We start from the raw sequence: 55,177 nt of genomic DNA on the forward strand, positions 1-55,177 counted from the left end.
CGCCACCTTGACGATACGCCAGTTGCGCAGGATGAACTCGTGAATCTCGGCCTTGATCCAGTGCACGGCGAACGACACCAGGCGCACGCCCATTTCAGGGTTGAAGCGCTTGACGGCCTTCATCAGGCCAACGTTGCCTTCCTGGATCAGGTCGGCCTGGGCCAGCCCATAACCGGCATAGCTACGGGCGATATGCACGACGAACCGCAGGTGGGCCATTACCATCTGCCGAGCAGCTTCGAGGTCCTGCTCGTAATAGAGACGCTCAGCCAGATCACGCTCCTGCTCGACAGTCAGCAGCGGGATGCTGTTGACCGTATGCACGTAGGACTCCAGGTTTGCACCGGGGACCAGGGCATACGCAGGTTGCAACGATGTGGTCATTCAAGAACCTCCGACTTACTGAACTCGCGCTTTTCAGGCGCTGCCTACATAGACCTGGGGCCCAGGTACAAGTTCCAACGGGCACGCCCAGGCCAATGCTGGCCAATAAAAACTATCGCGGCGCCAGCTCGTTCAAGTGGCGGGCGACTGCAATCCATGCACCGATATACCCCAACAGCACCGCTCCGATCAAGAGCGACAGACCATCGGAGGCAGGTACGCCACCCAAGGCGAAATCGCTGCCATACAGACCGGACAGGCTCACCACGGCCTCGTTCAGCCACCCTAGGCCAAACGCCAGGATGGCCCAGGCCAACAGGCCCGCGCCCAGGCCGTACAAGGCCCCCATGTACAGGAAAGGCCGGCGTACGTACGCATCGGTGCCCCCCACCAGCTTGATCACTTCGATCTCGACACGGCGGTTCTCGATATGTAGACGAATTGTGTTGCCAATTACTAAAAGCAGCGCAGAAATGAGCATGACGGCCAGCCCGAAAACGAACCGGTCCCCAAGCTTGAGGATGGCCGCCAGCCGCTCGACCCACACCAGGTCCAGCTGCGCTACATCGACGCGCGGCAACTCCGACAGGCGCTGACGCAACGCTTCCAAGGCCGGCTTGTCGACTTCGGTCGGGGTCACCACGACCACGCCGGGCAGTGGGTTGTCGGGCAACTCACGCAGCGCCTCGCCCAGGCCCGATTGCTGCTGGAACTCCTGCAGCGCCTGCTCGCGACTGACATACTGCGCCTCTGCTACGCCAGGCATGCCCTTGATTTCATCGCGCAACGCCTCGCCGTCACGGCTGCTGGCATCGAGCTTGAGGTACAGGGATATCTGCGCGGCGCGCTGCCAGGACCCGCCCAACTGCTCGATGTTCTTGAGCAACAACGACAGCCCCATGGGCATGCTCAGCGCCACGGCCATCACCATGCACGTGAAGAAGCTGCCAATGGGCTGCTTGCCCAGTCGCCGTAAGCTATCCGCCAGGCTGGCGCGATGGCTCTCGAGCCAGGCATGCATGAGCGATCGCAGGTCCGGACCGTCATCGTCGGAGCCTGCGCCACGTTTCTTCGCAGGCTGTGGGTCGGCAGGTTTAGGCGCGACGCGCTCGGAGACCTTCGGTGATCGTGTCGTACTCATTGTCCGGCCTCCCCGTCGCCGATCAGACGCCCGCGCTGCAAGGTGAGCATGCGGTGACGCATGCGCGCGATCAGGGCCAGGTCGTGGCTGGCGATCAAGACCGTTGTGCCCAATCGGTTGATGTCCTCGAACACCCCCATGATTTCCGCAGCCAGGCGCGGGTCCAGGTTACCCGTTGGCTCGTCGGCCAGCAGCAGGGCTGGCTGGTGCACGATGGCGCGGGCGATACCCACGCGCTGCTGCTGGCCGGTCGACAGGTCGGCAGGGTACAGCTCGCCTTTGTCGACCAGAGACACCCGCTCCAGCGCCGAGTCCACGCGCTTGGCGATCTCGGCCTTGGACAAGCCCAGTATCTGCAGGGGCAAGGCAATGTTGTTGAAGACCGTGCGGTCGAACAGCAACTGGTGGTTCTGGAACACCACGCCTATCTGGCGGCGCAGAAACGGGATCTGCGAATTGCTGATCTGGCCCAGGTCCTGCCCGGCCAGCATCAGTTTGCCGCTGGTAGGACGCTCCATGGCCAGCAGCAGGCGCAGCAGCGTACTTTTACCTGCGCCCGAGTGCCCGGTGACGAACAGGAATTCGCCCCGACGCGCCCGGAAACTCAGCTCGTGCAGCCCCACGTGGCCGTTGGGGTAGCGCTTGGCAACCTGTTCGAATCGAATCATGGTCAGTCTCGCTCGGCGAACAGGGCCTTGACGAACGGCTCGGCCTCGAAGGTGCGCAGGTCATCGATCCCTTCACCAACACCGATGAACCGGATAGGCAGCTTGAATTGCTTGGCCAGGGCGAAGATGACACCCCCCTTGGCGGTACCGTCGAGCTTGGTGAGCGCAAGGCCGGTCAGCTCCACGCTCTGGTGGAAATACTTGGCCTGGCTGATGGCGTTCTGGCCAGTACCGGCGTCGAGCACCAGCAGCACTTCGTGCGGTGCATCGGGATCGAGCTTGCCAATGACGCGACGGACCTTCTTCAGCTCCTCCATCAGGTTGTCCTTGGTGTGCAGGCGCCCGGCGGTATCGGCGATCAGCACATCCACGCCCCTGGCCTTGGCTGCCTGCACCGCGTCGAAGATCACCGAGGCGGAGTCGGCGCCGGTGTGCTGCGCGATCACCGGGATGCGGTTACGCTCACCCCACACCTGCAATTGCTCGACCGCCGCGGCCCGGAAGGTGTCGCCTGCAGCGAGCATCACTTTCTTGCCTTCCATTTGCAGCTTCTTGGCCAGCTTGCCGATGGTGGTGGTCTTGCCAGCGCCATTGACGCCTACCACCAGGATCACATAAGGCTTGCTCTGCGCCGCCACGACCAGCGGCTGCTCGACAGGCCTGAGCAACGCGGCCAGTTCTTCCTGCAAGGACTTGTACAGCGCATCGGCGTCGGCCAGCTGCTTGCGAGCCACCTTCTGCGTCAGGTTCTGAACGATGGTGGACGTGGCCTCCACCCCGACGTCGGCGGTCAGCAGGCGAGTCTCGATCTCGTCGAGCAAGTCGTCGTCGATGACTTTCTTGCCCAGGAACAGGCTGGCCATGCCTTCGCCAATGCTGGCGCTGGTTTTCGACAATCCCTGCTTGAGGCGGGCGAAAAAGCCTGCTTTCACAGGCTCGGCCTGGGCGGCCTCGACGGGCGGGGCAGCCTCGGCCTCGACGTGCAGATCGACCTTGGGCGGCTCTGCAATGGGCTGGACCGCTGGCGCAGGCGCCGGGCGATCAGGAATGACCGGTGGCGCCTTGGCTTGCAGATCGGGCACCAGCGCCACGGGTTCTTCTGCAACCGGCAGCACCAGGTTGCTCACGGGGGCAGGGATTTCGGCTTCAGGCGCGACCGCTTGAACAGGCGCGGGCACGTGCGGTGCAGGATCGACTACCGGCGCCGGTGCCTCGGGCACGGCGACCTCTGGCAAGGGCTCAGCCGTCACGGGAGCAGGGGGTATAGGCTCCGCACGCGGCGCAACGACCGGGGCCGCAGCGGCGTGCTCGTCCAGCGGCGCAGGCACCTCCGCTCGCTCGGAATCAGCTAGTGCGGGCGCTTCGACAGCTGGGGATTTTTCCGCCGGCACGTCCGCTTGCGCAGGTGGCTGCGGCTTCTTGCGGAACCAGCCGAACAGGCCTTTCTTCTCGCCAGCCTCGGCCGGCGCTTTTTTGTCGTCGTTGGAACCAAACATGGAAGACGGCTATCTCAGGGTAGCGATGGCCCGCTAGGGCGCATCAGGAATTCTTTCTACGCAGAACAGACTATCTAGAAGCCGGCTGGTTCATGCGCAACGTTTTGTCTTGATGTCCTGCAGGCCAGAACGGCGACAGGCATGGTCGCCAGGCAACCGGATCAGTATCCTAGCACCTCCTGGCCTGCCGACGCTAAACCCAGCGGGCCGCCGAACAGGTTAAACACCGTATGAATGCTCTAGCCCGCCGCGCCGCTGGCCTGTTGCTCGGCACGCTGTGCCTCCCGCTTGCGGCCTTCGCCGCCGATGTGCAACCCACTCACGAATTCATCCTGGATAACGGCCTCAAAGTGGTCGTGCGCGAAGACCATCGCGCGCCAGTGGTGGTCTCGCAAATCTGGTACAAGGTCGGCTCCAGCTACGAGACGCCTGGCCAGACCGGCCTTTCCCATGCGCTCGAGCACATGATGTTCAAGGGCAGTGCCAAGGTCGGCCCCGGCGAAGCCTCGCGTATCCTGCGGGACCTGGGCGCCGAAGAGAACGCGTTCACCAGCGACGACTACACCGCCTACTACCAGGTGCTGGCGCGTGATCGCTTGCCGGTTGCCTTCGAGCTGGAGGCCGATCGGCTGGCCAGCCTGCGTCTGCCAGCCGACGAGTTCAGCCGTGAAATCGAGGTCATCAAGGAAGAGCGCCGCCTGCGCACCGATGACCAGCCCAATGCCAAGGCGTTCGAGCTGTTTCGGGCCATGGCCTACCCGGCCAGTGGCTACCACACCCCGACCATCGGCTGGATGGCCGACCTGGAGCGCATGAAGGTCGAGGAGCTGCGCCACTGGTACACCTCCTGGTACGCGCCCAACAACGCCACGCTCGTGGTGGTGGGCGATGTCACCGCCGAGGAAGTCAAGGGCCTGGCCCAGAAGTACTTCGGCGCTATCCCTCGCCGGGACACACCTGCGGCCAAGCTGCCGCTGGAGCTGGCTGAGCCCGGCCAGCGTCAGTTGACCCTGCACGTGCGCACCCAGCTGCCAAGCCTGATCTACGGCTTCAACGTACCCGGCCTGCCCACGGCCAAGGACCCTCGCACGGTGCATGCCTTACGTCTGATCTCGGCCTTGCTCGACGGCGGCTACAGCGCACGCATGCCCGCACGACTGGAGCGCGGGCAGGAACTGGTGGCCGGCGCCTCGTCCAGCTACAACGCCTTCACGCGCGGCGACAGCCTGTTCCTCATTTCAGCCACACCCAACGTGCAGAAGCAAAAAACCCTGGCAGACGTAGAAAAGGGCATCTGGCAACTGCTGGATGAACTCAAGACTACTCCGCCCACGGCAGAAGAGCTCGAGCGCGTGCGCGCCCAGGTCATCGCCGGGCTGGTGTATGACCGCGACTCAATCAGCAGTCAGGCAACCACCATCGGCCAGCTGGAAACCGTCGGGCTGTCCTGGAAGCTGATCGACAGCGAGCTGGACGAACTCAAGCGCGTTACCCCTCAGGACATCCAGCAAGCTGCCCGTACCTATTTCACCCGCGAACGCCTGAGCGTTGCCCATGTTCTGCCCGAGGAGTCCGCTCATGAGTGACCGTCGCTTGCACCGCCCCCACTGGCTGGCCACGGGTATCTGTACCTGGGCATTGACGGCTGCGCTGGCCGTACCGGCACTGGCCCAGGACGCTGCCAAGGCTGGCAATGCACAAGCCCGGCAGGCCAACACTCTACAGTCCCTGGCCGAGCTTGATGGCAAGGCGCCCACCACCCGCCAGTTGAACATCCAGCACTGGAACACGGCTGAAGGCGCGCGGGTGCTGTTCGTCGAGGCCCGCGAGCTTCCGATGTTCGACCTGCGCGTGACCTTCGCTGCCGGCAGCAGCCAGGACGGTGACACACCAGGCCTGGCGGCGCTGACCAACGCCATGCTCAACGAAGGCGTACAGGGCAAGGATGTGACGGCCATCGCCCAGGGCTTCGAGGGCCTGGGCGCAGATTTCGGTAACGGCTCGTACCGCGACATGGCCGTCGCCTCGCTACGTAGCCTCAGTGCCAAGGACAAGCGCGACCAGGCCTTGAAGCTGTTTACCGAAGTCACAGGCAAGCCCACCTTCCCGGAGGATGCGCTCAAACGGCTCAAGAACCAGATGCTGGCCGGCTTCGAATACGACAAGCAGAATCCCGGCAAGCTCGCAGGCAAGACGCTGTTCGCCAACCTGTACGGCGAACACCCTTATGCGCATCCCAGCGATGGAACACCGCAAAGCATCACTGGCATTACCCTGGAGCAGTTGCGAGCGTTTCACGCCAAGGCCTACACGCCTGGCAATGCCGTCATCGCACTGGTGGGTGACCTGAACCGCAGCGAAGCCGAGGCAATTGCCGCGCAGGTTTCAGCCGGTCTGCCCAAAGGCCCGGCCTTGCCTGCTCCAGCCCAACCGACGGAGCCCAAGGCAGGCTTCACCCACATCGAGTTTCCGTCTCAGCAGACCCACCTGATGCTCGCAGAGCTGGGTATCGATCGCCAGGACAAGGATTGGCCAGCCCTGTCACTGGGCAATCAGATCCTCGGTGGCGGCGCGTTCGGGACGCGGCTGATGAGCGAGGTGCGGGAAAAGCGCGGCCTGACCTACGGGGTCTATTCGGCCTTCAGCCCAATGCAAGTGCGCGGCCCGTTCATGATCAACCTGCAAACCCGCGCCGAGCTCAGCGAAGGGACATTGAAGCTGGTTCAGGGTATTCTGGCCGACTACCTGCGCAGCGGTCCTACCCAGCAAGAACTGGACGATGCCAAGCGCGAGCTGGCCGGAAGCTTCCCGCTCTCCAATGCCAGCAATGCCAGCATTGTCGGCCAACTGGGCGCCATCGGCTTCTACAACCTGCCATTGAGCTGGCTGGAAGATTTCATGCAGCAGTCCCAGGCCCTGACCGTCGAACAGGTTAAAGACGCCATGAACAAGCACCTGTCTGCCGACAAGCTGGTCATCGTCACGGTTGGCCCGAAGGTGCCGCAGAAGCCACTGCCAGCCCCCACTGATAAACCCTCCGGGCAACCGCTCGGGGTACCGGAGCACTAATGCCAAGATCCAACCCTCCCGCTCGCCAGCAACCGGGCCAGAGCAAGGGCCAGGGCCACCTGCGTATCATCGCGGGCCAATGGCGCAGCCGTCGCCTGGCCGTGCCCGACGGCGAGGGCTTGCGCCCTACGCCTGACCGGGTACGCGAGACGGTTTTCAACTGGCTGGCACCCTACATCGAGGGCGCGCACGTGCTCGATGCCTTCACCGGCAGCGGAGCCTTGGTGCTGGAGGCCCTGTCTCGCGGGGCTGAAGATGCCGTGGCGCTGGACAGCAATCCTGCGGCCATCGCCAACCTCAAGAACAACCTCGAGCTCCTGCGCTGCCCACGGGGGCAGATCCTGCAGACCGATGCCTTGCGTTATCTGCAAGGCCCTGCAAAAAAGCAGTTCGACCTGGTGTTCCTTGATCCACCCTTCCATCAACAGTTGCTGGCAGACACCTGCAATCTGCTTGAACAGCACCAGTGGCTGAGCGAGCAAGCATGGGTATACACCGAGAGCGAAGCGGCTCCATCGACCTTGCAGTTGCCTGCCAACTGGCGCCTGCACCGGGAGAAAAAAACCGGACAGGTGTACTACGCGCTGTGGCAACGGGGCTAGTTATATAGCGCAGGCCAGGTCTTGCATTGACTGATGCTGCTCGGGTCTCTAGCCACCCGAGCACCTCAGCATGACCGTATCACTCTCTGCGCCTTCACTGGCCGATGATGTCTCGGCGGCGCTTGCCTCTCTTACAAGCGCCAGCCCCTCCCCTCTCCAGCATTTCACGCTTGAAAACGGTCTGTCCGTCTACCTAAGGCAGCAGAGCCGAAATGCCCTCGCCGCCGTCCAGCTCTGGTACAACGTCGGTACCCGCCATGAGCCGGCAGGGCAGACCAACCTCTCGCACTTGCTCGAACACGTCATATTCGAAGGCAGCCGCAAGCTGGAGCCTGGGCAGTACGCCAAAGTCGTTGCCCGCCTTGCGGGACAGGCCAATGCCAGTACTCACCTCGACGCCACCTCTTTCGACATGCTGCTGCCTGCATCGCGCCTGCCCGTTGCGCTCGAACTGTTGGCAGATGCCATGACCACAGCCACATTCGGGTTGCCCGAGTTGGCACGAGGCGCCAAGGCAATCGCTGACGAACGACGCCTGAAGGTAGACGCCCAGCCCGTCCAGCAAGCCTACGACCGTCACTTGGCTTTGGCACACGGCAGCAGCCCTTATGCCACCCCAAGCTTCGGCTCGCCGGTGGATCTACAGAACATCGACCTTCCAACGCTGCGGCAGTGGTACATCACCCATTACCGGCCTAACAACGCCACGCTCGTCGTGGTGGGCAACGTAGAACTGGAAACGTTGAAACAGCAGGTCGAAAGGTACTTTGCGCACGTGGAGCGCGGCCAGCTGACAGACTCGCCTTTTCCTCGCTCAGACGCGCCATTGGCTGAACGCAGCCAGACCGTCAGCTTGCCGGGGCTTAGCCATGGTCTGTTGATGTCCTTCAACGTCCCCAGCTGTGCCACAGCCATCAATGCACTCACGAGCAAGACCCTCGAACTGATCTGTGAAGTACTGGCCGAGGGCTCCAGCGCTTGGTTGTATGCCGAACTTGTCAGGGGCCGGGGTCTGCTGACAGGCGTTGCCGCAACCTACGACCTCCTCGTACGTGGCGACACCGTAGTCACCTTCTCAGCCTATGTGAACACGCTGAATGCGACCCTCGAACAAGCTGCTGATGCTATCTACAAGCAGATAGCACGCCTGCATACCGAAGCCTTGTCCGACGAGCAGTTGCAGCGGATAAAACTGCGATTGCTCGCCCGCCAGCTTTTCTCTCTCGACAGCCCAATTGCCCAAGCCTCACAAATCGGCGCCATGGCCGCGACAGGGCAGCCAGCAACCCTGATCGACGAACATGCGCGCCTGATCTCGATCATCGATAGCGCTCAGGTGCAGCAGGTAGCGCGCACTTATCTGGGCCGTGAGCGGCTGACCACCACCTCTCTTTTACCAGGAGCGCAAGCATGACCGACGATCAGATACGCCAAGCAGCACCTGTGCTGTGCCAAGGGCCTGCCATCGATGCTGCGCGTCAAGCGATGGCAAGGCTGACCTCGACCCAAACGGTCGAGCTCGACCAGCCTCCTGCCCTCCTGGCCACGGCTGAGCGATGGGAGACGGCGCAAGGTACGAAGGTCAGTTTCATAGCTGCGCACGATCGGCCCATGATTGATCTGGTGCTGCGATTCCGGGCAGGTAGCGCTCTTGATGGCGATCACCCAGGGCTGGCTGCGCTGACGCTCTACAGCCTTGATCAGGGTACCGAAACCCTCAGTGCGGCGCAGTTTGCCGAGCACATGGCTGCAAGGGGCGCCATCGTGGGACGCTCGTTGAGCGAAGACAAAGCCACGATCACGCTAAGGTGCCTAAGCACACCCGGCTTGCTGCGAGCTGTTTCGCAAACGCTGGCGCAGATGCTGGCCCGCCCAGCGTTTCGCGCAGAGGACGTGGCGAAGATACGTGATCGAATAGCGCTCTACCAAGGCCGGCAAAACCTCAATCCGCTGGCACGCCTGATCAATACGACCACCGGTCATGTATTCAGCGGCCATCCGTACGCTTCGCACGCCGATGCAGCGATCATCGGCCCCTTGACCACTGATCAGGTGCGGGCCTTTCATGCAAAGGCTTACTCGGCCAGTAACCTCGCTATAGGACTGGTTGGCGACCTGAGCCGAGACGAGGCGGAACAGCTGGTCAATGACCTGATACGTGATTTGCCGCAGCAGTGGGCATCGCAACCACCGTCCATGTTAGGTGAGCAGTCGCCTCTGTCACGCCATATTGCGCACCCTGGCAGTGCAACTCAGGCAATGCTGACCCTGGCCATCCCCGTGCTACCCAACGCCCCGGTCTATGCTGCACTGGAGTTGCTGACCGAGATTCTTGGCGGCAACTACGAGGCGCGCTTGCCTCAGGAACTGCGCCATGTGCGAGGGCTGACCTACACGGTCACTACCAAACTGAGGCACTTGGATGCGGGAGCACTGTTGCACGTACACTGGGACGTCGCCCCGCAATACCGGGAAGCTTCACATGCCCTTGTCGCAGGCATGCTGGATTGCCTCCATGAACTTGGACCAACTCAGGTGGAGTGCGACATGGCCGTTAACCAGATCGCTGCTCGGCTGCACCGGGAACTGGCCGACAGCGCAAAGCTGGCAGCGACATTGGCCACGCACAGTCATCAGGGCCTGCCCGCCGATTACCTGACCACCCATCTGGACAGGCTTGCTTCATTGACCCCTGCCCACCTTCGTGAAGTAGCGCAGGTGTGGTGGCGCAACGCACCTCAGGTATTCGTCACCCTCGGCCCCGACGCCGAGCAGTCCCCCTTGCCTACGCCGGAGCCAGCACAGCGATAGGCGAGCAGGAGCACAGGCGAGTCAGTGAGAGCTGATACAGGCGCTGTTTCATGGCACTCTAGCCGGGCACATCACGAGTTACCCAGCATGCCAAGCTCCAGCGCCCTGTTTCATCCTGCCAAAGGCCTTTCCAACCCCCACCTGCAAACATTGTGGGGTCCCCTCTGGCGCAAAATCCCAGTGCTGCAACGCGACCGCGAACGCATCTGGCTGGCGGACGGGGATTTCATCGACCTCGACTGGCATGGCCCGCACCAGCCCCATGCGCCGCTGGTGCTAGTGCTTCATGGGTTGACGGGGTCATCGGGCTCACCCTATGTCAAAGGCCTGCAACAGGCGCTGCACGCACTGGGCTGGGCCAGCGTTGCAGCGAACTGGCGGGGCTGTTCTGGGGAGCCGAACCTGCTGCCGCGCAGCTACCACTCTGGCGCCAGCGAGGATCTGGCTGAAATCATCAGCCACTTGCGCGCCAAAAGGCCCCTGGCCCCCCTGTCCGCGGTCGGCTACTCCCTGGGAGGCAATGTCCTGCTTAAATACCTGGGCGAACAGGGTGACGACAGCCAGTTGCAGGCAGCAGTTGCCGTCTCCGTGCCTTTTCGCCTGGACCAGTGTGCCGATCGTATCGGCCTAGGGTTTTCGAAGGTGTACCAGGCACATTTCATGCGCGAAATGCTCGCCTACGTGCAGATCAAGCAGCGTTTGTTCAAAGACCAAGGCCACCCAGAACGTCTGGCGAAGCTGGAGCAGCTCGGGCCACTGCGCGGCTTGCGCACGTTCTGGGATTTCGACGCCAAGGTCACTGCACCGCTGAATGGTTTTCAGGATGTGCACGACTATTATCGCCGCGCTTCAAGTGGCTTCTACCTGGGTCAGAACCGTACCCGGACCCTGATCATCCAGGCCAGCGACGACCCCTTCGTCTCGCCCCTGAGCTTACCAACGGCAAACGAGCTGGCCCCGGGGACCGAGCTGGAGTTGCACGCCCATGGCGGCCACGTCGGGTTCGTCGACGGCAGCCTGCGAAAACCGGGCTATTACCTGGAGCGCCGGATTCCGCAGTGGTTGCGCGAAGGTATGCAGAGGACGGCTTACTGATCGCCCGTTGCCACTGCATGCTCAGGGCGGGTGATCCATTCACTCCATGAGCCTGCATACAGTTTGCCGAGCGGGTAGCCTGCTAACGCCAACGCGAACAGGTTATGACACGCCGTTACCCCCGAACCACAGTACGCAACCAGTTGCTCAGGCGCACGCCCCTGCAGTTGCTGCTCGAAACGTTGTCTGAGTTGCTCGGGCGGCAGAAAACGGCCATCGCTGCCAAGGTTTTCGGTGAAAGCGGCGCAGCGTGCTCCAGGGATATGCCCTGCCACTGGGTCGATGGGTTCCATGTCGCCACGAAAACGTGGCAATGCGCGCGCATCCAGCAGGGTCAGGTCTGCGCTGTCCAGGCGCTGATCCAGGCCATCGGCATCGATCAACATCGCATCATCGGGCTGGCCGCTGAAGTTGCCTTCGCGCCGGACTGGGGGATCCAGGCTTAATGGCAGGTGCGCGGCGTGCCAGGCGGTCAGGCCGCCGTCCAGGAGGGCAACGCCACTGCGTTTGCCCAGCCAGGCCAGCAGCCACCAACCTCGCGCGGCATAGGCGCCGGTACCGTCGTCGTACAGCACCACTTCGCTCTCGTTATCCACGCCCCATTCGCGCAGGCGGGCTACCAGCTTTTCTGGATCGGGCAGCGGGTGACGCCCTGTCACTCCCTTGCTGACCGAGCCGCTGAAGTCTCGTTCAAGGTCGGCAAAGTGCGCCCCTTCGATATGACCCAGGGCGTAACTGCGCTGACCGTAATCCACATCCTCAAGGGCGAAGCGACAGTCGAGAATGACAAGGTTTGGTGAATCCAGCCGCTCAGCCAACTGCTGCGGGGTGATCAACTGCGCAAGTGACATGACAATCTCCTGATCGATGTAATCCCAGGCCCTGGCGCTAGTGCTCAAGCGCCTGAATGAACGGTACGTGAAACTCGCGGCACAAGGCTTGCACCGCATTGCGCGCAGGCTCGGTGACGAACCCCAGCTCAAGGGCCAGCACTTGATACACGCCCCGCTTGAACGCTTCTTCACCCAGGTGCGCTGCATGCTCCCGGGTCGTGCTGAGAAAGCGCACCCATGAGGTGAGCACGATCCAGGCGTTGATGGTCAGCGACTCCTGCTGCGCGGGGTTCATCGCCAGGATACCCGCCTCGACGAAACCGCGGTAAATGGCCTTGCCCTGACGCATGCAGCGCGCGGAGAAGCGTCGATAACGGGCTGCCAGCTCAGCATCGCTGCCCAGCAGATGCTCCAGATCGCGGTGCAGAAAACGGTAGTTCCACATCGCAGCCAGCAGTGCCTGCAGGTAGAACCGCTTGTCCTGCACCGCCAGCGGGCGCCCCTGCGGCGGGCGCAGAAAGCTGTCTACGTGCGCTTCGTAATGGCTGAACAAAACCGCAATAATCGCCTGCTTGTTGGGGAAGTGGTAATACAGATTGCCGGGTGAGATGCCCAGATGCGCCGCGATATGGTTGGTGCTGACGCTGCGCTCGCCCGACTGATTGAACAGCTCGAGGCTGCTCTGGACGATTCTCTCGCGGGTCTTGATGGGCCGGGCCATGTCCAGCTTCCTGTATACGGAGCAGTGAAAACCGCCATGGTACGAGGTATTGCCGAGGTGTTGCACGGTACCCAAGCGCTGCGGCCTCGCACCATCGGCTGGCCCAAAGTATAGTGCCTTGGCCGGCCGCATGACTTGGCCGGGCGCAGTCGCTGCGCTACCATCCGACTCCCCAACGCACTCCAGCCAGGATGACGCGATGAACCGAGTGTTGTACCCGGGTACTTTCGACCCCATTACTAAAGGCCATGGCGATCTGGTCGAGCGCGCCTCGCGGCTGTTCGACACCGTGATCATTGCAGTGGCCGCCAGCCCCAAGAAAAACCCTTTGTTCCCGCTGGAACAACGCGTGGAGCTGGCCCGTGAGGTCACCAGGCACCTGCCCAATGTCGAAGTCATCGGCTTTTCCTCGCTGCTGGCGCATTTCGCCAAGGAGCAAGGTGCCAATGTGTTCCTTCGTGGTTTGCGTGCAGTGTCGGACTTCGAATACGAGTTCCAGCTGGCGAACATGAACCGTCAACTGGCCCCCGACGTCGAGAGCCTGTTTCTTACGCCGTCAGAGCGGTACTCGTTCATCTCGTCGACCCTGGTTCGCGAAATCGCCGCACTGGGGGGCGATATCAGCAAATTTGTGCACCCGGCCGTGGCCGATGCGCTGACTGAGCGCTTCAAGAAATAAAGCCGCTGTTCCAGATCGTCGCGCCTGCGTGCACTGCAGGCGCGAATGCGGCACAATTGTGCCCATTGCGTTGAACATGCCCGGGCGTTGAGCCCCGGCCGGAGCCCCCATGTCCCTGATCATCACCGACGATTGCATCAACTGCGACGTCTGCGAACCCGAGTGCCCCAACGAGGCCATCTCCCAAGGCGAAGAGATCTACGTGATCGACCCCAACCTGTGCACCCAGTGCGTGGGTCATTACGACGAGCCGCAGTGCCAACAGGTCTGCCCGGTCGACTGCATCCCGCTGGATGAGGCGCACCCGGAAAGCCAAGAGCAGCTGATGGCCAAGTACCTGAAGATCACCGGCAAGGCCTGACGCTGCCGGCCATCGGCATGCCCGCGCCTTGCTCCTCCGTGGCGATCATCCCGAAGCGCGCAAGGCCTCAGCGCTGGCAGCGCGGGCAGAACACGCTGGCGCGTTGACCCAGCTTCACATCCCGTAGTTCGGTGCTACATACCTTGCAGGGCAAGCCGCCGCGCCCGTAGGCGAACAGTGTCTGCTGGAAATACCCTGGCTGGCCGTCACCGCCGATGAAATCGCGCAGCGTGGTGCCGCCCAGCTCGATGGCCGCCGCCAGCACGCGCTTGATCTCGATGGCCAGCTTCAGGTAACGCGCCCGCGAAATGCCACCGGCCGCGCGGCGCGGATCGATGCCGGCAGCGAACAGCGCTTCGGTCGCATAGATGTTGCCTACGCCAACGACCACGGCGTTGTCCATGATGAAGGGCTTGACCGCCATCGACCGACCGCGGGACAGCTGGAACAGTCGCTCACCGTCAAACAGGTCGGTCAGTGGCTCGGGGCCAAGTCGCAGCAGCAACGCATGATTGAGCGGGTCCTGGCTCCAGAGCATGGCGCCAAAGCGGCGCGGGTCGGTGTAGCGCAGCATCAGACCGGATTCGAGCTCGATGTCCACGTGCTCGTGCTTGCCAGCCGGCAAGCCCGCCTCCACCAGCCGTAGATTGCCCGACATGCCCAAGTGGCTGATCAGGGTCCCTACTTCGGCATTGATCAGCAGGTACTTGGCCCGGCGTTCGACCGTGACGATGCGTTGCCCGGAGAGCCGCACGTCCAGGTCCTCCGGGATCGGCCAGCGCAAGCGGCGGTCACGCACGACCACGCGGCTGACGCGCTGACCTTCGACATGCGGTGCAATGCCGCGCCGGGTGGTCTCTACCTCGGGTAACTCAGGCATGTATCAGTGCCCACCTAGTTCTCGGATGTTCTGTTTGAGGTTATCGAAGTCGTATTCCGACAAGCCTATGTAATCGAGCACCAGCGGCCCCACTACGTTCCATTCCTGATCCACCGTCTGGTTGCCCAATACCCGGTAGGAGGCACAGATGTGCTCGGCCATCTTGAGCACCGCCAACAGGTTTTTCATCTGGCTTTGGTTGTTGCGGGCGCTGTCATCGCGAAACACTGCCAGCGCGTTGTGGTGGTTGGCGATGGCGCCGGTCAGGTGTTCGGGCAGGCGCCAGGACTTGGCCGTGAAATAGCCGACGACGGCATGATTGGTGTTGAAGGCGCGGTTCTCGGTGTCCACCACGCGGGTCTGCTCGTTGGTTTTTGCATAGGCCTCTTCGAGCACATCCATGTACGTGGGGAAGCGCTTGAGCATCAGCGGAACGCCGCAATCGTGGAACAGCCCGAGGGTATAGGCTTCGTCGGCGGGCTGGATACCCGTGCGCTTGGCCAGCGTCAGACAGGTCATTGCCACATCCTGCGCGGTATCCCAGAACCGGTTAAGGGTGACGATGGTTTCATCGCTCATTTCACCCTTGATCGACTGCGCGTTGATCAGGTTGATGATCGAACGACTACCCAGCAAATTCACCGCACGCTGGATCGAGCCAATCTTGTTGGACAGGCCAAAGTGCGCCGAGTTGACCAGCTTGAGCAAGGCCCCCGACAACCCGGGGTCCTGAGCGATCAGTTTGGCGATGGTTTCCAGGTCCGGGTCAGGCATGTACTGCTCGAACTGCAAATCGACCATGATCTGCGGCTGCGGCGGAATGGTGATGCCTTGCAAGGCTTGCTGGATCTGTTCGGCGGTGAGTTCTTGGGACATGCGTGCACACTCGTATGGGACTGCCGATTCTACCGCGATGCACCCCACAGAACTAACCGCTGGATCAGTGAACTTGAACTTTCATGAGCGCGGGTGGGCCTGTTTCTCATATTCATCAAGTAAAGGAGCAAGGCCCATGGGTACTGAACTGAACGGCAAGCGCGTGGCTATCCTGGTGACTGATGGCTTCGAGCAGGTGGAATTGACAGGCCCGCGTGACGCCCTGCAGCAGGCGGGCGCCCAGGTGCACGTGCTGAGCGAGAAGCAAGGCACGGTGCGCGGCTGGAACCACGACGAGCCCGCGGACGAATTCAAGGTCGACGGCACCTTCGACAGCGCCAGCGAACTCTACGATGCCGTGGTCCTGCCAGGCGGCGTACAGAACTCGGACACCATCCGCCTGGTTGAAGGCGCGCAGAAAATCGTCAAAAGCCATGACGCGGCCGGCAAACCGATTGCCGTGATCTGCCACGGCGGCTGGTTGCTGATTTCGAGCGGCTTGACCCAGGGCAAGCGCATGACCAGCTTCAAGACCCTGCAGGATGACCTGCGCAACGCTGGCGCCGAGTGGGTCGACGAAGAAGTAGTGGTTGACGGGAACCTGATCAGCAGCCGGCAGCCCGATGATATCCCTGCCTTCAACAAGGCACTGATCCAGGCCCTGTCGTCCTGACAGCTGGCGCTCAGCATTAAGGTTGGGTAGGGGTTATACTCCCGCTCTTTTTTCCGGAGCGACGTCATGTCCCTGCCCAGCCTTCGCCTCAAAGCCAATGCCGACCGCCGCCTGCGCGCAGGCCATCTGTGGGTCTACAGCAACGAGGTAGACGTTGCCACCACCCCGCTGCAAGGCTTGCAGGCCGGCCAGCAAGCCGTGCTCGAAGCCGCCAACGGCAAGCCACTGGGCATCGTTGCCCTGAGCCCCAATAACCTGATCTGCGCCCGCTTGCTGTCACGCGACGTCAAGCTGCCACTGGACAAGTCACTGCTGGTGCACCGCCTGAACGTGGCCTTGTCACTGCGCGAGCGCCTGTTCGACAAGCCATGCTATCGCCTCGTCTATGGCGATTCCGATTGGCTGCCGGGGCTGGTCGTCGATCGCTTCTTCGACATCCTGGTGGTGCAACTGGCATCGGCAACCATGGAAGCGCACAAGGATGAGGTGATCGCGGCGCTGGTCCAGGTGCTCAAGCCAAGCGGCATCCTGTTCAAGAACGATTCGGCGGCCCGTGATGCCGAAGGCCTGCAGCGCTATGTCGAAACCGTTTACGGTGAAGTCCCGGATTGGGTTCCGCTGGAAGAAAACGGTGTTCGTTTCGAAGCCCCGGTCCGTGAAGGCCAGAAAACCGGCTGGTTCTATGACCACCGCATGAACCGTGCACGCCTGGCCCCCTATGTTCAGGGCAAGCGCGTACTCGACCTGTTCAGCTACATCGGCGGTTGGGGTGTGCAGGCGGGTGCCTTCGGCGCCAGCGAAGTGTTCTGCGTCGATGCATCGGGCTTTGCCCTGGATGGCGTTGAGCGCAACGCCGCGCTCAACGGTATTGGTGAGAAGCTGACCTGTGTCGAGGGCGACGTCTTCGAAGCCTTGCGCGAACTCAAGGCAGCCGAGGAGCGCTTCGACGTGATCATTGCCGACCCGCCCGCCTTCATCAAGCGCAAGAAAGACCTGAAGAACGGCGAGGCGGCTTACCGCAGGCTCAACGAGCAGGCCATGCGCATGCTGAACAAGGATGGCATTCTGGTCAGTGCTTCTTGCTCGATGCACCTGCCCGAAGACGATCTGCACAACATCCTGCTGACCAGTGCCCGTCACCTGGACCGCAACATGCAGCTGCTCGAGCGCGGTGGTCAGGGCCCTGACCATCCGGTGCACCCGGCGATTGGCGAAACCCGCTACATCAAGAGCATCACCTGCCGGTTACTGCCCAACAGCTGAGCCATGACGGGGGCCTGGGTGGCCCCCGATCGTTTCAGAGTTCAAGCACCTGGGTCGCGATACCGAAGTACACCAACACGCCTGCTGCGTCGGCAATGGACGTGATCAATGGCCCGCTGGCCGTGGCGGGGTCCAGCTTGAGCCGGCTCAGCAGAAACGGCAGGCTCATGCCGATCAGGCTGCCGACCAGCACGATCACCACCATGCTGCTGGCCACGATCAAGGCGATCTGCGGGCCGCCACGCAACAGCCCAAGCGATGCCACGGCTACCGCCATGGTGCAGCCCAGCAGCAGCGCGACGCCAAATTCGCGCCCCAGCATTCGCCCCCAGTCGCTCAGCGTGACTTCGCCTGTGGCCAGGCCCCTGACCATGAGGGTTGCCGACTGGGAGCCTGCATTGCCGCCGCTGTCGACCAGCAGTGGCAGAAAGAACACCAGGGCGATATGCGCGGCAATGGTTTCTTCGAAGGCCGCGATGCCTGCCCCTGAGAACAGGTTGCCGAACACCAGCAGCACCAGCCACAACACCCGCTTGCGGTACAGCAATCCGAGGGTCGCGTGCCGCAGGTCACCGATGGTATTGGTGATGGAGGCGCCTTTGTGGAAGCTTTCGGTGGTTTGCCGCCGTTGCGCGTCGAGCGCAGCGTCGACGGCACCAACAGCGATGGTTTTATCGATAGGGTTTTGCATGAAGTTCTCCAGGCGCCGACCAGGCGCCTGCAGGCTTCAGCCTCGCAGACTCAAGCCCTCGGCAGCCCTGGCGGCGGCGCGCTCAGTGCCAGGTTGCAGTTCGTGACGAACCGGTAACTGGGAAGGTCCATTGAGGGTTATCTCGTCAAGCCGCACATGCGGCGGCCGAATGATAATGGCAAGTCAGGCGCAGGTCAGCCTCACACGGATCGTTTCAGACGGTTCCTACAACTTCGGTTTTTCGCCCAAAACCGCCGCTCGGGCACATCGTCATGCCTTCCCGGCGCCAGCGGTGTAGAATCGGGCTATTCATCGCCAGTCATCCCCCGGCGGGTTTATGAGCTCTGGCCAAGCACGCGGCGATCCCGCGCGGTCTTCGGCCCCATCCGTGCCAGTGGCAACCGGCCTGCGGTACAGAGGACAAGAGAAGCTCACTCCCCTTTCTGTGACCTGATTAAGCCGCCAGGAGTGTTTCATGCCTGATTACCGTTCCAAGACTTCCACCCACGGCCGCAACATGGCAGGTGCACGCGCCCTGTGGCGTGCCACCGGCATGAAGGACGAAGACTTCAAGAAGCCGATCATCGCCATTGCCAACTCCTTCACCCAGTTCGTGCCGGGCCATGTGCACCTCAAGGACCTGGGCCAGCTGGTCGCTCGCGAGATCGAGCGCGCCGGTGGCGTGGCCAAGGAATTCAACACCATCGCGGTCGATGACGGCATCGCCATGGGTCACGACGGCATGCTGTACTCGCTGCCCAGCCGTGAAATCATCGCCGACGCGGTGGAGTACATGGTCAACGCGCACTGTGCCGATGCCATCGTCTGCATCTCCAACTGCGACAAGATCACTCCCGGCATGCTGATGGCTGCCTTGCGCCTGAACATTCCGGTGATCTTCGTCTCCGGCGGCCCTATGGAAGCCGGCAAGACCAAGCTGGCAAGCCATGGCCTGGACCTGGTCGACGCCATGGTCATCGCCGCCGACAGCACGGCCTCCGATGAAAAGGTCGCCGAATACGAGCGCAGCGCCTGCCCTACCTGCGGCTCGTGCTCTGGCATGTTCACCGCCAACTCGATGAACTGCCTGACCGAGGCGTTGGGCCTGGCCCTGCCGGGCAACGGTTCCACCCTGGCCACCCACTCGGACCGCGAGCAGTTGTTCCTGACGGCCGGCCGCACCATCGTCGAGCTGTGCAAACGTTACTACGGCGAGAACGACGCATCGGTCCTGCCGCGCAGCATCGCCAACTTCAAGGCGTTCGAGAACGCCATGATGCTGGACATCGCCATGGGGGGGTCGACCAACACCATCCTGCACCTGCTGGCTGCGGCGCAGGAAGGCGAAGTGGCATTCGACCTGCGCGACATCGATCGTCTGTCGCGCAAGGTGCCGCAGCTGTGCAAGGTGGCGCCCAACATCCAGAAGTACCACATGGAGGACGTGCACCGCGCCGGCGGTATCTTCAGCATCCTGGGCTCGCTGGCCCGTGGCGGCCTGCTGCACACCGACCTGCCCACCGTGCATAGCCGCAGCATGGAAGAAGCCATCGCCAAGTGGGACATCACCCAGACCGACGACGAGGCAGTGCACACCTTCTTCAAGGCTGGCCCAGCTGGCATCCCGACCCAGACCGCGTTCAGCCAGTCGACGCGTTGGGAAACCCTGGATAACGACCGCGAGAACGGCTGCATCCGCAGCTTCGAGCACGCGTATTCACAAGAGGGTGGTTTGGCCGTGCTGTACGGCAACATCGCCCTGGACGGCTGCGTGGTGAAAACCGCCGGTGTCGACGAATCGATCCATGTGTTCGAAGGCACGGCCAAGATCTTCGAAAGCCAGGACAGCGCCGTGCGTGGCATCCTCGCCGACGAAGTGAAGGCCGGCGACATCGTGATCATCCGCTACGAAGGCCCGAAAGGTGGCCCGGGCATGCAGGAAATGCTGTATCCCACGTCGTACCTCAAGTCCAAAGGCCTGGGCAAGGCGTGCGCCCTGCTCACCGACGGCCGCTTCTCGGGAGGCACCTCGGGCCTGTCCATCGGTCATGCCTCGCCGGAAGCCGCAGCAGGCGGCGCCATCGGCCTGGTGCGTGACGGCGACAAAGTCCTGATCGATATCCCCAACCGCTCGATCAACCTGCTGGTGAGCGATGACGAGCTGGCCGAGCGCCGCGCCGAGCAGGACAAGAAGGGCTGGAAACCGGCTGAGGTACGCCCGCGCAAGGTGACGACAGCCTTGAAGGCCTACGCCCTGTTGGCGACCAGTGCCGACAAAGGTGCCGTGCGCAACAAGGCGATGCTCGAAGGGCTGTGATACCCATCCAGCATGACGAGAACCGGCGCTTCGAGCGCCGGTTTTTTATTGCCAAGACAGCGGCCTCGCGCATCCATCACGGATGCAACCTGCTCACTGAATCTGTTCAGGCGTCACGATCACCCAGTTCTTGTCTGCCGTCACCGGCAACCCTTCCTTGGCCTGGGCCGCTGCCTGCCTGGCGATCATTCCTTCGAGCTGCTCCATGTACTTGGGCTTGCGGTTTATCCACAGGTGGATCCCGCCCTTGCCGACATCCACGCCATGAAACTGCATGTAGCCATCGCTGGTCGGGGTATCGCCGCCCACCAGCACGGGCTTCTTCCATTCATCGATGTAGGTCAGGATCGCCGCTTGCTTGCCCGCCATCCACGTGGCGGGCGTCCACAGGTAAGGGGTCAGTTCGAGCCCTTCGTTAGCCTTGGCGTCGTAGTGCCCAGCGCTGATCTGCTTGCGTGCCGTGGTCAATTGCCCCGTGGCACGATCCTTGAGCAGCAGGCTGACCCCGATCACGTTCTGCGGCTTCACGTTGTAGCCATACTTGGGGTCAGAGGCGACCATGCGCACCAGCTCTTCGGAAGCGGCTGACACCACGTAGACTTCAATGCCGTTCTCCATCAACTTGTTGTACAGCTCGGCCTGGCCCTTGAAGACCTTGGGCGGCTGCACTTCGATGGCCTTGACCTGATCCCCGTCGTAGTAGGTGCTGGGCACAGGCTTGCCGGACGCCATGAGCGCATCCACCTGTACTTTCAGTTCCTTGAGGGTGAAGCCGGAAAACACTTGCGCCACCCAGGGGTAGCAGACCATGTCGTCGATCTCACACAGCCGGTAGTAGTAGCTGAACAGGCTTTCCTTGTGCTCGGCACTGTCCTTGAAGGGAATGAGTTTCAGCGAAGGGTCCAGCTTGTCACGGCTCAGCAGCCCTTTGTTCTCCATGAATGGCAACAACGCTTCTTCAAGGTCGTAGCGGTAGCTGGTGTTGTCCATGTCGAACACCGCATAGTTACCCTTATGGGCATTGGCGATGATCATGCGGTCGAGCTGTGTGGCGGCTTCGGCTGGCCAGTGGTCAAGCTCAGTAGCGGAGGTTTGCCAGCTGAACAGCAGGGACAGGCCGATGGCGGCGGTTTTGAGCGCAACGTTCATGTACGAATCTCCTGAAACGACTGACAGACGCTATTCGAGTGAGCCCTGTCAGCACCGCTCGATTGCGACCTTTACACCCCAGTAAACGCCTCGCTCATTACAATCCACGACGCCTCTTTATTCCATTTGCGACTATATAAATTCGATTTGGATATAAATTCGTTTGTTTTCAGGCTGTTAGCATTTCCGTTCGCAATCGCACATAGAGGCGGCGCCTCATCTTCTCGTTTTCGGAGCTTCAATGAACCTGCCACTGCTGCTAAACCTGCTGGCGTTCCTGGCCTTGTTGCTAGGACTGGCGCAGACCCGCCGTACCGACTGGAGCCTGGCCAAGAAAGTGCTGCTGGGCCTGGCACTTGGCGTGGGCTTCGGCTTGGCCCTGCATACGATCTATGGCGCAGGGCGCCCTGTGCTCAAGACCACCATCACCTGGCTGGACCTGGTCGGCAACGGCTACGTGGGCCTGTTGCAGATGATCGTCATGCCGCTGATCTTCGCCTCCATCCTCAGCGCCGTGGCGCGTCTGCACAATGCCTCTTCCCTGGGACGCATCAGCGTCCTGAGCATCGGCACGCTGCTGCTGACCACGGCTATCGCTGCCCTGATCGGCATCCTGCTGACCAACCTCTTTGGCCTCAGTGCCGAAGGCCTGGTGGCAGGCGCCCAGGAGAGCGCACGCATGCAAGTGATCCACAGCGACTATGCAGGTAAGGTCGCCGACCTCAACATCCCGCAACTGCTGCTTTCGTTCATCCCCAGCAATCCGGTTGGCGACCTGGCGCGGGCCAAGCCGACATCGATCATCAGCGTGGTCATCTTTGCCGTCTTCGTCGGCCTGGCCGCCTTGCAGTTGATCAGGGACGACGCCGAAAAGGGTCAGCGTGCACTCTCGGCCATCGATACCCTGCAAGCCTGGGTGATGCGCCTGGTGCGCGTGGTCATGAAGCTCACGCCTTATGGCGTGCTGGCATTGATGACCAAGGTGGTGGCCAGCTCGAACATGGAAGACATCCTCAAGTTAGGCAGCTTCGTAGTGGTGTCCTACCTGGGCCTGGCGCTGATGTTTGTGGTCCACGCCATCATCCTGGCGGCGATCGGGGTCAGCCCGCTGCGCTTCTTCCGCAAGGTATGGCCCGTGCTGACCTTCGCCTTCACCAGCCGTTCGAGCGCTGCCAGCATCCCGCTGAACATCGAGGCCCAGACGCGTCGCCTGGGCGTGCCGCAGTCTATCGCCAGCTTCAGCGCCTCATTCGGGACCACCATCGGTCAGAATGGCTGTGCCGGGCTTTACCCTGCCATGTTGGCGGTGATGGTCGCGCCAGCGGTTGGCATCGACACCTTCGATCCGCTGTGGATCGCCACGTTGGTGGCCATCGTCACGCTCAGTTCGGCCGGTGTGGCCGGGGTTGGCGGCGGCGCTACCTTCGCCGCGCTGATCGTGCTGCCGGCCATGGGCTTGCCGGTGGAGCTGGTAGCCCTGCTGATTTCGGTGGAGCCGCTGATCGACATGGGCCGTACGGCGTTGAACGTGAACGGTTCGATGACGGCTGGCGTGGTAACCAGCCAGCTGCTCAAGGAAACCGACAAGCAGGTACTGGCCGATGATGAACACGCAGCATTAAGCCATACCTGAGTTCACGGGGGGCCGCACGGCGCGGCCCTTTCCTCGCGCAACAGGCGTCAGGCCTTGTCCCACACCTCGAAGTGATACAACGGCTTACCTTCCTCAGCCTGCGCCTGACTGGACAGCAGCGTCCACTGCTTGCGATCGAAATCCGGGAACCAGGCATCGCCCTTGGGCGACAGCTCGACCCGCGTCACGTACATCCGGCTGACGAGTCCTTGCTCCAGCGCCTGCCCGTAGAGCTGCGCACCACCGATCAGCATCAGCTCGTCGACACCTTGCTCGCGCGCCCACTGATCAGCCCGCACCAGCGCGTCTTCCAGCGAAGCGAAAACTTCGGCACCGGCCAGTTCTAGCCCGGGCTGCCTGCTGACCACGATATTCAACCGCCCAGGCAGCGGCCGTCCCAGCGAGTCCCAGGTCTTGCGGCCCATGATGATGGGCTTGCCCAAGGTGGTGGCCTTGAAATACTTGAAGTCCCCCGGCAAATGCCAGGGCATGGAATTGTCGATGCCTATCACGCGGTTGTCGGCGCAGGCCACGATCAGGCTTAAGGGCAGTAATGTCTTCATGCCGGCGAGAATAGCACCGCGCGGGTGAGTTATGCTGCTGCCACGACCTGTGCAATGGAACACCCTGTGACTGCACCTTCTTTGCTGGACAAGCGCTGGCTCACCGAGGCGATACGCCTGCGCGAAGAACATGCCGGCCCTCTCGAGGACCAGGAAGCGAACCGCCGTGCCCGCCAGCAAGGCGGCAGCCTGGCCCTGCGCATCGAGACCCGCGCGCTGCTGCTGGCCGAACGCGACGGCTTGACCGCCGCGTTGCGGCGTTGGAAGCAAGGGGCACGCCTGGCGCTGGTGGCGATGGTGTTGATGGCCGTGCTCAGTGGCGGCGGCCTGGCGTTGGCCGCACTGGGTGACGGGCAGCGGCCGGTGAATGTGTTCTGGGCGCTGGGCAGCCTGCTGGGGCTGAACCTGGTCATGTTGCTGGGCTGGTTGATCGGCTTGTTCCTGAGCGGTGAGCACGGCGCGCTGCTGGGGCGGCTTTGGCTGTGGTTGAGCGAACGCTTTGCCCGCGACGCCCGTGCCGCCCACCTGGCGCCGGCCCTGCTGGTGCTGCTGCAACGCCAACGCCTGGGCCGTTGGTTGCTGGGTTTGCTGGTCCACAGCCTGTGGGTGGCGGCCATGCTGAGCGCGGTGGGTGTGCTGCTGACATTGCTGGCCACCCGGCGCTATGGATTCGTCTGGGAAACCACGTTGCTGGCGGCCGAGCCTTTCATCGCCATGACCCAGGCCCTGGGCGCCCTGCCCGCGCTGCTGGGCTTTGCGGTACCTGACCCGGCCATGATTCGGGCCAGCGGTGACACCGCACCGGCCCTGGCCATGACGCGCCAGGCATGGGCCAGCTGGCTGCTGGGCGTGGTAGTGGTCTATGGCGTGCTGCCGCGTCTGCTCCTGGCTGGCGTGTGCCTGTGGCGCTGGCAGCAAGGGCGCCAACGCCTGGCGCTGGACACGGACCTGCCAGGCTACATGCCGCTGCGCGACAGGCTGATGCCCAACAGCGAGCGCCTGGGTGTGCAGGACGATGCGCCCGACACACTGCCGCAATTCAAGGCTCAGCCGTCACTCATTGAAAATGCCGGCGCACTGCTGGTCGGCGTCGAGCTGGATGATCAGCGCCCTTGGCCGCCGTCATTGCCCGCCAATGTCGCTGATGCCGGTGTGCTGGACAGCCGGGAGTCGCGGCATCGTCTGCTTGAGCAACTGGGGCGTTTTCCACCCGCGCGCCTGGCCATTGCCCTCGACCCTGAGCGCTCGCCGGACCGCGGTAGCCTGGCCTTGCTTGCCGAGCTGGCGCGCAATGCAGGCAGTACGCGTATCTGGCTGTTGCCTGCTGTCGCTGATCAGCTTCGCGACGAACGGCGCCTGAATGACTGGCGTGAAGCCCTGGATCGCCTGGGGCTCCCTCATGCTGACACTTTACCGTTGGCTTGGTTGGAGCACGGTCATGACTGAGCCCTTGAAGCTGGCCGTGGTAGGCCACACCAACGTGGGCAAGACCTCGCTGCTACGCACCCTCACGCGTGACGTCGGTTTCGGGGAGGTCTCGCATCGCCCCAGCACCACACGCCATGTGGAAGGGGCTCGCTTGTCCGTGGACGGGGAGCCTCTGCTGGAGCTCTACGACACACCGGGCCTGGAAGACGCCATCGCCCTGCTCGACTACCTCGAACGTCTCGAACGCCCTGGCGAGCGCCTGGATGGCCCGGCGCGGCTGGAGCGCTTTCTGCAGGGCAGCGAGGCGCGCCAGCGCTTCGAGCAGGAGGCCAAGGTGCTGCGCCAGCTGCTGGCAAGCGATGCCGGGCTCTATGTCATCGACGCCCGCGAGCCGGTGCTGGCCAAGTACCGTGACGAACTCGACGTGCTGGCCAGCTGTGGCAAGCCACTTCTGCCGGTGCTCAACTTTGTCTCCAGCCCCCAGCATCGCGAACCGCAGTGGCGTGAAGCCCTCGCCCGGCTTGGGCTTCATGCATTAGTGAGATTCGACACCGTAGCCCCACCAGAAGATGGCGAGCGCCGCCTGTATGAGAGCCTCGCCCTGCTGCTGGAAGATGCACGCCCTAGCTTGCAGCGCCTGATCGACGATCAGCAGGCCCAACGGGTGGCCCGCCAGCAAGGTGGCAAACGCCTGATCGCCGAATTGCTGCTGGACTGCGCCGCCTGTCGTCGCAGCGTGGAAGGTGAACCTTCTGCCCAGGCACAGGCCATCGAGGCGCTCCACCAGGCCGTGCGCCAGCGTGAACAGCGCTGCGTGGAGGCTCTGCTCAAGCTCTATGCGTTCCGGCGCGACGACGCGCATGCCAGCGACCTGCCGTTGCTGGACGGGCGCTGGGGGGACGATCTGTTCAATCCTGAAACCCTGAAGCAGCTTGGAGTGCGTGTAGGCGGCGGTGTAGCGGCAGGCGCGGCGGCCGGGGCCGGCGTGGACCTGCTGGCAGGTGGGCTTACCCTGGGCGTCGCCGCCTTGGCCGGGGCCATCGCCGGCGGCGCCCTGCAGACGGCACGCGGCTATGGCGCGCGCCTGATGGGCAAGCTCAAGGGCAAACGCGAGCTGACCGTCGACGATACCGTCCTGAGCTTGCTAGCCTTGCGTCAGCAACAGCTGATGGTGGCACTGGACCACCGTGGGCACGCCGCTCAGGACAGTATTCGCCTGGGCCCCTTGGATGAAAAGACCTGGCGTCAGGGCAAGCTGCCCGAACCGCTGGTGCGGGCTCGCGCGCACCCGCAATGGTCCACGCTCAACCCAGGTGCTAAACCGAACCAGGCCCAGCGTCAGGAGCAGCTCGAAGCGCTGGTGCAGCAACTCTAGGCCTGGCCTTTCAGGCGGTGGTCACTTGCGCAACAAGCGCAGACCGTTGAACACCACCAGCAGGCTCACGCCCATATCGGCGAATACGGCCATCCACATGGTGGCCAGCCCGGCGAAGGTAATGCCCAGGAAAATCGCCTTGATCGCCAAGGCCAGCACGATATTTTGCTTGAGGATCGCTGCGGTGTGCCGCGACAGCCTGATGAACGCAGGGATCTTGCGCAGGTCATCGTCCATCAGCGCCACATCGGCCGTTTCGATGGCAGTGTCGGTGCCAGCCGCCGCCATGGCGAAGCCGATTTCGGCCCTGGCCAGCGCCGGCGCGTCGTTGATGCCGTCCCCGACCATGCCGACGCGATGACCTTGGTCGTACAGCGCCTGGATGCTACTGAGCTTGTCGGCTGGCAGAAGGTTACCTTCGGCCCGATCAATGCCTACCGTACGCGCGATGGCCGCGGCGGTGTGCGGGTTGTCACCGGTCAGCATGGCTGTCTGGATGCCCAGTGCATGAAGCTCGGCAATGGCTTGCCGGCTGCTTTGCTTGACGGTATCGGCCACCGCAAACAATGCCAGGGGGCCTGATGCGTTGAGCAGCAACACCACCGTCTTGCCCTGCTGTTCCAAGGCATCGAGCTGGACTTCCAGTTCGGGTGAACACAGCCCCAGCTCCTCGACCAGGCGATGGTTGCCCAGGTGCAACACCTCACCCTCGATGGTGCCACGCACGCCACGGCCCGCGATCGCGGTGAAATCCCGGACCTCACTGTGGGGCAGGTCGTTGTCCTGGCCGAACTGGGCTATCGCTCGCGACACGGGGTGATCGGAGCGTGCACCCAAGCTCGATGCCAGGGCCTGCGCACGATGCTCGAACGCCGGTTGCAGGGCCTTGAAGTCTGTCTGGACGGGCTTGCCGTGGGTGATCGTGCCGGTCTTGTCCAGGGCCAGGAAGTCCAGGTGGCGCCCGCCTTCGAGGTACACCCCGCCCTTGATCAGGATGCCTTTGCGCGCCGCAGCCGCCAGGCCACTGACGATGGTGACGGGGGTCGAGATCACCAGTGCACAGGGACATGCCACTACCAGCAGCACAAGCGCACGATACACCCAGTCGAACCAGGTGCCGTTCAGCAGAAGCGGCGGGACGATCGCCACGGCCAGCGCAAGGGCCAGCACCGCCGGCGTATAGATCCGCGAAAACCGGTCGACGAAGCGCTGGGTTGGCGCCCGCGCCCCTTGCGCCTGCTCGACAGCCTTGATGATGCGAGCCAGTGTGGACTGACCGGCCACGGCGGTGGCTTTGATTTCCAGGGCACCTGCCTGGTTGATGGTGCCGGCGAAGACCTTGTCGCCCAGGCCCTTCTCCACCGGCAGGCTTTCACCGGTGATCGGGGACTGATCGACGCTGGACTGCCCGCTGATCACCTGGCCATCGAGCCCGATACGCTCGCCTGGCCGTACGCGCATCGTCGCGCCGACAACGACTTCACGTACGTCCATTTCGCGCCATTGGCCGTCGGCCTGTTGCACGGTCGCCATGTCCGGCGCCAACTGCATGAGCCCGCCAATGGCATTGCGTGCACGGTCCAGCGAGCGGGCTTCGATCAGTTCGGCCACGGTAAAGAGCACCATCACCATGGCTGCTTCCGGCCATTGGCCGATCAGCAACGCACCGGTGACCGCGATGCTCATGAGGGCGTTGATGTTGAGGTTTCGGTTTTTTAGCGCAATCCAGCCCTTCTTGTAGGTACCCAGACCACAACCCAGGATCGCCGCCAGTGCCAGCGCAGCCACCAGCCATTGCGGCGCGAGCTGGGCGAAGTGCACGATTTCGGCGCCCAGGGCTGCCAGGCCGGACAGCGCCAGCGGCCACCAACCCTGCTGGCGCGGCGGCGCTGGCACGGTAGCGCTGTCCGCATCACCCACGAGCGGCTCGGCTTTCATCCCCAGGCTGTCGATGGCCCGTTCGATGTCGGACGTGCCATCGAGCGTGTGCCTGACCCCCAGGATGCGACTGATGAGGTTGAATTCCAGCGCCTCGATGCCAGCCATCTTGCCCAGTTTGTCCTGGATCAGCGTCTGCTCGGTCGGACAATCCATGGCATCGATACGGAAACGGCTGAGCTGGGCCTGCTCGCTGGGAATGGACGTCAACTGCACGTGGGCAGGCGCGGCCTGCGTGCTGCAACAGGTATGACCCTGATCGCCATGGCGCACGTCGTCATGGGCATGGTCATGATTGTGCTCATGATGATGCGTGTGTTCAGGGCTGACAGACTTGTTCATGGGTCATCCTTAATTGAGTCTGTTGCCAAGTGAACACCCTGTAGCCACTATAGGGTCAAGCGAATGCCAGGAGTTTTCAACATGAAGATCGGCGACCTTGCCAAGGCGACGGACTGCGCTGTGGAGACCATTCGTTACTACGAACGCGAAAAGCTCCTGCCTGAGCCTGCGCGCAGCGAGGGCAATTACCGGATGTATACCCAAGAGCATGTCGAGCGCCTGACATTCATACGCAACTGCCGCACGCTGGACATGACGCTCGATGAAATCCGCAGCCTGCTGCAGCTGCGTGACAGCCCTCAGGCCTCGTGCGGCAGCGTGAATGCCTTGATCGACGAGCATATCGAGCACGTCCAGGCCCGGCTCGATGGGTTGGTGGCATTACAGGCGCAACTGATGGATTTGCGAAGACGGTGTAACGAGGAAGGCGCGCAATGCGCCATTTTGCAGCAGCTAGAAACCAACGGCGCTGTGACGGTGCCAGACATCGAGCATTCACATGTTGGGCGTAGCCATGGGCATTAGTGGGCGTGACTAGCCTGCCGGAACAATGGTCTTGCGCCGCATCCAAGGGCTAGCGGATTTCGGGTAGGAGCGTCCCGGCTAGGCCGCTCCTGTGGGGATCGTACACTGGGGGTATGAAAGGGATCCCTCAGACCGCCATCGGCGCCGTCATCGGGGCATGATGCTCATACCCTTCGAGCCAGAAATCACTCGGCTCGATCTGCTCAAGCCACTGCGGCTCGTACTTGCCTGTGTCGGCGAACGCCGGGACCCGATCGCTTATCACCAGTTTGGGCGCTTCCAGCGGCTCGCGCTTGAGCTGCTCGTTGAGCATGTCCAGGTGGTTCTCGTACACATGGGCGTCGCCGATGAAATAGGTGAACCAGCGCGGCGTGTAGCCGGTCAGCCGGCCGAACAGCGCCAGCAATGCCGCTCCTTCGGTGAGGTTGAATGGTGTACCCAGGCCAAGGTCGTTGGAGCGGATGTAAAGCGTCAGTGAAAGCTCGCGCGTTTCCACGTTGGGGTGGAACTGGTAGAGCAAGTGACAAGGCGGCAGGGCCATTTCATCCAGCTGGGCGCAGTTCCAGCCGTGGAACAGGATGCGTCGGCTGCCAGGATCGTTGGCGATGGTGTCCAGGCACTGGCGGACCTGATCGATGGCCTTGTAGAGGATGACAAACGCCACGCCACCCTCTTCATCCTGGGCAATCTGCCGGAAGCCGGCCTTTTCCGCCATCTCGATCGCGGCCTGATTGCTCAGGGCGATGCGCTTGTAGCCCGGCCATTGCCGCCACTGTACCCCGTAGATCTCGCCCAGGTCGTCATGGCCCTGGCGGAACGGGTTGGCCAACCACTGGGCATTTTCGTTGGCGTTCTGGTCCCAGACCTTGCAACCCAACTCACGGAATTGGCCGGCATTGCGAACCCCGCGCAGGAAGCCCACCATTTCGCCGATGGCCGACTTGAACGCGAGCTTGCGCGTGGTGATAGCGGGGAAGCCCTTCTGCAGGTCGAAGCGCAGCATCGCCCCTGGCAGGCTGATGGTGCGGATGCCGGTACGGTTTTCCTGCAACGTGCCGTTTTCGATAACGTCGCGGACCAGGTCCAGATACTGTTTCATGGCTTACCTGTAGCTAGACGGCAGGGGATCGCCCCTGCCGGGAGAGTGATCAGGCGGGTGTCGCCGTAGGCTTGCGATTATAAGCCCACCAGATGAGCCCAAGGCCAGCCACGATCATGGGGATGCACAGAATCTGACCCATGGTCAGCCATCCCCACGCCAGGTAACCGAGCTGGGCATCCGGCACCCGCACGAACTCGACGATGAAACGGAAAATACCGTAGAACAACGCGAACATTCCGGAAACTGCTATGGTTGGCCGGGGTTTGCGCGAGTACAGCCAGAGAATCACGAACAGTGCCACGCCTTCGAGGGCGAACTGATACAGCTGCGAAGGGTGGCGCGGCAACTGCGCCGGGTCGCTGAACGGCGGGAAGATCATCGCCCATGGCACATCGGTCGGTTTGCCCCACAGTTCAGCATTGATGAAATTGCCGATACGCCCGGCACCCAGGCCGATCGGCACCAGCGGGGCGACGAAGTCCATGAGTTCGAAGAACGACTTGTTGTTGCGCTTGCCGAACCACAGTGCAGCCAGCATCACGCCAATGAAACCGCCGTGGAACGACATGCCGCCTTTCCAGACCTCGAAGATCAACGTCGGGTTGGCCAGGTACGCGTGCAGGTCGTAGAACAGCACATAGCCCAAACGTCCCCCTACGATCACGCCCATCGACAGCCAGAAGACCAGGTCGGAAAGCTTTTCGCGGCTCCAGGTAGGGTCGAACCGGTTGAGGCGGCGGGTGGCCAGTAACCAGGCCCCGCCAATGCCGATCAGGTACATCAGGCCGTACCAATGGATTTTCAGCGGTCCGATGGCCAGTGCCACGGGGTCTATCTGCGGGTAAGGCAGCATTTAACATCCTCTCGATTCAAATCAGAAAGCTCAGGCCTACACAGAACAACAGGGCCGCAAACAGGCGCTTCAACAGGCGCGGTGACAGTCTGTGAGCCAGCCGCGCCCCGTAACGTGCGAAAAACATGCTGGTCACGGCGATGCCGACCATCGCCGGCAGGTAGATGTAACCGACGCTGTGCGGCGGCAGCTGGGGTTCATGCCAGCCCAGCACCATGAAACCCGCTGCACTGGCGATCGCAATGGGCAGGCCACACGCTGACGACGTCGCCACGGCCTGCTGCATGGGCAGGCTGCGCCAAGTCAGGAAGGGTACAGTCAGCGAGCCGCCACCGATGCCGAAAATGGCCGACGCCCAGCCGATTACGCCACCCGCTGCCACCCGTGCAGCCTTGCCGGGCACACCGCGGCTGGCCTTGGGCTTGAGGTCCAGTGCCATCTGCGCGGCAATCACCAAGGCGAAGACGCCAATGATCTTCTGCAGCATGGGCCCCTGGATCAGCGACGCCGTCTTGGCCCCGACACCAGCACCCAGCAGGATCCCCAAGGTCATCCAGGCAAAGATCGGCCATTGCACCGCGCCTTTGCGGTGATGCTCGAGCACGGCGTTGATGGAGGTGAAGACGATGGAGGCCAGGGATGTGCCTACCGCTAGGTGCGTCAACACCGAGGCGTCAAAGCCCTGCAATGTGAAGCTGAACACGAGCACAGGCACGATGATGATGCCCCCGCCCACGCCGAACAAGCCGGCCAGCACCCCCGCACATGCACCTAATACCAGATAGAGCACGAATTCCATTCGGCTTCCCCGAGAAATCAATCCGGCATGGTAACGGAAGCTGGGTTCGCGGCTCTAGTGAAGTCTGTGTCAGGTTGGATCTGTCCCGCTGCCTGGGTACAGTGGAAGAAAACACAGGACCCGAAGAATGTGCCTGATCGTATTCGCGTGGCGGCCAGGGCATGCCCTGCCCCTGATCGTGGCGGCCAACCGTGATGAGTTCTACGCCCGCCCTACCCTGGCGTTGGCACCGTGGGAAGAGGCGCCGCAAGTGTACGCCGGTAGGGACCTGGAGGCTGGCGGGACTTGGCTGGGGATCGGCCCGCAGGGACGTTTCGCCGCGTTGACCAATATCCGCGACCCCAGGCAGGCACTGGGATCGCGTTCGCGTGGCGAATTGGTGGCCGCTTTTCTGAAGGGAGAGCAAACCGTGGAGGCGTATCTGGCTCAGGTGGCCAGCCGAGCCGACCAGTATTCAGGGTTCAACCTGCTCATCGGCAATGACCATGCCCTGGGGTACGTCAACGCCAGGGAAGCAGCGCCACGCCTGCTTGAGGCAGGGGTGTACGGGCTTTCCAATGCGCAGCTTGATACCCCATGGCCAAAACTGGTCAAGGCGCGCAGCCGCCTGGAGGGGTTATTGGAAAAGCCCGATCCAGAGCAACTGCTGGCACTGCTGGCCGATGACGAGCCTGTAGCCGACGCCCAGTTGCCGGAAACGGGTGTTGGCCTGGCAACCGAAAAACTGTTGTCGAGCGCGTTCATCGCCAGTCAGAACTACGGCACACGCGCCAGTACCGTGCTGATCGTCGATGATCGAGGACAAAGGCAGTTCATCGAACGCAGCTTCGGCCCGTTCGGGTCCCTTGTCGGGGAGGTGAAACGCTTGGTTTGATCACCCAGGCCGGCCTTGTGCGCAGGTCAACTACCAAGGCGCCAGCACACGCGGCGCTCAGAGCGGCTTGTTGGCCCCAGGCCCGATCATCCGTGCAAGCCCGAGGTTCTTCAGCGCCAGCTGCAGCGAGCTGTGGATGACCTGCGGGTTGTCATGGCTCAGCGCCTCTTGCAGCAGCTCCTTGGCCTTGCTCATGTTCACCTGGCGCAGCATCCACTTCACCTTCGGCAGGTTAGTGGCGTTCATCGACAGGCTGTCGAAGCCCATGGCCATGAGCAGGATGGCAGCGGCCGGGTCGCCCGCCATTTCGCCGCAGATACTTACCGGCTTGCCTTCGGCATGGGCATCACGGACCACAGTGTTGACCGCCTGCAGTACGGCTGGATGCAGGTAGTCGTAGAGGTCGGCCACCCGTGGGTTGTTACGGTCCACAGCCAGCAGGTACTGGGTAAGGTCGTTGGAACCCACCGACAGGAAGTCCACTTGCCGCGCCAGTTCTCGGGTCTGGTACACCGCGGCCGGGATTTCCACCATCACGCCCACCGGCGGCATTGGCACATCGGTGCCCTCGTCACGCACCTCGCCCCAGGCGCGGTGAATCAGGTGCAGCGCTTCCTCGAGTTCGTGAATGCCGGAAATCATCGGCAGCAAAATCCGCAGGTTGTTCAAGCCCTCGCTGGCCTTGAGCATGGCGCGCGTCTGCACCAGGAAGATCTCGGGGTGGTCGAGTGTGACGCGAATGCCACGCCAACCCAGGAAGGGGTTTTCTTCCTTGATCGGAAAGTAGGACAGCGCCTTGTCGCCCCCGATGTCCAGCGTGCGCATGGTCACGGGCAGTGGATGGAAAGCCGCCAGTTGTTCGCGGTAAATCGCCAACTGCTCTTTTTCGCTGGGGAAGCGCTGGTTGATCATGAACGGCACTTCAGTGCGGTACAGGCCTACCCCTTCGGCGCCACGCTGCTGGGCGCGGGCCACGTCGGCCAACAGGCCGGTATTGACCCACAGCGGCATGCGGTGCCCGTCAGGGGTAACGCAGGGCAGCTCGCGCAAGGCGTCCAGGCCCTGGGCCAGCTGGCGCTCTTCCTCGACCACGTCGCTGTACTGCTTGCGCAGCACCTCGCTGGGGTTGGTAAAGACCTCCCCTTTGTAGCCATCGACGATCAGCTCGATGCCATCGACCTTCGAATAGGGCAGGTCGACTAGGCCCATGACGGTCGGAATGCCCATGGCGCGGGCCAGAATGGCCACGTGCGAGTTGCCCGAGCCTAATACCGAGACCAGGCCCACCAGCTTGCCTTCGGGCACTTCGCCCAACATGGCCGGGGTCAGCTCTTCGCTGACCAGAATAGTGTTGTCGGCATAGACCAAAGACTGCGAGCGTGCCTGTTGCAGGTAGGCGAGCAAGCGTCGGCCCAGGTCCTTGACGTCGGAGGCCCGCTCGCGCAGGTAATCGTCATCCATCAGTTCGAAGCGGTTGACGTGCTCGCCCACCACCTGGCGCAGTGCGCCCTGCGCCCATTGACCCGTCTTGATGACCTCGCGCACCTCGCCGCCCAGGGCAGCGTCCTCGAGCATCATCAGGTAGACATCGAATAACGCCCGCTCTTCGGGACGCAGTTGGGTGGCCAGCTTGGCCGACAACTTGCGCATGTCGGCGCGCACCCCTTCGAGGGCCGCATGGAACAGGTGCAGTTCGGCGTCGATGTCCTCGACCGTCTTGTCCGGGACCACTTCCAGGTCGGCCGGTGGCAGCATCACCACGGCCCGCCCTACGGCAGCGCCAGGGGAGCCAGGCACACCGACGAATCGCGCTTCCTGGATGCCTTTGCCCTGGCGACCCAAACCGCGAATCGAGCCAGTGGCCTCGGCGTGGGCGATCACTCCAGCCAGTTGCGCACTCATGGTCACCAGAAACGCTTCTTCGCCCTCATCGAACTGGCGACGCTCGCGCTGCTGAATGACCAGGACACCCACCACGCGGCGGTGGTGGATGATCGGGGCGCCCAGGAAGGAGGCGAAGCGCTCCTCGCCGGTCTCGGCGAAGTACCTGTAGCGCGGGTGCGCGGCGGCATCTTCGAGGTTAAGAGGTTCTTCGCGGGTGCCTACCAGCCCCACCAGGCCTTCGTTGGGGGCCATGCTGACTTTGCCGATCGAGCGCTTGTTCAACCCTTCGGTGGCCATCAACACGAACCGGTTGGTTTCCGGGTCCAGTAGGTAGACCGAGCAGACCTGGCTGGCCATGGCCTCTTTGACACGCAAGACAATGATCCCCAACGCCGACTTGAGATCTTTGGCGGAGTTTACTTCCTGGACGATCTTGCGCAGCGTATTGAGCATGGCTCGGGGTCGAACTCCGTCGTCAGTCGCGCGTCAGAAGACGCGGTGCTAGCTCTTTCAGGGCGCGCCGATAGACCTCGCGCTTGAATGTCACAACCTGGCCCAGCGGGTACCAGTAGCTCACCCAGCGCCAGCCATCGAACTCCGGCTTGCCGGTCAGGTCCATGCGCACCCGTTGCTCATTGCTGATCAGACGCAACAGGAACCACTTCTGTTTCTGGCCGATGCACAACGGTTGGCTGTGGGTGCGCACCAGTCGCTGGGGTAAACGATAACGCAACCAACCACGGGTGCAGGCAAGAATTTCCACATCGTCGCGTTCAAGGCCAACTTCTTCGTTCAGCTCGCGGTACAGGGCATCTTCTGGCGTCTCGTCAGGGTTGATACCGCCCTGTGGAAATTGCCAGGCATCCTGGTTGATCCGTCGAGCCCATAGCACCTGCCCAGCATCATTCGTGAGAATGATCCCGACATTGGGGCGAAAACCATCCGGGTCGATCACGGCAGCAACCTCGCAAACGCATGTCACCGCATTGTTCCACAAAGCCTGCGAGCGCAGCAACGCGCCTGCGGTGCTTATATACCGTCAGCGCTATGCAAGTGTGTGAACCAGGCTTTGCCGGCAGGCAATCAGTGGATGCCTTGGCGAAGATCAGACGGGCTTGGCGCCCATCAGCCCGGCGATGGACAGCAGGCACACGGCACTGAATACGGCCAATGCCAGCGTTAGCCGCATACTCTGTGCAGGTGTCCTGCGCAGCCGGTTCAGGCGCACGACTAGCCATACCCAGGCCAACGCGCTCATGGTATACAGCGCAGTCGACGCCAGTAGCCAGGTCTGACCCAGCGGCCAACCTACTAGGTGCACCAGCCACCAGCCGGTAAACGGCAGGCTGAACAGGCTGATACCCATCACCAGCCAGACGAAGACCAAGGGCCGTTGCATCAGCCTGCCATACACCGCCCTGTCGCCCTGCCGGCGGGCACGCATCGTCCAGATCGCCACGCCCAGCGCACCGAGCAACAACAGTGCGGTGCCGATCACGTGCAAGGCTTTGAGGGTGTTGAGGTGTTCCATGTCACTCGTCCTGGGCCGGTGGCGTTACAAGGGCTGCGAGCGGAAAAGCCCGCCAGGCTGCGCCGCCTGTTCATTGCAAAGCGGCGCGCCCCCTGGGCAAGAGCTTAGCCGTTCAGCCAAGGAACAGCGTGTAGGCCGGGTTTTGGGTTTCATCCCAGTAGGGGTAGCCAATCTGGGCCAGCGCGGCCGGCACCAGGTGGCGCTCGTCCTCAGGCACCTGCAACCCCGCCACCACACGGCCATCTGCCGCACCATGGTTACGGTAGTGGAACATCGAGATGTTCCAGCGCCCGCCCAGTTTGTCGAGGAAGTTGAACAGGGCCCCTGGCCGCTCGGGGAATTCGAAGCGCAGCACCATTTCATCGCTCGCCCCGGCCGAGTGCCCACCCACCATGTGGCGAATGTGCAATTTGGCCAGCTCATTGTCGGTCAGGTCCGTGACCGGGAAGCCCTGGTCGATCAACTGTTGCACCAGTGCCGCGCGGGGGTCGTTTTCCGGATGGGTCTGCACGCCCACGAAGATGTGCGCCTCATCGGAGGTGTGCTTGCGGTAGTTGAATTCGGTGATCTGGCGCTTGCCCACCGCCTCGCAGAAGGCCTTGAAGCTACCGGGACGCTCCGGGATGGTGACCGCGATGATGGCTTCGCGCTTTTCACCCAGTTCTGCCCGCTCCGCGACATGGCGCAGGCGGTCGAAATTGACGTTCGCCCCGGAATCGATGGCGACCAGTGTCTGGCCGCTGACCCCGTACATCTCCACGTATCGCTTGATGCCCGCCACGCCCAGTGCCCCCGCAGGCTCGGTGATCGAACGGGTATCGTCGTAGATGTCCTTGATCGCCGCGCAGATTTCGTCGGTGCTGACGGTGATGACTTCGTCCACGTGATGGCGGCAGATGTCGAAGGTGTGCTGGCCAATCTGAGCCACCGCCACGCCATCGGCAAACAACCCTACCTGCGGCAGCACCACCCGCTCGCCAGCCGCCATGGCGGCCTGCAGGCAGTTGGAGTCGTCCGGTTCAACGCCAATGACCTTGATTTCCGGGCGCAGATATTTCACGTAGGCGGCGATGCCAGCAATCAGGCCGCCGCCGCCGACCGGCACGAAAATCGCGTCCAGCCGACCAGGGTGCTGGCGCAGGATTTCCATGGCCACGGTGCCCTGGCCAGCAATGGTATGAGGATCATCGTAGGGGTGGATGTAGACGAAGCCCTTTTCATCGACCAGTTTCAGCGAATAGGCCAATGCCTCGGGGAACGAATCACCGTGAAGGACCACCTTGCCGCCGCGCGAGCGCACGCCTTCGATCTTGATTTCAGGCGTGGTCTTGGGCATCACGATGGTGGCCTTGATGCCCATTTCCCGTGCGGCGAGGGCCAGCCCCTGGGCATGGTTGCCAGCCGAGGCGGTGACCACGCCGCGAGCCAGCTCTTCTGCGGTCAACTGCGCCAGCTTGTTGTAGGCCCCGCGGATCTTGAACGAGAACACCGGCTGCAGGTCTTCGCGCTTTAGCAGGATCTGGTTGCCCAGGCGTTTGCTCAACTGCCCGGCGCTGTGCAAGGGGGTTTCGACGGCAACGTCATAGACGCGCGAGGTGAGGATCTTCTTGACGTACTGTTCGAGCATCGGGAAAGCATCACTGGCCGCAGGACAAGGGCTCGGAGTCTACCCCAGCGTTACGTCGGACGACCACAGCCAAGCCGCGCTTGCCGTTATACTGGTCGCCTTTACATCCGCCCTGCCCCATCTCGGAGCCCGCATGACCCAGGACCAACTCAAACAGGCCGTTGCCCAGGCTGCCGTCGACTTCATTCTGCCCAAGCTCGATGACAAAAGCGTCGTTGGCGTGGGCACCGGTTCGACCGCCAATTTCTTCATCGACGCCCTGGCGCAGCACAAGACGGCCTTCGACGGCGCGGTCGCCAGCTCCGAAGCCACGGCCCAGCGCCTCAAGGGCCATGGCATCCCGGTCTACGAGCTCAACAGCGTCAGCGAGCTGGAGTTCTATGTGGACGGCGCCGATGAAAGCGACGAACACCTGAACCTGATCAAAGGCGGTGGCGCGGCCCTGACCCGGGAAAAGATCGTTGCTGCCGTGGCCAAGACGTTCATCTGCATCGCCGATGGCAGCAAGCTGGTACCGGTTCTGGGCAACTTCCCGCTGCCGGTGGAGGTCATCCCGATGGCCCGCAGCCATGTTGCTCGTCAGCTGGTGAAGCTTGGCGGCGACCCGGTTTACCGTGAAGGCGTGATCACGGACAACGGCAACGTTATCCTCGACGTGTACAACCTGCAGATCACCGACCCGGTAGCGCTGGAAGCCCAGATCAATGCCATCGTGGGCGTGGTTACCAATGGCCTGTTCGCCGCACGGCCTGCCGACCTGCTGCTGCTGGGCACTGCCGAGGGCGTGAAGAGCCTGAAGGCCGAGTAACCATGCAAGCCGGCAAGCCCGGGTACGGTTGCGCCGACCGGGGCTTGCCGAACGCCGACAAGGTCACGGCGCCGGCTGCTTGAATACGTAGAACAGGTTCGGCTCACTGACCATATAGATGGTCCCGGCCTCGTCCATCGCAATGCCCTCCGCCTGCGGGACTGTCGCTTTGAGCCCCTGGAACCCTTTGCGTAATGACAAGGTGCTCAGTGGCCGCCCCTGCACATCCAGCTCCAGCACCAGGCGCGACTCATCCGACAGCGCCAGCAGGTGCCCACTGCGCTCGTCGAACTGCAGGCTCGACAGATCGCGCACGAACAGGCGCGAATCACGCTTGCGGTCCTGGACCACGTTCACGGCATAGGGTTGTTGCGGATCGTCATGAGGAAACCCGTGCACTTCGTAGATGAGCATCGGGTCGCGCTCCTTGGCCACGAACAGCCGCTTGCCCACCGAATCGAAGGCCAGCCCTTCGAAACCCTTGTTACCGTTAAGGCCGATGCCCAAGGTCAATTGCTCTGCCTGGGCAGCATCCAGTGACAAGGTGTCGTCGGTGAGCCGCACACGGATCAGCCGCTGTTGGCGCTCGTCGGTGATCACGTAGCTATTCGGACCGATGTACTCCACCGCCTCGGGGTCACCGAAACCGTGCAGCGCGATGCGTCGCAGGATTCGCCCATCCAGCGACAGCTCGATCAGCTCAGAGCGGGCGTTGGTCACGGTGAACAGGCTCTTGCGGTCAGGGTCGTAGGTCAGCGCCGAGACATCGTCATCCAGCCCTTCGATTGGCCGCCCCTCGACCACCACCTGGTAGCGATTCAGGCCAATGCTTTGCTCGGCCGGTTGCCACCACGTGGTGAGGTTGAACCAGGCACGTTCGAACAGACGAAATTCCTGCCCGATCCAGCCCAGCAACAGCAGGCATAGGACGACAGGGACCAGTGACAGACGCAAATAACGGTGCATGAAGGCAGACTCGACGGAGGATGGCGAATCTAACCACAAACAACTGAAATAAAGCTTAATGCCATCATGCAAATAGCAGGAAAAACCTACCCTTTGGTGAAGCGATAGAACAATGCCGGTTCGCTGACCATGTACAGGGTGCCCTGGTCATCCATTGCCACGCCTTCGGCCCTAGGAATGGTGTGCTGCAGACCATTAAAGCCCCCCAGCAAGGTCATGAAGCTGACCTGTTCACCCTGCTCATCTAGTTCCAGCAGCATGTTGGAATCGGCAGACAGCGCCAGCAGGTGCCCCGTTCGCGGATCAATGCCCAATGCCGACAGGTTTCGCAGGTCGAGCGAATCACTGGGCAGCGGCGTTTTTTTGCCCGTCAGTTGGCCTTGCCCATTGGACTTCCATTCATACAGGCGCGGCGGCCGCTCCTCGCCGATGACCAGCCGCTGTTTCGAGGCGTCCCAGACCACGGCTTCGTAGCCCTTGTTGCCATTTTGCGACGCCCCCAGGTCGTGGCTGGGGAAGTCCGCATGGTTGAGCGCGGTGGTGGTGGCATCGACTTTCACCACGGTCAGGTCATGCAGCCGCTCGTCCGTGATTGCTAGGTAGCCGCCATCCATGACGGTGACGCCTTCCGGGTTTGCCCAGCCATTGAGGGGAATATTGCGCAGCACGTCGCCGTCCAGGTTCAGCTCGGTGAGGAAGGGTTGCTTGCCCATGACGGCGAATAGCGTGCGAGTACTGGGGTTGTACGTGAGGTCCGATGCTTCGTAGTCGGCCATTTCCGGCAAGGGCTTGGCGTCGATATCCACCGTGTAGTCCGGCAGCCACACGCTTTCACTGCGCTCGGCCGTGCTTTCGAAGCCTTCCTTGACCCACAGCGCTGCCCGATCGTCCCAATGCATGGCGAAGGCCACGCCATAGGCAATCACCACTGCCACGGCCAGGCCGAACGGCCAGCGCAGGTAGAATGGGCGCTTGAAGGAGGCAGGGGCGTTTGATTGCATCGAGACGTCCTGGGGAGAAAGGCGAAGGTCTGCGCATTATCCAGAAGACGTGTGAAAAAACAGTCAACCCGCTAGGGCCATTCGCAGATGACGCGGGGATGGGCCGCCTGACCGGAGCCTTGGCCAAGGCGGATCATCTGCGAAAAATCAGGTGAGTACTGGCTTAGAGCACCCGGCTCTCGAACCGGCTAACCCCTGGCAGCTCCAGGACCACGTCATCGCCCACGTTGAAGGGGCCTACGCCTGCTGGTGTGCCGGTCAGGATGACGTCGCCGGCCTGCAGCGAAAACTGCGCAGCCATGTGCTGGATCATGGGCACGATCGGGTTGAGCATCATTGCACTGGAGCCGTCCTGGCGGACTTCGCCGTTGACCGTCAGGCGCACCGGGATGGCCGTGATGTCTTCGAAGCTGGCGGCAGACACAAAGGGCGGCAACACGCAGGCGCCGTCGAAACACTTGGCCAACTCCCAAGGCAAGCCCTTTTCCTTGAGCTTGGCCTGCACGTCCCGCAGGGTCAGGTCCAAGGCCGGCGCAAATCCGGAAATGGCATCGAGTACCTCCTCCTGGCTTGGCCGCGTGGACAACGACTTGCCCAGCAACACCGCGATTTCCACCTCGTAGTGCACCGACCCGCGTTCGGCAGGAATCTTGAACCCGCCTTCGGCCGGCACCACGCAACTGCCCGGTTTGATGAACAGGAGGGGTTCGGTCGGTATGGGATTATCCAGCTCCTTGGCATGTTCGGCGTAGTTACGCCCGATGCATACCACCTTGCCCAGTGGAAAATGAATGCGCGTGCCGTCTGCATACTGGTGCTGGTAGTTCATGGCCACTCCTCTGGATACTGCTTTTTATTCAGGTGCGAAGATCTTACCCGGATTCATGATGCCCGCAGGGTCGAACACGGCCTTGATTGCCTTCATGCAGGCGATTTCTTCAGGGGACCTGCTGTAGCCCAGGTAATCGCGCTTGGTCATGCCCACACCGTGCTCGGCGGAGATCGAACCGTCGTAGCGCTGGACGATCTCGAACACCCACTGGTTGACCTCGGTGCAGGACGCGAAGAAGTCATCCTTGCTCATGTGCTCGGGCTTGAGGATGTTCAGGTGCAGGTTGCCGTCGCCGATGTGCCCGTACCAGATCACCTCATAGTGGGGGTAATGCGCCTGGACGACGGCATCGATGTCGCGCAGGAATGCCGGCACTTTCGAGACGGTCACGGAGATGTCGTTCTTGTACGGTGTCCAGTGCGAAATGGTTTCGGACAGGTATTCGCGCAGCTTCCACAAATTCTTCAGCTGCGCCTGGCTCTGGCTCATCACGCCATCGAGCACCCAACCTTGCTCGACACAGTGTTCGAAGGTAGCCAAGGCTTCGTTGGCCACCGCATCGGTGCCGGCCTCGAACTCCAGCAAGGCGTAGAACGGGCATGGCGTTTCGAAGGGCGCAGGCACATCACCACGTGCCAGGATCTTGGCCAGGCCCTTGTCGGAGAAAAACTCGAACGCCGTCAGGTCCAACCTGCCCTGAAAAGCGTGCAGTACAGGCATGATCGAGTCGAAATCAGGCGTGCCCAATACCATGGCGGTGAGGTTGCGCGGTGCGCGGTCCAGGCGCAGGGTGGCCTCGACCACGAAACCCAGGGTACCTTCGGCGCCAATGAACAGCTGGCGCAGGTCGTAGCCGGTGGCGTTTTTGATCAGGCCCTTGTTCAATTCCAGCAACTCGCCGCTGCCGGTGACCACCTTGAGGCCCGCGACCCAGTTGCGGGTCATGCCGTAGCGGATCACCTTGATGCCACCGGCATTGGTGCCGATGTTGCCGCCTATCTGGCTGGAGCCACTGGAGGCGAAGTCCACCGGGTAATACAGGCCCTGCTCCTCGGCGAACGCCTGCACCTGCTGGGTAATGACCCCTGGCTGGCAGACCACGGTACGGTCGAAGGCGTTGAAATCCAGGATGCGATTCATGTAATCGAAGGCGACCACCACCTCCCCATTGGCGGCCACGGCGCCCGCGGACAACCCGGTACGCCCGCCGGAAGGCACGAGCGCCACACGATGGGCATTGGCCCAGCGCACGATGGCCTGCACCTGTTCGATCGTACGGGGCAGGACGATGGCGCTGGGCGCAGGCGGGTAATGGCGCGTCCAGTCCTTGCCATAGGCTTGCAGGGATTCGGGGTCGGTCAACACCTTGCCGGGGTCGACCAGGGTCTTCAACTCATCCAATACAGCGGGCTGGGTCATCGCCTGAACTCTCGCTTTATTCATGGTCACCCTGAGCACGCTTCACCTGTCGGGATAAGCTCAGATTGTGTCGCGTATGCTAGCATAGCGCCCCCGCTGTTCATGCTAGAGCTGCCCACGGGCACCTGGCATCACCCTCGCCACTTTTCTCCGGGATACAGGTTTACGCAGATGAGCAAGACTTCTCTCGACAAGAGCAAGATCCGGTTCCTTCTTCTTGAAGGTGTACACCAGAACGCAGTCGATACCCTGACGGCTGCCGGCTACACCAACATCGAATACCTCACTGGTTCGTTGCCCGAAGCAGAGTTGAAGGAAAAGATCGCCGACGCGCACTTCATCGGCATCCGCTCACGTACCCAATTGACCGAAGAAATCTTCGACTGCGCCAAGAAACTGGTCGCCGTCGGTTGCTTCTGCATCGGTACCAACCAGGTCGACCTGGAAGCTGCCCGTCAGCGCGGTATCGCAGTGTTCAACGCACCGTACTCCAACACCCGTTCTGTAGCCGAACTGGTGCTGGCCGAAGCCATCCTGCTGCTGCGCGGCATTCCGGAAAAGAACGCCTCGTGCCATCGTGGCGGCTGGATCAAGAGCGCAGCCAACTCCTTCGAGATTCGCGGCAAGAAGCTGGGCATCGTCGGTTACGGCTCCATTGGTACCCAACTGTCTGTACTGGCCGAAAGCCTGGGCATGCAGGTGTACTTCTTCGATCCGCTGACCAAGCTGCCGCTAGGCAATGCTGTCCAGGTGACCAGCCTGCACGAATTGCTCGGCCTGGCCGATATCGTCTCGCTGCACGTGCCTGAGCTGCCCTCCACCCAGTGGATGATCGGCGAGAGGGAAATCCGCGCGATGAAAAAAGGCGCCATCCTGATCAACGCTGCCCGCGGCACCGTGGTCGAACTTGATCACCTGGCCGCGGCCATCAAGGACAAGCACCTGATCGGCGCTGCCATCGACGTGTTCCCGGTCGAGCCACGCTCCAACGATGAAGAGTTCGAAAGCCCGCTGCGTGGCCTGGATAACGTGATCCTCACGCCGCACATCGGCGGCTCCACTGCCGAGGCCCAGGCCAACATCGGCCTGGAAGTGGCCGAGAAGCTGGTCAAGTACAGCGACAACGGCACCTCGGTGTCGTCGGTCAACTTCCCGGAAGTGGCCCTGCCTGCTCACCCTGGCAAGCACCGCCTGCTGCACATCCACGAAAACATTCCGGGTGTGCTCAGCGAAATCAACAAGGTGTTTGCCGAAAACGGCATCAACATCTCGGGTCAGTTCCTGCAGACCAACGAGAAAGTGGGCTACGTGGTGATCGACGTCGACGCCGAATACTCGGACCTGGCGCAGGAGAAGCTGCAACAGGTCAAGGGCACCATCCGCTCGCGCGTACTGTTCTAATACGCAGCAAGCGTGGATCGAGGGAGGCCCAGGTGGCCTCCCTTTTCGTTATGGCCCACCACGGCGGCGGGCGGCGAGCACGAAAAAATCCAGGCTGCACATCAAACAATGCCGCGACTTCAGGGTCATAGGCTGCGCTCGACCATGGCGAGGAAGAAAGCCATGGCGACGGTTATTCATGGGTAAACGAAAAGGGGCATTCATGCGTTCGACCATAGGGGTACTGCTGGCGGTACTGATCAGCCCATTGGCTCAGGCAGAGCTGCTGGACGAAATCGCCGATCGCGGTGAACTGCGTATCGCCGTCCAGGGCGACAACGCGCCATACGCTTTCAAGCAGGATGATCACCTGACAGGGTTCGATGTGGAGTTCGGCCAGGCCCTGGCCTCAGAGCTCGACCTGCGCGTGGAATTCGTCGAAACACCCGAGGCGCAAACCCTGCCCGGCGTCGAAAGTGGCAAATACGACATCGCGTTGCTGCCTGTCACGGCAATAGCGCAAGGTGATAGCCCGCTCGACACCAGCCTGCCCTTTGGCAAGCACCAGCTTGTGGTGCCGTTCCAAAAGGACAACCCCGCCTTCGAAAGCGCCGTGAACAATGCGCTGCAACGCCTGAAGGACAGCGGTCGTACGGCCGAACTGGAACACAAGTGGCTTGCCGACGAGCAGCAGGCCGCAGCGACTCAGTAGCGTGCCGCAGTCAAACGAGGCACGCGCTGATCAGCACGCACGGCCGTTCAGAACGGGTCATTGCCGCGGCGTCTGAACCAGCCAGTCAAGGACAGGCGTTCACGACCGGCCGGCAGCACCTCGTGAGGGACTTCGCCGGACAGGAAGACCACCAGGCACCCTGCGACGGGCTGAACATCGTGCTCCACCCCATCGGCCAGGAACATGCGCAACTGCCCACCGTCTGCGGGCGTCCAGTCTTCGTTCAGGTAGAACACGGCCGACACCATGCGCCGGTCGTCATCGCGAAAACGGTCCAGATGCCGTTTGTAGAAAGCGCCGGGTGGATAAAGGGCAAAGTGGCATTCGAAGTCTTCCAGGCCCAGGAAAAGCCCTTGGTTGATTGCCAGGCGCAGTTGATCCATGGCTGCCAGGTACTGGTCGCAGGCGTGCGCCTGGCCTGGATCGATCCACTGAATCTGATCCCCACGGATGGCCTCGCGCACCTCTTGGGAAGGGCCTCGTCCAATCCCTGCGGGGTTGAGCTCCCCTTGGGCGTAACGGCGCCGGCATTCATTCGCCAGCGCGCCGACCAGGTCCGCCGGCAGAAACAGTGCCTGCTGGGACCAGCCATGGGTGGCCAGATCATCGACGACGGCCGCAAGCGTTGGGTGTTGGGGGGAAATGTGCATGGCGCATCATATCCATTCGCCCCCTCGGCGGACAGCGCCACTTGGCTGAGAAGCGCGTGGATATCTCGACAAACCAACGCCGCCCCACAGACAATAGCCATCTGCCGACAGGAGTCCTGAATGCGCCGTCTGTTTTCCCTGATTCTGCTGATGAGCTGTACGTTGCCTGTCTGGGCAGACAACCTGGATCAGCTGTACAAGACCGCTGGCTGGCCCGAGCAACGCGCTCATTTCACCGACGCCTTGAACGCCGCCCAGCAGCGCTACCGCAACAGCTTGCCACCTGCCGTCTACCAGGCACTGGTGAGCAACAGCAACCAGCGTTTTCAGGCTCAGGCCGTGGACCGTCGTGCGCTTGCACAACTGCGCGCCGCATTACCCAACCCATCGCCGGCGCTGGCCTTTTTCCAGTCGCCATTAGGCCGCAAGATCGTCGCGGCCGAACTGCGGGCGACCCGCAAGGATGAATTGGCCAAAAATGCCGATGGCCTGCCCAAGATTCAGGCCAGCGACGATCGCGTGTTGATCATTGGCCACCTGGCCCAGGCCCTGCCTGCCCGGGAAGCGGGGGCGGAGGTAAGCCTGGCCATTGCCGGTATGGCCGCCGACAGCCTGAGCGCCATGATTCCGGGGCTGTTGGGCGGTGGCCAGGCGCAAGGCCTGCTCGACGGCCAGCGCCAACGCCTGATGAACCAGATAGGCCAGGACCTGAACAATACCTTGCTGTACGTGTACCGTGACCTCACGGACGCAGAGCTCGAAGAATTCGCGACCTTTGCCGAATCCAACGACGGCAAAGCCTACTACCGCGCAGCGCTGGCGGCCATTCGCGCCGGCCTGGCGGTCGGCCAGAGCACGGGCGAGCTGAAGTGATCAGCCCAGGTGCTGGTCGATGAAGTCGAAATAGCGCTGTCGAATGGCAGGCAGTTCGTTGGCCAGGTGATGACGGGCCCCTGGTAGCATAAGCACCTGCGGTTCGGCGAACTTGGCCTTCAACACGCGAAGGTTGTAAGACCAGTCGACCGTGCCATCCGCCTCTCCCTGCACGATCACCGGACGCCGAGTGCTGACGGGCGCCGCCTCGATGCGTCTGATCCAGTCGATCAGTGCCCCGACCCATGCCGTGGGGAGCCGCCGCGGCTGAAGCGGGTCAGCTTCAAGAAACGGCAGAAATGCAGGGTCCGTGCTGTTTTCAGTGAACCGCCGCTCGATGCCGTTCACGAAATGGCGCAACACGTGATAGCTGAGCTTCGACCAGTGCCAGGCACAAGGCCGCACCAGCGGGGCGAGCAGCAGTACCTGCCCATCGACGGGACTTGCTCCCGCACTGTGCAGCAAGTGGTCCACGGCAATCGCCCCGCCCGTACTCTGCCCGCACAGGTGCCAAGGGTGCGGCAGTTGCAGGCTGTGCGCCTGTTCGAACAAGCCTTGGAGCACCTGCTGGTACACGGCGAAGTCATCAATGCTGGCACGCTCACCGCTGGACAGGCCGTGACCCGGCAAATCGCAGCTGACAACGGCGTAACCGCGCTTCAAAGCCCAGGCCACCAGGTGCCTGTACAGCCCCATGTGGTCGTAGTAGCCGTGCAGCAGGAGCAAAGTCGCCGTAGGCTGTAGCGGAGCCCACACCTGCGCGACCACCTCGAACCCGGCGACGGCAAACCGTCCAAGCCAGCTGTGGACCGGGAGGTCGAGGCCATAGAAGCGTTGATAAGCCTGCGCGTGGGTGGATAGGCGTTCGCGCGCGCTCAACGGGGCCAGGCTGGTGCGCAGGAGGTCTGGATGAAAGCTTGCGGGCATTGGCTGGATCCGGCGTGAAGCAAGTATTGACTTGGGATATTCAGCTGATCGACGCGCCGTGGCAAGCTGGCCGCATCAGCCACCACCTTCGAACTGCTTACGGGAGCTGCCATCGGCCCTTCATGAACCTGCCAACCCTCAAATTATTGGGCACCCTACTCGGCCTGGTGGCCGGAGCGGTCTTTAGCTGGCAGGCCTACACAACCTTCCAGGCTCGCTATGTGCGCCCGTTCGACAACCAGGCGACATTCTTCGACGGCGCCCGGTTACAGCTACCCCGCGAACTGGCCGGCCCTGGGCCGGTCCGGGTCGTGCACTTCTGGGACCCGGCCTGCCCGTGCAACGTTGGCAACCAGCAGCACCTGGCTGACCTGATGCAGCGCTTCAAAGACCGGGGTGTCACCTTCCACGTCCTGCAAAAACGCGGAACGCGCGGCTACCTGCCAGATGACCTCGCCGGGCTCAAGCCACTGGGCAACCTACCGGGCAGCGAGCACCTGCCCGCCTCGCCTGCGGTAGCCATCTGGGATCGCCAGGGGCAGCTGGCGTATTTCGGCCCCTACAGCGAAGGTGCGGTGTGCAACGCCGCCAACAGTTTCATCGAACCGATACTCAACGCGCTACTCGAAGGCCGCCCAGTCAGCGCCTCCAACACCCTGGCAGTCGGCTGTTATTGCCCCTGGGCAGGTTGACGTATGCGGGCCGGGTTGCCCACCACCGTCGCGCCAGGTGGCACATCGCGGGTGACGACACTGCCCGCGCCAACCACGGCGTCATCACCGATACGCACCCCCGGCAGGATGATGGCCCCGCCCCCGATCCACACGTTATTGCCGATGCTGACCGGTCGCCCGCTTTCCAGGCCCGTACGCCGCACCTGTGGATCGAGCGGGTGATCGGCCGTGTAGATCTGCACGTTCGGGCCGATCTGGCAGTCCTCGCCGATCTGCACAGGCAGCACATCCAGGATCACGCAATTGAAGTTCATGAAGGTATTGCGGCCCACATGGATGTTGTAGCCGTAGTCGCAATAGAAAGGCGCACGCAGCGTGACACCTTCGCCTGCATGGCCAAAGTGCTCGGCCAGCAACGCATGCCGCGCCTCGGCCGTCAGCTCGACGCTGTTGTTATAGCGGTGCATCCACCGTTTGTTGGCGGCCTGTTCGGCTTGTAATTCAGGGCAGGTGGCGAGGTAGAGCTCGCCTGCGAGCATCTTCTGTTTTTCGCTCAGGGACATGGCAACTCCTCATGAGAACTATGCGCGTAGCGGGGATAGGCTGATCATCGGACCACACACAGGGCTCAATCTCTCAGCCGCAGGCAGCATTGTCTTGGGGTATACCTGAAACGAAAACGCCGACACACAAGGCGTCGGCGTTTGGGCAGCGGTGCGCTGGTCAGAATGCAGGCAGCACGGCACCCTGATACTTCTTGGCGATGAATGCCTTCACTTCCGGGCTGGTCAGCGCCTTGGCCAGCTTCTGGATGGCATCGCTGTCCTTGTTGTCAGGACGTGCGACGAGGAAGTTGACGTAAGGCGAGTCGCTGCCTTCGATGACCAGGGCGTCCTTGGCAGGGTTTAGGCCCGCTTCCAGCGCATAGTTGGTGTTGATCATGTCCAGGTCGACCTGATCCAGCACGCGGGGCAACATTGCCGATTCCAGCTCGCGGAACTTCAGCTTCTTAGGGTTCTCGGCGATGTCCTTCGGCGTGGCCAGGGCATTTTTCGGATCCTTCAGGGTAATCAGCCCTGCCTTCTGCAACAGCAGCAGAGCACGCCCGCTGTTGCTGCCCTCGTTAGGGATGGCGACGGTCGCGCCTTCCTTGAGCTCATCCAGGCTCTTGACCTTCTTCGAGTAGCCACCGAAGGGCTCGACGTGGACGCCGACAACGGTCTCCAGGTGGGTGCCCTTGCCCTCGTTGAAGCTCTGCAGGTACGGGAGGGTCTGGAAGTAGTTGGCATCCAGACGCTTCTGGTCAACCTGCACGTTGGGTTGCACGTAGTCGGTGAACACTTTGATCTGCAGATCGACACCTTCCTTGGCCAGGGTCGGCTTGATCAGCTCGAGGATCTCGGCGTGCGGGATGGGCGTTGCGGCAACCAACAGCTTCTCGGCGGCGCCGGCCAGGCCAGCGAAGGACAGGGCAGCAGCCAGGGCGGTGGTCAGCAGGGTCTTCTTCATGGTGATCCTTGTTCTGCATCTGAGCCATCGACGATGGCGAACGGGGTGGCCGAGGCACTGCGGTCCTGGGCGTGGAGCGGACAATACCGATAATTTTTATGCCGGAACAATATCTTTTATTTCGCTGCTTATTCCAAAAGCAAAATGCCACCAGCGCGTTTGCTTATGAGCGCCTCTACTGTGGAGTATTGGGCAGGTCCAGGTCTTCGGGCAGGAGTTCGGGCCCGTCATTGACCAGCAAGGCGAAGTGGATGACGTTTTCCAGCTCGCGGGTATTGCCGGTCCAAGGGTGGTGCTCGAGCAGGCGCTGTGCAGCCTCGCTTATCAACGGCACGGGCCGCTGCAAACGCCCGCTGTAGATGCCAACGAAGTATTCCGCCAATGCCAGGATGTCCCCCGGGCGCTCGCGCAGCGGCGGCAGTTCAAGGGCGCCCTCGCGCAAGTATTGATACAACCGCTCGCTGAAGCGTCCTGCCTTCACCACCCGCCCCAGGTCAATGCTCGTGGCTGCCACCAGTCGCACATCCACCGGCTGCGCCTGGTGTGCGCCTACGCGGGTGACTTCGCGGTTTTCCAGTGCCGCCAGCAGCTTGGCCTGAATGGCCGAGGGCAAGTCGGCGATTTCGTCCAGATAAAGCGTGCCGCCGTTGGCCGATCCGAACCAGCCAGCGCGGCTGCTGGCGGTGCCGCCATGGCTACCGGCGCTATAGCCGAACAGCTCTGCATCGGCATAGGTTGGGCTGATGGCGGCGCAATTGACCGACACGAACAGGCCGGGGCGGTCGCTGGCGCGGTGAATCTGGCGGGCCAGCAACTCCTTGCCGGTGCCGGTTTCACCGCGGATCAGCACCGGCAGCGGCAGCGGCGCCAAGTGCTCCAGCTCCGTGCGCAATCGCTGGGAGCGCGGATCGATGAAGACCAGCGCCTTGGCGCGAATGCTCAGCGGGCTCTTGTCGAGTTCGGGGAATGTCAGCAATGGCTGGCCGAAGGGATTCTGATACGTCATGACGAGCTCCCGCCCCTGGCCTGCGGCGGCTGGGCGTGTGACGGATGGAAACGGACGCCGTTCAGGCGCGGCGCAGCGCGCGTTGTTCGATGCGGCCTTGCAGGCGATACAGGTAGGCGAATCCCTGCTCCCAGCACTCATGCCCGGATTTCACGTTGATGTGACCGGCGCCGGTCAAGAGCCCTGCTTCTGCCCCCCACTGCTGGGCCATGTGCAAAGCGCGCGGGACGCTGACAGCGGGATCGTTGTCCGAGCTGACCACCTGGCTTGGAAAGGGAAGCGCCGACTGCGGGATGGGCGAAAAATTGCGCAGCGCCGGCGCGCACCCTGGTCGCTCGACATCCGCTGGCGCTACCAACAAGGCGCCGCGCACGCGACCGAGCAGACCGGCTGCGGCCTGTTCGGCCCAATGCGCCACCGTGATGCAGCCCAGGCTATGGGCAATGAGGATAACCGGGTCGGGCTCGGCAGCAATGGCAGTATCCAGCGCCTTTACCCAGTCCTGGCAGAGCGGTGTCAGCCAATCGCGCTGCTCCACGCGTGCGCTGTTGGGCAGGGTGCGCTGCCAGTGGCTTTGCCAATGATTGTCCGGCGATCCCTGCCAGCCTGGGATGATCAGGTAGCGAACTGATTCGTTACGCATGAAGTGGGTCTCCAGTAGCTTGCGTGCTTGGAAACCCAGTATAAAGCGGCCTATATATACTTAAAGGAATAAAAAGAAATTTATTTATAACCTTTAAGCAGCTAACCGGCGGATGTTTCCTGGCGACACCGCTTTATCCGCCCCAAACCCATCGCCTTAAATGGCTGGTAGTTTCTGCCAGACCTTCGGCCGGAAGAACAACGTCTCGCCCCGGGCCAGCCCTGTCAGGCTGTCGTGGTCCTTGACCACCTCGGCTTCGATCAGCTCACTTTGGCCCTCGACTTTCAAAGTCACCCGCGTGGTGGCCCCCAGCGGGCGAATGTCCCGGACTTCGGCGGCATGGTGGCCCTCGGTTTCGTGACGTGACAACGACACTTCGTGGGGACGGAACAGCACATGCTGACCCTCGCTCAAGGCCAGGCGGTTGGAATCACCCAGGAAGTGGTAGACGAAATCGTTGGCGGGTTGTTCGTACACTTCGCCCGGCGAGCCAATCTGCTCGATCACGCCCTTGTTCATGACCACGATACGGTCAGCTACTTCCATGGCCTCTTCCTGGTCATGGGTCACGAATACCGAGGTCAGGTTGATATCTTCGTGCAAGCGGGCCAGCCAGCGGCGCAGCTCTTTGCGCACCTTGGCGTCCAGCGCACCGAAGGGCTCGTCCAGCAGCAACACCTTGGGCTCTACTGCCAGGGCGCGGGCCAGGGCGATACGCTGGCGCTGACCGCCGGACAACTGCTCCGGATAACGATCGGACAGCCAATCGAGCTGCACCATGTTCAGCAACTCGTGCACTTTCTGGGCAATGCTGCTTTCGCTCGGGCGTTCACCCTTGGGCTTCATGCGCAGGCCAAAGGCGACGTTGTCGAACACGGTCATGTGCCTGAACAGCGCATAGTGCTGAAACACGAACCCGACATTGCGATCGCGTACATCGTGCCCGGAGACGTCCTCGCCATGAAAGACGATGTTGCCCTGATCCGGCGTCTCCAGGCCGGCGATGATCCGCAGCAGTGTGGTCTTGCCGCAGCCCGATGGGCCCAGCAGCGCTACTAGCTCACCACTGTTGATGTCCAGGTTGATACCATCGAGCGCCTGGAAACTGTTGAAACGCTTGCTGACGTTACGAACTTCGATCGACATGAATCATTCCTCCGCAGCGCTATGGCGCAGACGGTTAATACGGTTCTCGCTCCACTGCTTGAGCAGCAGGATGAAGAGCGCCAGGATCAGCAACAGGCTGGCCACGCTGAAGGCCGCCACGTGGTTGTACTCGTTGTAGAGAATTTCCACATGCAGCGGCAAGGTATTGGTCACACCGCGAATATGCCCGGAAACGACCGACACTGCGCCAAACTCCCCCATCGCCCGTGCCGTGCACAACACCACGCCATAGATCAGGCCCCACTTGATGTTGGGCAGCGTTACGTGCCAGAACATCTGCCAGCCATTGGCACCGAGCAGCCGGGCGGCTTCTTCTTCCTGGGTGCCTTGCTCCTGCATCAGTGGAATCAGTTCACGGGCTACGAACGGCACCGTCACGAAGATGGTGGCCAGGACGATGCCCGGCAGGGCGAAGACGATCTGGATGTCGTGATCCTGCAGCCACGGCCCGAACAGGCCCTGGGCGCCGAACATGAGTACGTAGACCAGGCCGGCGATCACGGGCGACACTGAAAACGGCAGGTCGATCAGGGTGACCAGAATACTTTTGCCGCGGAAGTTGTACTTGCTCACGCACCATGCCGCGCTGACGCCGAACACCAGGTTCAGCGGCACCGAAATGGCAACGGCAAGCAGGGTGAGCTTCAGGGCCGACAACGCGTCGGGTTCGAAGATGGCTTCGAAGAAGGTGCCGAACCCATTCTTCAGGGCCTGGGAAACCACGATGACCAGCGGCAACAGCAGAAACAGTGCAAACACCAGCCAGCCAAGGCCGATAAGCAGCCGCCGCGATGTGGCGCTGCCGCGACGGGCGGCGTTGGCGGCGGCGGTTGCATTCAGGGAAGAACTGGACATGCCGACCTCCTTCAAGGGGTTTCGATGCGGCGCTGCAACAAGTTGATCAGCAGCAGCAGGATGAAGGAAACCACCAGCATCAACACGCCGATGGCGGTAGCGCCGGTGTAGTCGTACTGGTCGAGCTTGACCATGATCAGCAAGGGCAGGATCTCGGTTTTCATCGGCATGTTGCCGGCGATGAAAATGACCGATCCGTATTCACCCACCCCACGGGCGAACGCCAGGGCAAAGCCGGTGAGCCAGGCCGGCAGCAGGGCCGGGGCCAGCACATGGCGAAACACCTGCAGCGGTCTGGCGCCCAGGCAGGCAGCGGCTTCTTCGACCTCGCGTGGGATGTCTGCCAGCACTGGCTGTACCGTGCGCACTACGAACGGCAGGGTGACGAACGTCAATGCCAGGGTAATGCCCAGAGGGGTATAGGCGATCTTGAAGCCCAGGTCGGTCGCGAACTGGCCGACCCAGCCCGCCGGCGCGTACAGCGCAGTGAGCGCAATGCCGGCCACTGCCGTTGGAAGGGCGAAGGGCAAATCGATCATCGCGTCGATGATCTTGCGTCCGGGGAAGGTGTAGCGCACCAGCACCCAGGCCAGCAGCGTCCCGATCACACCATTGATGATCGCGGCAAACAGGGCGGTGCCAAAGCTCAGCTTCAGCGCGGCGATGACCCGCGGCGCGCTGATGATGGTCCAGAACTGTTCGAAGGTCAGCTGTGAGGCATGGATGAACATGGCCGCCAGCGGTATCAGCACAATCAGGCTGAGGTACACCAAAGTGTATCCCAGCGTCAGCCCGAAGCCGGGTATGACGGGGGAAATGCGACGTGACATAGAGATCCCTGGTTGAATGCACGTGGCCCGGGAACCATCCCGGGCCGTGGTAGGCGTCCGAATTTCGGGTTATTTCTTGGTCCTTACTGTGCCTGATAGATCTGGTCGAACACACCGCCATCATTGAAGAATTTTGGCTGTGCGCTCTTCCAGCCGCCGAAGTCCTTGTCGATGGTCACCAGGTCCAGCTTGGGGAACTGCTTGCCAAATTCAGCCGCCACCTTCTCGTCACGCGGGCGGTAGAAGTTCTCGGCAGCAATCTTCTGCCCAGCCGGGCTGTAAAGGTGTTTCAGGTACTCGGTAGCGATTTCGGTATTGCCCTTTTTCTCGGCATTCTTGTCGACTACCGCCACAGGCGGCTCGGCCAGAATCGACAGCGATGGCACGACGATGTCGAACTTGTCAGCCCCACCGTCCTCCTTCAACGCCAGGAAGGCTTCGTTTTCCCAGGCCAGCAGCACATCGCCCTGACCGTTGTTGACGAAGGTGATGGTCGAGCCGCGGGCGCCGGTGTCCAGTACTGGCACGTGCTTGAACAGCTCCTGCACGTAGGCTTTTGCCTTGTCCTCGCTACCGCCGGTTTTCAGGCCATAGGCCCAGGCGGCGAGGAAGTTCCAGCGCGCGCCCCCGGAAGTCTTGGGGTTTGGGGTAATGACCGAGACGTCCTTCTTGATCAGGTCGCCCCAGTCCTTGATGCCCTTGGGGTTGCCCTTGCGTACCA

54 protein-coding genes (2 of these 54 cut by a window edge) are annotated in these 55,177 nt (G+C 62.2%); 21 read left to right on the plus strand and 33 right to left on the minus strand.

Going from position 1 to position 55,177, the window contains the following annotated elements:
* From rpoH to ftsY, 4 genes are all read right to left on the minus strand, one after another.
* A protein-coding gene (rpoH, locus tag ACF8GB_RS06015; protein WP_023532728.1) for an RNA polymerase sigma factor RpoH crosses the window boundary here: on the minus strand, window positions 1-384 show its 5' portion. 471 nt of this gene lie to the left of the window's left edge; the window shows 384 of its 855 coding nt (coding positions 1-384); the start codon lies at window positions 382-384; the stop codon falls past the left edge of the window.
* A 112-nt stretch (window positions 385-496) separates the two neighbouring features.
* Window positions 497-1,525, minus strand: coding sequence for a permease-like cell division protein FtsX (gene ftsX / locus ACF8GB_RS06020; RefSeq protein WP_058602895.1), 1,029 nt, complete (start codon window positions 1,523-1,525; stop codon window positions 497-499).
* Window positions 1,522-2,193 (minus strand): cell division ATP-binding protein FtsE, encoded by a 672-nt coding sequence (gene ftsE, locus ACF8GB_RS06025; protein WP_023532835.1) that lies wholly within the window; start codon window positions 2,191-2,193, stop codon window positions 1,522-1,524. Before ftsE ends, ftsX begins: the two co-directional genes overlap by 4 nt.
* A 2-nt stretch (window positions 2,194-2,195) precedes the next feature.
* Entirely contained in the window at window positions 2,196-3,689 is a 1,494-nt protein-coding gene (gene ftsY, locus ACF8GB_RS06030) for a signal recognition particle-docking protein FtsY (RefSeq protein WP_392526703.1), read from the minus strand.
* A gap of 230 nt (window positions 3,690-3,919) precedes the next feature.
* Between ftsY and ACF8GB_RS06035 the strand changes: the two genes are divergently transcribed.
* The 6 genes from ACF8GB_RS06035 to ACF8GB_RS06060 all read left to right on the plus strand — a co-directional run bounded on the left by ACF8GB_RS06035 (window position 3,920) and on the right by ACF8GB_RS06060 (window position 11,266).
* Window positions 3,920-5,275 (plus strand): pitrilysin family protein, encoded by a 1,356-nt coding sequence (locus ACF8GB_RS06035; protein WP_058602893.1) that lies wholly within the window; start codon window positions 3,920-3,922, stop codon window positions 5,273-5,275.
* Complete coding sequence (locus ACF8GB_RS06040) at window positions 5,268-6,758, plus strand: pitrilysin family protein (RefSeq protein ID WP_078479283.1); 1,491 nt, start codon at window positions 5,268-5,270, stop codon at window positions 6,756-6,758. The genes ACF8GB_RS06035 and ACF8GB_RS06040 overlap by 8 nt, the downstream gene beginning before the upstream one ends.
* Window positions 6,758-7,360 carry a 16S rRNA (guanine(966)-N(2))-methyltransferase RsmD gene (gene rsmD, locus ACF8GB_RS06045; protein WP_058638137.1) on the plus strand — a complete coding sequence of 201 codons (603 nt, stop codon included), beginning with the start codon at window positions 6,758-6,760 and terminating at the stop codon, window positions 7,358-7,360. Before ACF8GB_RS06040 ends, rsmD begins: the two co-directional genes overlap by 1 nt.
* A 70-nt stretch (window positions 7,361-7,430) precedes the next feature.
* Window positions 7,431-8,774, plus strand: coding sequence for a pitrilysin family protein (locus ACF8GB_RS06050; protein WP_197844095.1), 1,344 nt, complete (start codon window positions 7,431-7,433; stop codon window positions 8,772-8,774).
* Entirely contained in the window at window positions 8,771-10,171 is a 1,401-nt protein-coding gene (locus ACF8GB_RS06055) for a pitrilysin family protein (protein ID WP_058638139.1), read from the plus strand. Before ACF8GB_RS06050 ends, ACF8GB_RS06055 begins: the two co-directional genes overlap by 4 nt.
* Before the next feature lie 87 nt (window positions 10,172-10,258).
* On the plus strand, window positions 10,259-11,266 hold the full coding sequence (locus ACF8GB_RS06060; RefSeq protein WP_058638140.1) for a hydrolase: 1,008 nt from the start codon (window positions 10,259-10,261) through the stop codon (window positions 11,264-11,266).
* Here the strand turns inward: ACF8GB_RS06060 and ACF8GB_RS06065 are convergent.
* Together ACF8GB_RS06065 and ACF8GB_RS06070 are read right to left on the minus strand one after the other, a co-directional pair.
* Entirely contained in the window at window positions 11,260-12,117 is an 858-nt protein-coding gene (locus ACF8GB_RS06065; protein WP_326383320.1) for a sulfurtransferase, read from the minus strand. The genes ACF8GB_RS06060 and ACF8GB_RS06065 overlap by 7 nt on opposite strands.
* A gap of 37 nt (window positions 12,118-12,154) precedes the next feature.
* A complete protein-coding gene (locus ACF8GB_RS06070; RefSeq protein ID WP_392526704.1) occupies window positions 12,155-12,820 on the minus strand; it encodes a TetR/AcrR family transcriptional regulator in 666 nt (221 codons plus the stop codon).
* Window positions 12,821-13,019: 199 nt separating this feature from the next.
* Between ACF8GB_RS06070 and coaD the strand changes: the two genes are divergently transcribed.
* Both coaD and ACF8GB_RS06080 read left to right on the plus strand, forming a co-directional pair.
* A complete protein-coding gene (coaD, locus tag ACF8GB_RS06075) occupies window positions 13,020-13,499 on the plus strand; it encodes a pantetheine-phosphate adenylyltransferase (RefSeq protein ID WP_023532462.1) in 480 nt (159 codons plus the stop codon).
* 109 nt (window positions 13,500-13,608) lie between these two features.
* A complete protein-coding gene (locus ACF8GB_RS06080) occupies window positions 13,609-13,860 on the plus strand; it encodes a YfhL family 4Fe-4S dicluster ferredoxin (RefSeq protein ID WP_058602885.1) in 252 nt (83 codons plus the stop codon).
* A 67-nt stretch (window positions 13,861-13,927) separates the two neighbouring features.
* On the opposite strand, the gene mutM is transcribed toward ACF8GB_RS06080, so the two are convergent.
* Together mutM and ACF8GB_RS06090 are read right to left on the minus strand one after the other, a co-directional pair.
* On the minus strand, window positions 13,928-14,740 hold the full coding sequence (gene mutM, locus ACF8GB_RS06085; RefSeq protein ID WP_058602884.1) for a bifunctional DNA-formamidopyrimidine glycosylase/DNA-(apurinic or apyrimidinic site) lyase: 813 nt from the start codon (window positions 14,738-14,740) through the stop codon (window positions 13,928-13,930).
* A 3-nt stretch (window positions 14,741-14,743) separates the two neighbouring features.
* Window positions 14,744-15,562, minus strand: coding sequence for an HDOD domain-containing protein (locus ACF8GB_RS06090; protein ID WP_178091246.1), 819 nt, complete (start codon window positions 15,560-15,562; stop codon window positions 14,744-14,746).
* 190 nt (window positions 15,563-15,752) lie between these two features.
* Here ACF8GB_RS06090 and ACF8GB_RS06095 point away from each other — a divergent pair, with 190 nt between their 5' ends.
* Together ACF8GB_RS06095 and ACF8GB_RS06100 are read left to right on the plus strand one after the other, a co-directional pair.
* Window positions 15,753-16,289, plus strand: coding sequence for a type 1 glutamine amidotransferase domain-containing protein (locus ACF8GB_RS06095; RefSeq protein ID WP_058638143.1), 537 nt, complete (start codon window positions 15,753-15,755; stop codon window positions 16,287-16,289).
* Window positions 16,290-16,355: 66 nt separating this feature from the next.
* A complete protein-coding gene (locus ACF8GB_RS06100) occupies window positions 16,356-17,552 on the plus strand; it encodes a class I SAM-dependent rRNA methyltransferase (RefSeq protein ID WP_058638144.1) in 1,197 nt (398 codons plus the stop codon).
* A gap of 34 nt (window positions 17,553-17,586) precedes the next feature.
* Here the strand turns inward: ACF8GB_RS06100 and ACF8GB_RS06105 are convergent, their stop codons facing one another.
* On the minus strand, window positions 17,587-18,243 hold the full coding sequence (locus ACF8GB_RS06105; protein ID WP_078479284.1) for a magnesium transporter: 657 nt from the start codon (window positions 18,241-18,243) through the stop codon (window positions 17,587-17,589).
* A gap of 475 nt (window positions 18,244-18,718) precedes the next feature.
* Between ACF8GB_RS06105 and ilvD the strand changes: the two genes are divergently transcribed.
* On the plus strand, window positions 18,719-20,560 hold the full coding sequence (gene ilvD, locus ACF8GB_RS06110) for a dihydroxy-acid dehydratase (RefSeq protein ID WP_058638145.1): 1,842 nt from the start codon (window positions 18,719-18,721) through the stop codon (window positions 20,558-20,560).
* A gap of 93 nt (window positions 20,561-20,653) precedes the next feature.
* Here the strand turns inward: ilvD and ACF8GB_RS06115 are convergent, their stop codons facing one another.
* Complete coding sequence (locus tag ACF8GB_RS06115) at window positions 20,654-21,709, minus strand: haloacid dehalogenase-like hydrolase (RefSeq protein ID WP_196185510.1); 1,056 nt, start codon at window positions 21,707-21,709, stop codon at window positions 20,654-20,656.
* Between the two features lie 241 nt (window positions 21,710-21,950).
* Between ACF8GB_RS06115 and ACF8GB_RS06120 the strand changes: the two genes are divergently transcribed.
* On the plus strand, window positions 21,951-23,342 hold the full coding sequence (locus ACF8GB_RS06120; protein WP_392526707.1) for an L-cystine transporter: 1,392 nt from the start codon (window positions 21,951-21,953) through the stop codon (window positions 23,340-23,342).
* Window positions 23,343-23,389: 47 nt separating this feature from the next.
* Here ACF8GB_RS06120 and ACF8GB_RS06125 read toward each other — a convergent pair whose 3' ends face one another.
* Complete coding sequence (locus tag ACF8GB_RS06125; protein WP_058638148.1) at window positions 23,390-23,905, minus strand: dihydrofolate reductase; 516 nt, start codon at window positions 23,903-23,905, stop codon at window positions 23,390-23,392.
* Between the two features lie 54 nt (window positions 23,906-23,959).
* Here ACF8GB_RS06125 and ACF8GB_RS06130 point away from each other — a divergent pair, with 54 nt between their 5' ends.
* Together ACF8GB_RS06130 and ACF8GB_RS06135 are read left to right on the plus strand one after the other, a co-directional pair.
* A complete protein-coding gene (locus ACF8GB_RS06130) occupies window positions 23,960-25,351 on the plus strand; it encodes a DUF2868 domain-containing protein (protein ID WP_196121343.1) in 1,392 nt (463 codons plus the stop codon).
* Complete coding sequence (locus ACF8GB_RS06135; RefSeq protein ID WP_392526708.1) at window positions 25,344-26,708, plus strand: GTPase/DUF3482 domain-containing protein; 1,365 nt, start codon at window positions 25,344-25,346, stop codon at window positions 26,706-26,708. Before ACF8GB_RS06130 ends, ACF8GB_RS06135 begins: the two co-directional genes overlap by 8 nt.
* A gap of 21 nt (window positions 26,709-26,729) precedes the next feature.
* Here the strand turns inward: ACF8GB_RS06135 and ACF8GB_RS06140 are convergent, their stop codons facing one another.
* Entirely contained in the window at window positions 26,730-28,988 is a 2,259-nt protein-coding gene (locus tag ACF8GB_RS06140; RefSeq protein WP_197844090.1) for a heavy metal translocating P-type ATPase, read from the minus strand.
* Between the two features lie 81 nt (window positions 28,989-29,069).
* On the opposite strand from ACF8GB_RS06140, the gene cadR reads away from it, so the two are divergent.
* On the plus strand, window positions 29,070-29,513 hold the full coding sequence (gene cadR / locus ACF8GB_RS06145; protein WP_058638152.1) for a Cd(II)/Pb(II)-responsive transcriptional regulator: 444 nt from the start codon (window positions 29,070-29,072) through the stop codon (window positions 29,511-29,513).
* Window positions 29,514-29,640: 127 nt separating this feature from the next.
* On the opposite strand, the gene ACF8GB_RS06150 is transcribed toward cadR, so the two are convergent.
* The 3 genes from ACF8GB_RS06150 to ACF8GB_RS06160 are packed head-to-tail and all read right to left on the minus strand — an operon-like array spanning window position 29,641 to window position 32,267.
* Entirely contained in the window at window positions 29,641-30,612 is a 972-nt protein-coding gene (locus ACF8GB_RS06150; RefSeq protein ID WP_058638153.1) for a thymidylate synthase, read from the minus strand.
* Between the two features lie 49 nt (window positions 30,613-30,661).
* Complete coding sequence (gene lgt, locus ACF8GB_RS06155) at window positions 30,662-31,468, minus strand: prolipoprotein diacylglyceryl transferase (RefSeq protein WP_392526709.1); 807 nt, start codon at window positions 31,466-31,468, stop codon at window positions 30,662-30,664.
* A 16-nt stretch (window positions 31,469-31,484) separates the two neighbouring features.
* Window positions 31,485-32,267 (minus strand): sulfite exporter TauE/SafE family protein, encoded by a 783-nt coding sequence (locus ACF8GB_RS06160; protein ID WP_058638154.1) that lies wholly within the window; start codon window positions 32,265-32,267, stop codon window positions 31,485-31,487.
* 127 nt (window positions 32,268-32,394) lie between these two features.
* Between ACF8GB_RS06160 and ACF8GB_RS06165 the strand changes: the two genes are divergently transcribed.
* Window positions 32,395-33,141, plus strand: a complete 747-nt coding sequence (locus tag ACF8GB_RS06165; protein WP_392526710.1) for an NRDE family protein — start codon at window positions 32,395-32,397, stop codon at window positions 33,139-33,141.
* A 57-nt stretch (window positions 33,142-33,198) separates the two neighbouring features.
* Here the strand turns inward: ACF8GB_RS06165 and ptsP are convergent, their stop codons facing one another.
* From ptsP to ilvA, 4 genes are all read right to left on the minus strand, one after another.
* On the minus strand, window positions 33,199-35,478 hold the full coding sequence (gene ptsP, locus ACF8GB_RS06170) for a phosphoenolpyruvate--protein phosphotransferase (protein WP_023532652.1): 2,280 nt from the start codon (window positions 35,476-35,478) through the stop codon (window positions 33,199-33,201).
* A 22-nt stretch (window positions 35,479-35,500) separates the two neighbouring features.
* Window positions 35,501-35,980: an RNA pyrophosphohydrolase gene (locus ACF8GB_RS06175; protein ID WP_023532670.1), complete on the minus strand. Its 480-nt coding sequence runs from the start codon at window positions 35,978-35,980 to the stop codon at window positions 35,501-35,503.
* Window positions 35,981-36,130: 150 nt separating this feature from the next.
* On the minus strand, window positions 36,131-36,556 hold the full coding sequence (locus ACF8GB_RS06180) for a DUF2269 family protein (protein ID WP_058638156.1): 426 nt from the start codon (window positions 36,554-36,556) through the stop codon (window positions 36,131-36,133).
* Window positions 36,557-36,668: 112 nt separating this feature from the next.
* Window positions 36,669-38,183: a threonine ammonia-lyase, biosynthetic gene (ilvA, locus tag ACF8GB_RS06185; protein ID WP_058638157.1), complete on the minus strand. Its 1,515-nt coding sequence runs from the start codon at window positions 38,181-38,183 to the stop codon at window positions 36,669-36,671.
* 133 nt (window positions 38,184-38,316) lie between these two features.
* On the opposite strand from ilvA, the gene rpiA reads away from it, so the two are divergent.
* A complete protein-coding gene (gene rpiA / locus ACF8GB_RS06190) occupies window positions 38,317-38,991 on the plus strand; it encodes a ribose-5-phosphate isomerase RpiA (protein ID WP_058638158.1) in 675 nt (224 codons plus the stop codon).
* 63 nt (window positions 38,992-39,054) lie between these two features.
* Here rpiA and ACF8GB_RS06195 read toward each other — a convergent pair whose 3' ends face one another.
* From ACF8GB_RS06195 to ACF8GB_RS06210, 4 genes are all read right to left on the minus strand, one after another.
* Window positions 39,055-39,957 (minus strand): SdiA-regulated domain-containing protein, encoded by a 903-nt coding sequence (locus ACF8GB_RS06195; protein WP_058602866.1) that lies wholly within the window; start codon window positions 39,955-39,957, stop codon window positions 39,055-39,057.
* Window positions 39,958-40,043: 86 nt separating this feature from the next.
* Window positions 40,044-40,958, minus strand: coding sequence for an SdiA-regulated domain-containing protein (locus ACF8GB_RS06200; RefSeq protein WP_392526711.1), 915 nt, complete (start codon window positions 40,956-40,958; stop codon window positions 40,044-40,046).
* Window positions 40,959-41,121: 163 nt separating this feature from the next.
* Window positions 41,122-41,787 (minus strand): fumarylacetoacetate hydrolase family protein, encoded by a 666-nt coding sequence (locus tag ACF8GB_RS06205; protein WP_058602864.1) that lies wholly within the window; start codon window positions 41,785-41,787, stop codon window positions 41,122-41,124.
* Between the two features lie 24 nt (window positions 41,788-41,811).
* Complete coding sequence (locus tag ACF8GB_RS06210; RefSeq protein WP_197844087.1) at window positions 41,812-43,209, minus strand: FAD-binding oxidoreductase; 1,398 nt, start codon at window positions 43,207-43,209, stop codon at window positions 41,812-41,814.
* A 171-nt stretch (window positions 43,210-43,380) separates the two neighbouring features.
* Here ACF8GB_RS06210 and serA point away from each other — a divergent pair, with 171 nt between their 5' ends.
* Complete coding sequence (gene serA, locus ACF8GB_RS06215; protein ID WP_058638161.1) at window positions 43,381-44,610, plus strand: phosphoglycerate dehydrogenase; 1,230 nt, start codon at window positions 43,381-43,383, stop codon at window positions 44,608-44,610.
* Window positions 44,611-44,812: 202 nt separating this feature from the next.
* Complete coding sequence (locus ACF8GB_RS06220) at window positions 44,813-45,301, plus strand: ABC transporter substrate-binding protein (protein WP_058638162.1); 489 nt, start codon at window positions 44,813-44,815, stop codon at window positions 45,299-45,301.
* A 47-nt stretch (window positions 45,302-45,348) separates the two neighbouring features.
* On the opposite strand, the gene ACF8GB_RS06225 is transcribed toward ACF8GB_RS06220, so the two are convergent.
* A complete protein-coding gene (locus ACF8GB_RS06225) occupies window positions 45,349-45,972 on the minus strand; it encodes a 2OG-Fe(II) oxygenase (protein ID WP_392526712.1) in 624 nt (207 codons plus the stop codon).
* 120 nt (window positions 45,973-46,092) lie between these two features.
* Here ACF8GB_RS06225 and ACF8GB_RS06230 point away from each other — a divergent pair, with 120 nt between their 5' ends.
* Window positions 46,093-46,845, plus strand: coding sequence for a DUF2059 domain-containing protein (locus ACF8GB_RS06230; RefSeq protein ID WP_058638164.1), 753 nt, complete (start codon window positions 46,093-46,095; stop codon window positions 46,843-46,845).
* On the opposite strand, the gene ACF8GB_RS06235 is transcribed toward ACF8GB_RS06230, so the two are convergent.
* Window positions 46,846-47,772 (minus strand): alpha/beta hydrolase, encoded by a 927-nt coding sequence (locus tag ACF8GB_RS06235; protein ID WP_182138556.1) that lies wholly within the window; start codon window positions 47,770-47,772, stop codon window positions 46,846-46,848.
* Window positions 47,773-47,894: 122 nt separating this feature from the next.
* Between ACF8GB_RS06235 and ACF8GB_RS06240 the strand changes: the two genes are divergently transcribed.
* Window positions 47,895-48,464 carry a DUF6436 domain-containing protein gene (locus tag ACF8GB_RS06240; RefSeq protein WP_145254278.1) on the plus strand — a complete coding sequence of 190 codons (570 nt, stop codon included), beginning with the start codon at window positions 47,895-47,897 and terminating at the stop codon, window positions 48,462-48,464.
* Here the strand turns inward: ACF8GB_RS06240 and ACF8GB_RS06245 are convergent.
* From ACF8GB_RS06245 to ACF8GB_RS06280, 8 genes are all read right to left on the minus strand, one after another.
* Window positions 48,443-49,009 carry a sugar O-acetyltransferase gene (locus ACF8GB_RS06245; RefSeq protein WP_078479324.1) on the minus strand — a complete coding sequence of 189 codons (567 nt, stop codon included), beginning with the start codon at window positions 49,007-49,009 and terminating at the stop codon, window positions 48,443-48,445. The genes ACF8GB_RS06240 and ACF8GB_RS06245 overlap by 22 nt on opposite strands.
* Window positions 49,010-49,169: 160 nt before the next feature.
* A complete protein-coding gene (locus tag ACF8GB_RS06250) occupies window positions 49,170-49,955 on the minus strand; it encodes a MetQ/NlpA family ABC transporter substrate-binding protein (protein WP_058638167.1) in 786 nt (261 codons plus the stop codon).
* 175 nt (window positions 49,956-50,130) lie between these two features.
* Window positions 50,131-50,961, minus strand: a complete 831-nt coding sequence (locus ACF8GB_RS06255) for a sigma 54-interacting transcriptional regulator (RefSeq protein WP_058638168.1) — start codon at window positions 50,959-50,961, stop codon at window positions 50,131-50,133.
* Window positions 50,962-51,022: 61 nt separating this feature from the next.
* Complete coding sequence (locus tag ACF8GB_RS06260) at window positions 51,023-51,604, minus strand: alpha/beta hydrolase (protein WP_058638169.1); 582 nt, start codon at window positions 51,602-51,604, stop codon at window positions 51,023-51,025.
* A gap of 156 nt (window positions 51,605-51,760) precedes the next feature.
* Window positions 51,761-52,750 (minus strand): sulfate/molybdate ABC transporter ATP-binding protein, encoded by a 990-nt coding sequence (locus ACF8GB_RS06265; protein WP_058602853.1) that lies wholly within the window; start codon window positions 52,748-52,750, stop codon window positions 51,761-51,763.
* A gap of 3 nt (window positions 52,751-52,753) precedes the next feature.
* A complete protein-coding gene (cysW, locus tag ACF8GB_RS06270) occupies window positions 52,754-53,626 on the minus strand; it encodes a sulfate ABC transporter permease subunit CysW (protein ID WP_058602852.1) in 873 nt (290 codons plus the stop codon).
* 11 nt (window positions 53,627-53,637) lie between these two features.
* A complete protein-coding gene (cysT, locus tag ACF8GB_RS06275) occupies window positions 53,638-54,456 on the minus strand; it encodes a sulfate ABC transporter permease subunit CysT (protein ID WP_058602851.1) in 819 nt (272 codons plus the stop codon).
* 83 nt (window positions 54,457-54,539) lie between these two features.
* Window positions 54,540-55,177, minus strand: the 3' portion of a protein-coding gene (locus ACF8GB_RS06280) for a sulfate ABC transporter substrate-binding protein (RefSeq protein ID WP_058602850.1). Its footprint extends 370 nt past the window's final position; the window shows 638 of its 1,008 coding nt (coding positions 371-1,008); the start codon falls outside the window, past its right edge; the stop codon is at window positions 54,540-54,542.

The organism is Pseudomonas sp. xss_4 (assembly GCF_043104125.1).
Classification (GTDB): domain Bacteria; phylum Pseudomonadota; class Gammaproteobacteria; order Pseudomonadales; family Pseudomonadaceae; genus Aquipseudomonas; species Aquipseudomonas parafulva_B.

Excerpts from the sequence above, each read along its gene's own strand:
- ACF8GB_RS06255 (WP_058638168.1), bottom strand. The coding sequence starts at position 50,961 with ATGACGTATCAGAATCCCTTCGGCCAGCCATTGCTGACATTCCCCGAA.
- mutM (WP_058602884.1), bottom strand. The coding sequence starts at position 14,740 with ATGCCTGAGTTACCCGAGGTAGAGACCACCCGGCGCGGCATTGCACCG.
- ACF8GB_RS06055 (WP_058638139.1), top strand. The coding sequence starts at position 8,771 with ATGACCGACGATCAGATACGCCAAGCAGCACCTGTGCTGTGCCAAGGG.
- ACF8GB_RS06140 (WP_197844090.1), bottom strand. The coding sequence starts at position 28,988 with ATGAACAAGTCTGTCAGCCCTGAACACACGCATCATCATGAGCACAAT.
- ACF8GB_RS06160 (WP_058638154.1), bottom strand. The coding sequence starts at position 32,267 with ATGGAATTCGTGCTCTATCTGGTATTAGGTGCATGTGCGGGGGTGCTG.
- ACF8GB_RS06245 (WP_078479324.1), bottom strand. The coding sequence starts at position 49,009 with ATGTCCCTGAGCGAAAAACAGAAGATGCTCGCAGGCGAGCTCTACCTC.
- lgt (WP_392526709.1), bottom strand. The coding sequence starts at position 31,468 with ATGCTGCCTTACCCGCAGATAGACCCCGTGGCACTGGCCATCGGACCG.
- ACF8GB_RS06115 (WP_196185510.1), bottom strand. The coding sequence starts at position 21,709 with ATGAACGTTGCGCTCAAAACCGCCGCCATCGGCCTGTCCCTGCTGTTC.
- ACF8GB_RS06250 (WP_058638167.1), bottom strand. The coding sequence starts at position 49,955 with ATGAAGAAGACCCTGCTGACCACCGCCCTGGCTGCTGCCCTGTCCTTC.
- ACF8GB_RS06095 (WP_058638143.1), top strand. The coding sequence starts at position 15,753 with ATGGGTACTGAACTGAACGGCAAGCGCGTGGCTATCCTGGTGACTGAT.
- ACF8GB_RS06065 (WP_326383320.1), bottom strand. The coding sequence starts at position 12,117 with ATGTCACTTGCGCAGTTGATCACCCCGCAGCAGTTGGCTGAGCGGCTG.
- ACF8GB_RS06210 (WP_197844087.1), bottom strand. The coding sequence starts at position 43,209 with ATGACCCAGCCCGCTGTATTGGATGAGTTGAAGACCCTGGTCGACCCC.
- cysT (WP_058602851.1), bottom strand. The coding sequence starts at position 54,456 with ATGTCACGTCGCATTTCCCCCGTCATACCCGGCTTCGGGCTGACGCTG.
- ACF8GB_RS06200 (WP_392526711.1), bottom strand. The coding sequence starts at position 40,958 with ATGCAATCAAACGCCCCTGCCTCCTTCAAGCGCCCATTCTACCTGCGC.
- ACF8GB_RS06040 (WP_078479283.1), top strand. The coding sequence starts at position 5,268 with ATGAGTGACCGTCGCTTGCACCGCCCCCACTGGCTGGCCACGGGTATC.
- ACF8GB_RS06220 (WP_058638162.1), top strand. The coding sequence starts at position 44,813 with ATGCGTTCGACCATAGGGGTACTGCTGGCGGTACTGATCAGCCCATTG.
- ACF8GB_RS06265 (WP_058602853.1), bottom strand. The coding sequence starts at position 52,750 with ATGTCGATCGAAGTTCGTAACGTCAGCAAGCGTTTCAACAGTTTCCAG.
- ACF8GB_RS06205 (WP_058602864.1), bottom strand. The coding sequence starts at position 41,787 with ATGAACTACCAGCACCAGTATGCAGACGGCACGCGCATTCATTTTCCA.
- cadR (WP_058638152.1), top strand. The coding sequence starts at position 29,070 with ATGAAGATCGGCGACCTTGCCAAGGCGACGGACTGCGCTGTGGAGACC.
- ACF8GB_RS06150 (WP_058638153.1), bottom strand. The coding sequence starts at position 30,612 with ATGAAACAGTATCTGGACCTGGTCCGCGACGTTATCGAAAACGGCACG.
- ACF8GB_RS06180 (WP_058638156.1), bottom strand. The coding sequence starts at position 36,556 with ATGGAACACCTCAACACCCTCAAAGCCTTGCACGTGATCGGCACCGCA.
- cysW (WP_058602852.1), bottom strand. The coding sequence starts at position 53,626 with ATGTCCAGTTCTTCCCTGAATGCAACCGCCGCCGCCAACGCCGCCCGT.
- ACF8GB_RS06050 (WP_197844095.1), top strand. The coding sequence starts at position 7,431 with ATGACCGTATCACTCTCTGCGCCTTCACTGGCCGATGATGTCTCGGCG.
- rpiA (WP_058638158.1), top strand. The coding sequence starts at position 38,317 with ATGACCCAGGACCAACTCAAACAGGCCGTTGCCCAGGCTGCCGTCGAC.
- ACF8GB_RS06120 (WP_392526707.1), top strand. The coding sequence starts at position 21,951 with ATGAACCTGCCACTGCTGCTAAACCTGCTGGCGTTCCTGGCCTTGTTG.
- ACF8GB_RS06130 (WP_196121343.1), top strand. The coding sequence starts at position 23,960 with ATGGAACACCCTGTGACTGCACCTTCTTTGCTGGACAAGCGCTGGCTC.
- ACF8GB_RS06060 (WP_058638140.1), top strand. The coding sequence starts at position 10,259 with ATGCCAAGCTCCAGCGCCCTGTTTCATCCTGCCAAAGGCCTTTCCAAC.
- ftsE (WP_023532835.1), bottom strand. The coding sequence starts at position 2,193 with ATGATTCGATTCGAACAGGTTGCCAAGCGCTACCCCAACGGCCACGTG.
- ptsP (WP_023532652.1), bottom strand. The coding sequence starts at position 35,478 with ATGCTCAATACGCTGCGCAAGATCGTCCAGGAAGTAAACTCCGCCAAA.
- ACF8GB_RS06230 (WP_058638164.1), top strand. The coding sequence starts at position 46,093 with ATGCGCCGTCTGTTTTCCCTGATTCTGCTGATGAGCTGTACGTTGCCT.
- ACF8GB_RS06260 (WP_058638169.1), bottom strand. The coding sequence starts at position 51,604 with ATGCGTAACGAATCAGTTCGCTACCTGATCATCCCAGGCTGGCAGGGA.
- ftsY (WP_392526703.1), bottom strand. The coding sequence starts at position 3,689 with ATGTTTGGTTCCAACGACGACAAAAAAGCGCCGGCCGAGGCTGGCGAG.
- coaD (WP_023532462.1), top strand. The coding sequence starts at position 13,020 with ATGAACCGAGTGTTGTACCCGGGTACTTTCGACCCCATTACTAAAGGC.
- serA (WP_058638161.1), top strand. The coding sequence starts at position 43,381 with ATGAGCAAGACTTCTCTCGACAAGAGCAAGATCCGGTTCCTTCTTCTT.
- ACF8GB_RS06240 (WP_145254278.1), top strand. The coding sequence starts at position 47,895 with ATGAACCTGCCAACCCTCAAATTATTGGGCACCCTACTCGGCCTGGTG.
- rsmD (WP_058638137.1), top strand. The coding sequence starts at position 6,758 with ATGCCAAGATCCAACCCTCCCGCTCGCCAGCAACCGGGCCAGAGCAAG.
- ACF8GB_RS06125 (WP_058638148.1), bottom strand. The coding sequence starts at position 23,905 with ATGAAGACATTACTGCCCTTAAGCCTGATCGTGGCCTGCGCCGACAAC.
- ACF8GB_RS06035 (WP_058602893.1), top strand. The coding sequence starts at position 3,920 with ATGAATGCTCTAGCCCGCCGCGCCGCTGGCCTGTTGCTCGGCACGCTG.
- ACF8GB_RS06225 (WP_392526712.1), bottom strand. The coding sequence starts at position 45,972 with ATGCACATTTCCCCCCAACACCCAACGCTTGCGGCCGTCGTCGATGAT.
- ACF8GB_RS06165 (WP_392526710.1), top strand. The coding sequence starts at position 32,395 with ATGTGCCTGATCGTATTCGCGTGGCGGCCAGGGCATGCCCTGCCCCTG.
- ACF8GB_RS06070 (WP_392526704.1), bottom strand. The coding sequence starts at position 12,820 with ATGGCCCGGCCCATCAAGACCCGCGAGAGAATCGTCCAGAGCAGCCTC.
- ilvA (WP_058638157.1), bottom strand. The coding sequence starts at position 38,183 with ATGCTCGAACAGTACGTCAAGAAGATCCTCACCTCGCGCGTCTATGAC.
- ACF8GB_RS06105 (WP_078479284.1), bottom strand. The coding sequence starts at position 18,243 with ATGCAAAACCCTATCGATAAAACCATCGCTGTTGGTGCCGTCGACGCT.
- ACF8GB_RS06135 (WP_392526708.1), top strand. The coding sequence starts at position 25,344 with ATGACTGAGCCCTTGAAGCTGGCCGTGGTAGGCCACACCAACGTGGGC.
- ilvD (WP_058638145.1), top strand. The coding sequence starts at position 18,719 with ATGCCTGATTACCGTTCCAAGACTTCCACCCACGGCCGCAACATGGCA.
- ACF8GB_RS06235 (WP_182138556.1), bottom strand. The coding sequence starts at position 47,772 with ATGCCCGCAAGCTTTCATCCAGACCTCCTGCGCACCAGCCTGGCCCCG.
- ftsX (WP_058602895.1), bottom strand. The coding sequence starts at position 1,525 with ATGAGTACGACACGATCACCGAAGGTCTCCGAGCGCGTCGCGCCTAAA.
- ACF8GB_RS06100 (WP_058638144.1), top strand. The coding sequence starts at position 16,356 with ATGTCCCTGCCCAGCCTTCGCCTCAAAGCCAATGCCGACCGCCGCCTG.
- ACF8GB_RS06195 (WP_058602866.1), bottom strand. The coding sequence starts at position 39,957 with ATGCACCGTTATTTGCGTCTGTCACTGGTCCCTGTCGTCCTATGCCTG.
- ACF8GB_RS06080 (WP_058602885.1), top strand. The coding sequence starts at position 13,609 with ATGTCCCTGATCATCACCGACGATTGCATCAACTGCGACGTCTGCGAA.